The 55727-nt window shown below is 64.9% G+C and carries 57 protein-coding genes and 1 tRNA gene (1 of these 58 running past the window's edge); 39 read left to right on the forward strand and 19 right to left on the reverse strand.

What is annotated here, in order from left to right:
- The first annotated feature begins 193 nt into the window (after positions 1-193).
- From ACFPN5_RS00235 to ACFPN5_RS00245, 3 genes are all read left to right on the forward strand, one after another.
- A complete protein-coding gene (locus tag ACFPN5_RS00235; RefSeq protein WP_379778850.1) occupies positions 194-502 on the forward strand; it encodes a DUF485 domain-containing protein in 309 nt (102 codons plus the stop codon).
- Positions 499-2160, forward strand: coding sequence for a cation acetate symporter (locus ACFPN5_RS00240; protein WP_379778853.1), 1662 nt, complete (start codon positions 499-501; stop codon positions 2158-2160). Before ACFPN5_RS00235 ends, ACFPN5_RS00240 begins: the two co-directional genes overlap by 4 nt.
- A 193-nt stretch (positions 2161-2353) precedes the next feature.
- Positions 2354-2680 (forward strand): hypothetical protein, encoded by a 327-nt coding sequence (locus tag ACFPN5_RS00245; RefSeq protein ID WP_379778856.1) that lies wholly within the window; start codon positions 2354-2356, stop codon positions 2678-2680.
- A 74-nt stretch (positions 2681-2754) separates the two neighbouring features.
- Here ACFPN5_RS00245 and ACFPN5_RS00250 read toward each other — a convergent pair whose 3' ends face one another.
- From ACFPN5_RS00250 to acs, 3 genes are all read right to left on the reverse strand, one after another.
- Positions 2755-5055, reverse strand: a complete 2301-nt coding sequence (locus ACFPN5_RS00250; protein WP_379778859.1) for a TonB-dependent receptor — start codon at positions 5053-5055, stop codon at positions 2755-2757.
- Between the two features lie 83 nt (positions 5056-5138).
- The gene (locus ACFPN5_RS00255; RefSeq protein WP_379778862.1) at positions 5139-5507 is read right to left on the reverse strand and encodes a DUF2946 domain-containing protein; all 369 of its coding nucleotides are present in this window, start codon (positions 5505-5507) and stop codon (positions 5139-5141) included.
- Between the two features lie 60 nt (positions 5508-5567).
- Positions 5568-7565: an acetate--CoA ligase gene (gene acs / locus ACFPN5_RS00260; RefSeq protein ID WP_379778865.1), complete on the reverse strand. Its 1998-nt coding sequence runs from the start codon at positions 7563-7565 to the stop codon at positions 5568-5570.
- 190 nt (positions 7566-7755) lie between these two features.
- On the opposite strand from acs, the gene ACFPN5_RS00265 reads away from it, so the two are divergent.
- From ACFPN5_RS00265 to ACFPN5_RS00280, 4 genes are all read left to right on the forward strand, one after another.
- Positions 7756-8364, forward strand: a complete 609-nt coding sequence (locus ACFPN5_RS00265) for a YqhA family protein (RefSeq protein WP_379778868.1) — start codon at positions 7756-7758, stop codon at positions 8362-8364.
- Between the two features lie 19 nt (positions 8365-8383).
- Positions 8384-9916, forward strand: coding sequence for a fumarate hydratase (locus ACFPN5_RS00270; protein ID WP_379778870.1), 1533 nt, complete (start codon positions 8384-8386; stop codon positions 9914-9916).
- Positions 9917-9995: 79 nt separating this feature from the next.
- Entirely contained in the window at positions 9996-10868 is an 873-nt protein-coding gene (gene murI, locus ACFPN5_RS00275) for a glutamate racemase (protein ID WP_379778873.1), read from the forward strand.
- Between the two features lie 74 nt (positions 10869-10942).
- A tRNA-His gene (locus ACFPN5_RS00280) sits at positions 10943-11018 on the forward strand.
- A gap of 177 nt (positions 11019-11195) precedes the next feature.
- On the opposite strand, the gene ACFPN5_RS00285 is transcribed toward ACFPN5_RS00280, so the two are convergent.
- A complete protein-coding gene (locus ACFPN5_RS00285) occupies positions 11196-11633 on the reverse strand; it encodes a hypothetical protein (RefSeq protein WP_379778876.1) in 438 nt (145 codons plus the stop codon).
- A 362-nt stretch (positions 11634-11995) separates the two neighbouring features.
- On the opposite strand from ACFPN5_RS00285, the gene ACFPN5_RS00290 reads away from it, so the two are divergent.
- Entirely contained in the window at positions 11996-13498 is a 1503-nt protein-coding gene (locus ACFPN5_RS00290; RefSeq protein ID WP_379778879.1) for a hypothetical protein, read from the forward strand.
- 83 nt (positions 13499-13581) lie between these two features.
- Here ACFPN5_RS00290 and ACFPN5_RS00295 read toward each other — a convergent pair whose 3' ends face one another.
- The 4 genes from ACFPN5_RS00295 to dusA form a co-directional block, all read right to left on the reverse strand.
- A complete protein-coding gene (locus ACFPN5_RS00295) occupies positions 13582-14076 on the reverse strand; it encodes a hypothetical protein (protein WP_379778882.1) in 495 nt (164 codons plus the stop codon).
- Positions 14077-14344: 268 nt separating this feature from the next.
- Positions 14345-14689 carry an energy transducer TonB gene (locus ACFPN5_RS00300; protein ID WP_379778885.1) on the reverse strand — a complete coding sequence of 115 codons (345 nt, stop codon included), beginning with the start codon at positions 14687-14689 and terminating at the stop codon, positions 14345-14347.
- A gap of 82 nt (positions 14690-14771) precedes the next feature.
- Complete coding sequence (locus ACFPN5_RS00305; RefSeq protein ID WP_379778888.1) at positions 14772-16532, reverse strand: methyl-accepting chemotaxis protein; 1761 nt, start codon at positions 16530-16532, stop codon at positions 14772-14774.
- Positions 16533-16827: 295 nt separating this feature from the next.
- Positions 16828-17865: a tRNA dihydrouridine(20/20a) synthase DusA gene (gene dusA / locus ACFPN5_RS00310; protein WP_379778891.1), complete on the reverse strand. Its 1038-nt coding sequence runs from the start codon at positions 17863-17865 to the stop codon at positions 16828-16830.
- A gap of 268 nt (positions 17866-18133) precedes the next feature.
- Here dusA and ACFPN5_RS00315 point away from each other — a divergent pair, with 268 nt between their 5' ends.
- Both ACFPN5_RS00315 and ACFPN5_RS00320 read left to right on the forward strand, forming a co-directional pair.
- The gene (locus tag ACFPN5_RS00315) at positions 18134-19129 is read left to right on the forward strand and encodes a flagellin N-terminal helical domain-containing protein (protein ID WP_379778894.1); all 996 of its coding nucleotides are present in this window, start codon (positions 18134-18136) and stop codon (positions 19127-19129) included.
- 82 nt (positions 19130-19211) lie between these two features.
- Positions 19212-20054, forward strand: a complete 843-nt coding sequence (locus ACFPN5_RS00320) for a hypothetical protein (protein WP_379778897.1) — start codon at positions 19212-19214, stop codon at positions 20052-20054.
- Positions 20055-20114: 60 nt separating this feature from the next.
- Here ACFPN5_RS00320 and ACFPN5_RS00325 read toward each other — a convergent pair whose 3' ends face one another.
- Genes ACFPN5_RS00325 through ACFPN5_RS00355 form a run of 7 tightly spaced genes read right to left on the reverse strand, consistent with a single transcriptional unit; the run spans position 20115 to position 26342 of the window.
- Positions 20115-22208 (reverse strand): flagellar biosynthesis protein FlhA, encoded by a 2094-nt coding sequence (locus tag ACFPN5_RS00325; RefSeq protein WP_379778900.1) that lies wholly within the window; start codon positions 22206-22208, stop codon positions 20115-20117.
- Positions 22205-23344 (reverse strand): flagellar type III secretion system protein FlhB, encoded by a 1140-nt coding sequence (gene flhB / locus ACFPN5_RS00330; protein ID WP_379778903.1) that lies wholly within the window; start codon positions 23342-23344, stop codon positions 22205-22207. The genes ACFPN5_RS00325 and flhB overlap by 4 nt, the downstream gene beginning before the upstream one ends.
- A complete protein-coding gene (gene fliR, locus ACFPN5_RS00335) occupies positions 23337-24113 on the reverse strand; it encodes a flagellar biosynthetic protein FliR (RefSeq protein WP_379778906.1) in 777 nt (258 codons plus the stop codon). Before fliR ends, flhB begins: the two co-directional genes overlap by 8 nt.
- A 3-nt stretch (positions 24114-24116) precedes the next feature.
- Entirely contained in the window at positions 24117-24386 is a 270-nt protein-coding gene (fliQ, locus tag ACFPN5_RS00340) for a flagellar biosynthesis protein FliQ (RefSeq protein WP_379778909.1), read from the reverse strand.
- 14 nt (positions 24387-24400) lie between these two features.
- Positions 24401-25180: a flagellar type III secretion system pore protein FliP gene (fliP, locus tag ACFPN5_RS00345; protein ID WP_379778911.1), complete on the reverse strand. Its 780-nt coding sequence runs from the start codon at positions 25178-25180 to the stop codon at positions 24401-24403.
- Positions 25177-25521 carry a FliM/FliN family flagellar motor switch protein gene (locus ACFPN5_RS00350; RefSeq protein WP_379778914.1) on the reverse strand — a complete coding sequence of 115 codons (345 nt, stop codon included), beginning with the start codon at positions 25519-25521 and terminating at the stop codon, positions 25177-25179. Before ACFPN5_RS00350 ends, fliP begins: the two co-directional genes overlap by 4 nt.
- A complete protein-coding gene (locus ACFPN5_RS00355) occupies positions 25521-26342 on the reverse strand; it encodes a FliM/FliN family flagellar motor switch protein (RefSeq protein ID WP_379778917.1) in 822 nt (273 codons plus the stop codon). The genes ACFPN5_RS00350 and ACFPN5_RS00355 overlap by 1 nt, the downstream gene beginning before the upstream one ends.
- Positions 26343-26752: 410 nt before the next feature.
- Here ACFPN5_RS00355 and ACFPN5_RS00360 point away from each other — a divergent pair, with 410 nt between their 5' ends.
- The 17 genes from ACFPN5_RS00360 (at position 26753) to ACFPN5_RS00440 (ending at position 40193) form a co-directional block, all read left to right on the forward strand.
- Positions 26753-27088 (forward strand): flagellar hook-basal body complex protein FliE, encoded by a 336-nt coding sequence (locus ACFPN5_RS00360; RefSeq protein WP_379778920.1) that lies wholly within the window; start codon positions 26753-26755, stop codon positions 27086-27088.
- A gap of 77 nt (positions 27089-27165) precedes the next feature.
- Positions 27166-28857, forward strand: a complete 1692-nt coding sequence (gene fliF / locus ACFPN5_RS00365; RefSeq protein WP_379779780.1) for a flagellar basal-body MS-ring/collar protein FliF — start codon at positions 27166-27168, stop codon at positions 28855-28857.
- Positions 28838-29857, forward strand: a complete 1020-nt coding sequence (locus ACFPN5_RS00370; protein WP_379778922.1) for a flagellar motor switch protein FliG — start codon at positions 28838-28840, stop codon at positions 29855-29857. The genes fliF and ACFPN5_RS00370 overlap by 20 nt, the downstream gene beginning before the upstream one ends.
- Positions 29854-30540, forward strand: coding sequence for a flagellar assembly protein FliH (gene fliH / locus ACFPN5_RS00375; RefSeq protein WP_379778925.1), 687 nt, complete (start codon positions 29854-29856; stop codon positions 30538-30540). The genes ACFPN5_RS00370 and fliH overlap by 4 nt, the downstream gene beginning before the upstream one ends.
- Positions 30537-31853, forward strand: a complete 1317-nt coding sequence (gene fliI, locus ACFPN5_RS00380; RefSeq protein WP_379778928.1) for a flagellar protein export ATPase FliI — start codon at positions 30537-30539, stop codon at positions 31851-31853. Before fliH ends, fliI begins: the two co-directional genes overlap by 4 nt.
- A complete protein-coding gene (gene fliJ / locus ACFPN5_RS00385) occupies positions 31850-32299 on the forward strand; it encodes a flagellar export protein FliJ (protein WP_379778930.1) in 450 nt (149 codons plus the stop codon). The genes fliI and fliJ overlap by 4 nt, the downstream gene beginning before the upstream one ends.
- A gap of 27 nt (positions 32300-32326) precedes the next feature.
- Complete coding sequence (fliD, locus tag ACFPN5_RS00390) at positions 32327-33730, forward strand: flagellar filament capping protein FliD (RefSeq protein WP_379778933.1); 1404 nt, start codon at positions 32327-32329, stop codon at positions 33728-33730.
- Between the two features lie 10 nt (positions 33731-33740).
- Complete coding sequence (gene fliS, locus ACFPN5_RS00395; RefSeq protein ID WP_379778936.1) at positions 33741-34130, forward strand: flagellar export chaperone FliS; 390 nt, start codon at positions 33741-33743, stop codon at positions 34128-34130.
- Entirely contained in the window at positions 34123-34440 is a 318-nt protein-coding gene (locus ACFPN5_RS00400; RefSeq protein WP_379778939.1) for a hypothetical protein, read from the forward strand. The genes fliS and ACFPN5_RS00400 overlap by 8 nt, the downstream gene beginning before the upstream one ends.
- The gene (locus tag ACFPN5_RS00405; protein WP_379778942.1) at positions 34437-35567 is read left to right on the forward strand and encodes a flagellar hook-length control protein FliK; all 1131 of its coding nucleotides are present in this window, start codon (positions 34437-34439) and stop codon (positions 35565-35567) included. Before ACFPN5_RS00400 ends, ACFPN5_RS00405 begins: the two co-directional genes overlap by 4 nt.
- Positions 35568-35587: 20 nt before the next feature.
- A complete protein-coding gene (locus ACFPN5_RS00410) occupies positions 35588-36073 on the forward strand; it encodes a flagellar basal body-associated FliL family protein (protein WP_379778945.1) in 486 nt (161 codons plus the stop codon).
- A gap of 13 nt (positions 36074-36086) precedes the next feature.
- Positions 36087-36827, forward strand: coding sequence for a FliA/WhiG family RNA polymerase sigma factor (locus tag ACFPN5_RS00415; RefSeq protein WP_379778948.1), 741 nt, complete (start codon positions 36087-36089; stop codon positions 36825-36827).
- Positions 36828-36879: 52 nt separating this feature from the next.
- On the forward strand, positions 36880-37794 hold the full coding sequence (gene motA / locus ACFPN5_RS00420) for a flagellar motor stator protein MotA (protein ID WP_379778951.1): 915 nt from the start codon (positions 36880-36882) through the stop codon (positions 37792-37794).
- A gap of 3 nt (positions 37795-37797) precedes the next feature.
- Positions 37798-38751: a flagellar motor protein MotB gene (locus ACFPN5_RS00425; protein ID WP_379778953.1), complete on the forward strand. Its 954-nt coding sequence runs from the start codon at positions 37798-37800 to the stop codon at positions 38749-38751.
- Between the two features lie 35 nt (positions 38752-38786).
- Positions 38787-39056 carry a flagellar biosynthesis anti-sigma factor FlgM gene (flgM, locus tag ACFPN5_RS00430; RefSeq protein WP_379778955.1) on the forward strand — a complete coding sequence of 90 codons (270 nt, stop codon included), beginning with the start codon at positions 38787-38789 and terminating at the stop codon, positions 39054-39056.
- Positions 39056-39487: a flagellar export chaperone FlgN gene (gene flgN / locus ACFPN5_RS00435; protein ID WP_379778958.1), complete on the forward strand. Its 432-nt coding sequence runs from the start codon at positions 39056-39058 to the stop codon at positions 39485-39487. The genes flgM and flgN overlap by 1 nt, the downstream gene beginning before the upstream one ends.
- Positions 39474-40193: a glucosaminidase domain-containing protein gene (locus tag ACFPN5_RS00440; protein ID WP_379778961.1), complete on the forward strand. Its 720-nt coding sequence runs from the start codon at positions 39474-39476 to the stop codon at positions 40191-40193. The genes flgN and ACFPN5_RS00440 overlap by 14 nt, the downstream gene beginning before the upstream one ends.
- A 4-nt stretch (positions 40194-40197) precedes the next feature.
- Here ACFPN5_RS00440 and flgA read toward each other — a convergent pair whose 3' ends face one another.
- The gene (gene flgA, locus ACFPN5_RS00445; RefSeq protein WP_379778964.1) at positions 40198-40914 is read right to left on the reverse strand and encodes a flagellar basal body P-ring formation chaperone FlgA; all 717 of its coding nucleotides are present in this window, start codon (positions 40912-40914) and stop codon (positions 40198-40200) included.
- 75 nt (positions 40915-40989) lie between these two features.
- Between flgA and flgB the strand changes: the two genes are divergently transcribed.
- The 12 genes from flgB to ACFPN5_RS00505 all read left to right on the forward strand — a co-directional run bounded on the left by flgB (position 40990) and on the right by ACFPN5_RS00505 (position 50821).
- Complete coding sequence (gene flgB, locus ACFPN5_RS00450) at positions 40990-41349, forward strand: flagellar basal body rod protein FlgB (protein ID WP_379778967.1); 360 nt, start codon at positions 40990-40992, stop codon at positions 41347-41349.
- A 4-nt stretch (positions 41350-41353) separates the two neighbouring features.
- Entirely contained in the window at positions 41354-41758 is a 405-nt protein-coding gene (gene flgC, locus ACFPN5_RS00455) for a flagellar basal body rod protein FlgC (RefSeq protein ID WP_379778970.1), read from the forward strand.
- Between the two features lie 16 nt (positions 41759-41774).
- Positions 41775-42443, forward strand: a complete 669-nt coding sequence (locus tag ACFPN5_RS00460) for a flagellar hook capping FlgD N-terminal domain-containing protein (protein ID WP_379778973.1) — start codon at positions 41775-41777, stop codon at positions 42441-42443.
- Positions 42444-42466: 23 nt separating this feature from the next.
- Positions 42467-43660, forward strand: a complete 1194-nt coding sequence (locus tag ACFPN5_RS00465; protein ID WP_379778976.1) for a flagellar hook protein FlgE — start codon at positions 42467-42469, stop codon at positions 43658-43660.
- A 12-nt stretch (positions 43661-43672) separates the two neighbouring features.
- Positions 43673-44398 carry a flagellar basal body rod protein FlgF gene (locus tag ACFPN5_RS00470; protein WP_379778979.1) on the forward strand — a complete coding sequence of 242 codons (726 nt, stop codon included), beginning with the start codon at positions 43673-43675 and terminating at the stop codon, positions 44396-44398.
- Between the two features lie 42 nt (positions 44399-44440).
- The gene (gene flgG, locus ACFPN5_RS00475) at positions 44441-45226 is read left to right on the forward strand and encodes a flagellar basal-body rod protein FlgG (protein WP_379778982.1); all 786 of its coding nucleotides are present in this window, start codon (positions 44441-44443) and stop codon (positions 45224-45226) included.
- A gap of 26 nt (positions 45227-45252) precedes the next feature.
- On the forward strand, positions 45253-45879 hold the full coding sequence (flgH, locus tag ACFPN5_RS00480; RefSeq protein ID WP_379778984.1) for a flagellar basal body L-ring protein FlgH: 627 nt from the start codon (positions 45253-45255) through the stop codon (positions 45877-45879).
- Positions 45880-45890: 11 nt separating this feature from the next.
- Positions 45891-47015 carry a flagellar basal body P-ring protein FlgI gene (locus tag ACFPN5_RS00485; RefSeq protein WP_379778987.1) on the forward strand — a complete coding sequence of 375 codons (1125 nt, stop codon included), beginning with the start codon at positions 45891-45893 and terminating at the stop codon, positions 47013-47015.
- Positions 47015-47404, forward strand: a complete 390-nt coding sequence (locus tag ACFPN5_RS00490) for a rod-binding protein (RefSeq protein WP_379778990.1) — start codon at positions 47015-47017, stop codon at positions 47402-47404. The genes ACFPN5_RS00485 and ACFPN5_RS00490 overlap by 1 nt, the downstream gene beginning before the upstream one ends.
- A gap of 63 nt (positions 47405-47467) precedes the next feature.
- Positions 47468-48850 (forward strand): flagellar hook-associated protein FlgK, encoded by a 1383-nt coding sequence (gene flgK / locus ACFPN5_RS00495; RefSeq protein WP_379778993.1) that lies wholly within the window; start codon positions 47468-47470, stop codon positions 48848-48850.
- Positions 48851-48859: 9 nt separating this feature from the next.
- Complete coding sequence (gene flgL, locus ACFPN5_RS00500; protein WP_379778995.1) at positions 48860-49765, forward strand: flagellar hook-associated protein FlgL; 906 nt, start codon at positions 48860-48862, stop codon at positions 49763-49765.
- Positions 49766-49768: 3 nt separating this feature from the next.
- Entirely contained in the window at positions 49769-50821 is a 1053-nt protein-coding gene (locus tag ACFPN5_RS00505; protein WP_379778997.1) for a hypothetical protein, read from the forward strand.
- Between the two features lie 27 nt (positions 50822-50848).
- Here ACFPN5_RS00505 and ACFPN5_RS00510 read toward each other — a convergent pair whose 3' ends face one another.
- The 3 genes from ACFPN5_RS00510 to truB all read right to left on the reverse strand — a co-directional run.
- Positions 50849-52600 (reverse strand): ABC transporter ATP-binding protein, encoded by a 1752-nt coding sequence (locus ACFPN5_RS00510; protein WP_379778999.1) that lies wholly within the window; start codon positions 52598-52600, stop codon positions 50849-50851.
- 128 nt (positions 52601-52728) lie between these two features.
- Positions 52729-54561, reverse strand: coding sequence for a translational GTPase TypA (gene typA / locus ACFPN5_RS00515; RefSeq protein ID WP_379779001.1), 1833 nt, complete (start codon positions 54559-54561; stop codon positions 52729-52731).
- A 307-nt stretch (positions 54562-54868) separates the two neighbouring features.
- A protein-coding gene (gene truB / locus ACFPN5_RS00520) for a tRNA pseudouridine(55) synthase TruB (RefSeq protein ID WP_379779003.1) crosses the window boundary here: on the reverse strand, positions 54869-55727 show its 3' portion. It continues 59 nt past the right edge of the window; 859 of the gene's 918 nt are visible here — the last part of the coding sequence; the start codon falls outside the window, past its right edge; its stop codon occupies positions 54869-54871.

The raw sequence follows: 55727 nt of genomic DNA on the forward strand, positions 1-55727 counted from the left end.
CAACATCCAAAGGGTAACGAAAAAGGCCGTAACCCTGTCAACCTATCTTAGGACGAGACACTCAGGCGTTTCTACAATTGTCGTTGCGATTCAATCTGCGCACGTAAGACTTCGGTAAGCGAACGCCCGTAGGGTAGCGCCAGCCTCAGGAATGCAAAGCCGGGCATCACTTAAAATATCAGGAGACACAACAATGGATCAAGACATCGTGCAGCGGGTGAAGGCCGATCCCGATTACCACAAGCTCGTCAGGACGCGTTCGCGCTTCGGCTGGACCCTCACCTGGGCGATGATGATCGTCTATTACGGCTTCACGCTGCTGGTGGCCTTCAACAAGGAATTCCTGGGTACCCGCATTGGAGACGGTGTCATGACCTGGGGCATCCCGCTCGGTCTGTCGGTCATCGTCTTCACCATCGTGGTCACCGGCATCTATGTGCGCCGCGCCAACAGCGCCTATGACGAACTGACTGAGGCGGTCAAGAAGAAGGTGCAAGCATGAACACCACCTTGCGCAACTTCGTCGCGGCAGTCGCAATCGCTGCGTCCGGTGCTGCCATGGCGGCGCCTGATCTCGGCCAGGCGACCCAGCAGGCCACCAACTGGACCGCGATCAGCATGTTCGCGGCCTTCGTCATCTTTACGCTGTTCATTACCAAATGGGCTGCGGCCAAGACCCGCTCGGCGTCCGACTTCTACACTGCGGGCGGCGGCATCACAGGCTTTCAGAACGGCCTGGCGATCGCGGGCGACTTCATGTCGGCCGCTTCCTTCCTGGGCATTTCGGCGGCCGTGTTCCTCGACGGCTTCGACGGCCTGATCTACGCAATTGGCTTCCTGGTCGGCTGGCCAGTCATTACCTTCCTGATGGCCGAGCGCCTGCGCAACCTCGGCCGCTTCACCTTCGCCGACGTCGCCGCGTACCGCTTCCACCAGAAACCTATCCGCGTGTTCGCGGCCTCGGGCACTCTGGTAGTGGTGCTGTTCTATCTCATCGCCCAGATGGTCGGTGCGGGCCAGCTTATCAAGCTGCTGTTCGGCCTCGAATACTGGATCGCCGTCGTGATCGTGGGCGTCCTGATGATGGTCTACGTGCTGTTCGGCGGCATGACAGCCACTACCTGGGTGCAGATCATCAAGGCCGTGCTGTTGCTGTCGGGCGCTTCGTACATGGCCTTCGCGGTGCTGGCGCAGTACAACTTCAGCCCGGAGAAGCTGTTCTCCACCGCGACCGAAGTTCACAGCAAGGGCTTCAGCATCATGGGGCCGGGTAATTTTGTGAAAGACCCGATCTCAGCGATTTCCTTCGGCATGGCCTTGATGTTCGGCACCGCCGGCCTGCCACACATTCTGATGCGCTTCTTCACCGTCCCGAACGCCAAGGAAGCGCGCAAGTCGGTGCTGTGGGCCACTACCTGGATCGGCTACTTCTACATCCTCACCTTCATTATCGGCTTCGGCGCGATCGTGCTGGTAGGCACCAACCCGGAGTTCAAGGACGCAACGGGCAAACTGCTGGGCGGGAACAACATGGCGGCAGTGCATCTGGCCAAGGCCGTGGGCGGAGACATCTTCCTCGGCTTTATCTCGGCAGTGGCCTTCGCCACCATCCTGGCAGTGGTGGCAGGCCTCACCCTGTCTGGCGCATCGGCCGTTTCGCACGACCTGTACGCCACCGTGTTTGCCAAGGGCAAGGCTACCAGCGCCAGCGAGCTGAGAGTCTCGAAGCTCACCACCATCGCGCTCGGTTTCATTGCAGTGCTGCTGGGTATCGCGTTTGAAAAGCAGAACGTAGCCTTCATGGTATCGCTGGCGTTTGCGATTGCCGCCTCGGCCAACTTCCCGGTGCTGTTCATGTCGGTGCTGTGGAAGAACTGCACTACGCGCGGCGCGACGGTCGGTGGCTTCCTCGGCCTGGCGACGGCCGTGGTGCTCACTGTAGTGTCGAAGTCGGTGTGGGTCGACGTGCTGGGCAATGCAGAAGCGATCTTCCCCTACACCTCGCCCGCGATCTTCTCGATGGCAGTCGGCTTCATCGGTATCTGGCTGTTCTCGGTCACCGACAGCAGCCCACGCGCTGCCATCGACAAAGCGGGCTTCGAGGCGCAGGAAGTGCGCTCGGAAACCGGTATTGGTGCGGCGGGGGCCAGCGGCCACTGATCCGGATCGCATTCGTTTGAACCCGCTGCGGCGGTAAAGCCGTTCAGTTGAAACTGAACGGCATTTTTAGCTTGTGGCGGTCAACACCACTCATCTCTGTTAACCTTGCGTAGCCTGTCTTTACCCCTTGAACCCCCTCTCCAATGATGGCAAACTGACAGTCCAGCATGCCCTCTCACCCAGGAGAACAACGATGACAACCATGACCGGCGGTACCGGCCCTGCAGTAAAACAGTTCGGTTCGAAGCAGTTGCTGCGCGTCGTTCTCGCCACTGCGGCGATCCTGCTGATCCCCTTCGTGGCAATGCAGTTCACCGGCGAAGTGAACTGGACCGCGAGCGATTTCGTGATCATGGGTGTGCTGCTGTTCGGAACCGGTCTCCTGCTCCAGTTTGCTGCAAACAAGATCCGTAGCAGCAAAAGCCGCCTGATCGCCATTGGCGCGATCGGCCTGGCCTTCCTCTTTGTGTGGGCCGAGCTGGCCGTGGGCATCATCGGCAGCCCGTTCGCCGGTTCGTAAGCGCTCTATTCCGCGTTGAAGAGGCCGCCTGTCAGGCGGCCTTTTTTCATTTCCTCGTCCCAGTTCCCCCATCCTCACAAATCGTATTTCAACTCCGCCAGCCAGGTGCGTTGCGGGTAGGGGTGGAAGTTCCAGTACCGATAATTGTTGAGGTTATCGACACCCAGCGCCACGCTCCATTGCGCGTTCAGCCGGTACGTCGCCCGCAGGTCGGCCGTGAAGTAGCGGCTCGAACCCTGGTAGGCGAAGCCGTTCGGGTCGGAATTGTCGAGCGTGGAGAACTGCTTTCCGCTGTAGCGGGCCGCCAGCGTCAGCGCCATCCGGTCGTTGACGCGGTAACTGGCGACACCGGTGGCGCGCCACTCGGGAATGCGCGGCTGGCGCTTGCCGATGCTGGCCGGGAACTTGTCGTTGCGTTCGATGGTCGAGTCGGTCCAAATGAGGCTGGCGTTCAGGTCCAGTCCCGGCCAGCGGACGTCGGTCGCGCCGTAGGCGAGCTCGACGCCCCGGGTATCGATCCGGCCGACGTTCTGGACGTTGGTGACGTTGGGCGTGACGAGCACGTTCGTCTGCGAGTACAGGGCGTCGCGGGTGCGCTCGCCGAAGCTGGTGAAGCGCAGCGAGCCCGTATCGAGCTTGCGCTCGGCAGTCAGCTCCCCGGTCCAGGACCGTTCCGGCGCCAGGTTCGGATCGTTGTTGATCAGCACACCGGCCCCCGTCACGCCGCCCTGGTACAGCTCGGAGACGGTGGGCATGCGCACCGCGCGCCCGAGCGAGGCCTTCAGTACCCAGTCGGGCCTTGCCTGCCAGGCGAGCGCCGCCTTGGGGGATGCCCAGTTTTCGCTGCGCGCCTGGTGCGTCACCGTGGCCGTCGCATTCGAGGTGCGCCCGCCGCTGGCCTCCCAGCGCTCCAGGCGCAGCCCGAGCACGGCCTTCCAGCTGGGAGCGAAGCGCCAGGTATCCTGGACAAACAGGGCCTGGGTGCGGGTACGGCCGCCGAAGGCCTGGTTGCGCGCGCCGGGCGCGCCGTCGATCCAGTTGGCCGTGGCGTGTTCGATACTTGCCAGCTCGTAGGCTTCGCGCTGGTAGCCGAATTCGACGATGTGGGCGCCGCCCATGCCCAGCGGGCGCCACACGCCTTTCGCGGAAAAGGTGTTCCAGCCGGTGCCGCTGCCGTCGACGATGCGCCCTGCCCCATTCACGAGCGCGCCCGGCAGCGCCACGGTGGCGGCGCGCAGCCGGTCCTCGCTGTAGTCGTACAGGCTGCCGGCCAGTTCCCAATCAAACACGCCCCTGGCATTGCTCTTGATTGAGAGACCGTGCATCACATGGCGCAGGTCCTCGTTCGAGAGGTTGAAGTCCGTCTGGCCGAGGGTATAGGTACGGCCATTGATCGTGACCGGCCCGCTGTAGACCGGCTGGCCGGTGCCGCGCAGGTAACTGTCGGGCCGCCCTTCGGAGTCGTTTTGCCACAGGCCGAGCACATAGGTGGCGCGCACTGCCGGCGTGAAGTCATAGGCCAGCTTCGCCTTCAGGTGGTCCTGCACCGTGTCGTATTGGGTGGCGGTGCCGAGGATGAGCCAGTCGCGGTAGCCGCGGTCCTGTGCCGGCACCGCACCGGTGACGCTGTCCGGATTCGGGCTGGCCACGCCGGCGCCAGGTAAGCGCGTAATAAAAGTTTGCGGCTGGCCGGAGCTGTCGTTGCGGCTGAGGTCGATGAACCAGGACCACGCGCCCTGTCGGTCGCCGAGCGAGATGCTGCCCTGGCGGCCGGTAAAACTGTCGCGGGTGTTGTAGAGCCGGAACGGCTGGTGCGACAGCGACAGCTTCGCATGCGCTTCGAAGCGGCGCGGCATGCGGGTGACGTAATCAACGACCGCGCCGACCGAATTGCCGCCATAGGCGGCAGAGAAAGGACCGTAGAGCACGTCGACCCGTTCAATCTCCGTCGGCGTGACCATGCCCCAGCGCGGCGCGAAGGTGGCGCCGTTGCCGAGGTAGTTCGACAGCAGGATGCCGTCGGCATACACGGCCGAACGCGCACTGTTGCCGGTGCCGGACGCCCTGGTTGACAGCACGGCGTGGTTGTAGTCGCCGATGTAGCGTTTGCGCACCAGCAGGCTGGGCAGGTATTTGAGCGCGTCTTCGGCATCCGTGGCATTGATCGTGCGGGCGATATCAAAGGCGGTGATGCCTTCGATCGTGGTCGGGATCTGGGTCGGCAGCGAGCTCGGGCGGTTGCCGGTGATGATGACGGTGCCCATCTGCTTCACGGGTGCGCTGGTGGACGTGGTGTCGTCCTTGTCCTGGGCCGCGGCAGCGCCCGAAAATGCGGCGAGGATGGCGAGCGCAAGGGTGGTTTTTTCCGGTTTCATGCTGCTCCTGTTCGTACGTGGGCACGACGCAAGGCGCGCGCGGCGATATGCGCGCGGCATGCGGCTAAGGCATCAGTGGCGAATCAGGAAACGACCGGTGGCGCGCGCGACCTGGTCGCGGCCCAATGAAACAATGGTTCGGGCGCCCGGTAAAACAGGGATGGAAAAACGGCCCCGCCAACGGCAGCCAGTCGTGCCGAGGTCTGCGGCAACAAGTCCGGGGCGTGATGCCCGTCCGAGCAGAACGGGCAATGCTTGACAGGATCGACGCCCAGGTCGACTCCCGTGGCATTCACCTCGGTCGCCGTGTGACCGGCAGCGTGACAGACCGGAAAATCGACAGCTTCCGGCGGTGTGTGCACCGCATGCGACAGCGATGGCGCAAGCGTGCCGAACAGAATCGTCAGGCAGGCGATCCAGTTAATCAGCGCATGTCGGAGAAGCCGGGTCATGCGTAAAGTATAACGAAAGCCCGCGCTTGCGGGCTTTCGTAAACCTCATGCTACAGGCGTTTAAGCCGATTCCTTGAGCTGGTCGAGGATGGCCGGGTTTTCCAGCGTCGAGATGTCCTGCGTGATGGTCTCGCCCTTGGCCAGTACGCGCAGCAGGCGGCGCATGATCTTGCCCGAGCGCGTTTTCGGCAGGTTGTCGCCGAAGCGGATTTCCTTCGGCTTGGCGATCGGGCCGATTTCCTTGCCGACCCAGTTGCGCAGTTCCAGCGCCAGCTTCTTCGCCTCTTCGCCGGTCGGCCGCGCCTGTTTCAGCACGACAAAGGCGCAGATCGCCTCGCCCGTGGTGTCGTCCGGCTTGCCGACAACCGCCGCTTCGGCAACGATCGGGTTGGCCACCAGCGCCGACTCGATTTCCATCGTGCCCATGCGGTGGCCCGACACGTTGAGCACGTCGTCGATGCGGCCGGTGATGGTGAAGTAGCCGGTGTCCTTGTTGCGGATCGCGCCGTCGCCGGCGAGGTAATACTTGCCGCCCAGCTCTTCAGGGAAGTAGCTGGTGCGGAAGCGCTCGGGATTGTTCCAGATGGTGCGGATCATCGACGGCCACGGGCGCTTCACGACCAGGATGCCGCCCTGCCCGTTCGGCACGTCGGCGCCCGCCTCGTCGACGATCGCCGCCATGATGCCCGGCAAAGGCAGCGTGCACGAGCCCGGCACCATCGGCGTCGCACCCGGCAGCGGCGTGATCATGTGGCCGCCCGTTTCGGTCTGCCAGAAGGTGTCGACGATCGGGCAGCGTTCCTGGCCGACATTCTTGTAGTACCACATCCAGGCTTCCGGATTGATCGGTTCGCCCACCGAGCCCAGCAGGCGCAGCGAGGACAGGTCGTAGTTCTTCGGATGCACTTTCTCGTCCACATCCGATGCCTTGATCAGGGAACGGATGGCCGTGGGCGCGGTGTAGAAGATCGACACCTTGTGCTTGGCGATGGTGTCCCAGAAGCGGCCGGCGGTTGGGAAGGTCGGCACGCCCTCGAACACGACCTGGGTGGCGCCGACGGCCAGCGGGCCATAGGCGATGTAGCTGTGGCCGGTGACCCAGCCGATGTCGGCGGTGCACCAGAAGACGTCGTTCGGCTTGATGTCGAAGGTCCACTTCATCGTCAGCGCAGCCCACAGCAGGTAGCCGCCGGTCGAGTGCTGGACGCCCTTCGGCGTGCCGGTCGAGCCCGAGGTGTAGAGGATGAACAGCGGGTGTTCGGCCTCGACCCATTCCGGCTCGCATTCCGTACTCTGGCTGCCGACCAGGTCGTGCAGCCAGATGTCGCGCCCTTCGGTGAAGGCAATGTTGCCCTTGGTGCGCTGGTAGACGATGACGTCGCGGACGGTATCGCAGCCGCCCATGGCAAGCGCTTCGTCGACGATGGCTTTCAGCGGCAGCGACTTGCCGCCGCGCTGTTGCTCGTCAGCCGTAATGATGGCGACGGCGCCGGCGTCGATGATGCGTTCCTGAAGCGACTTGGCCGAAAAGCCGCCGAACACGACGGAATGGGTGGCGCCGATACGGGCGCAGGCCTGCATTGCGGCCACGCCTTCGACCGACATCGACATATAAATGATGACGCGGTCGCCCTTCTTGATGCCGCGGGATTTTAGGCCGTTGGCGAACTTGCAGACGCGCTGGTGCAGGTCGCGGTAGGTGACGTTGGTGGTGGCGCCGTCGTCGGCCTCGAAGACGATGGCCGTTTTCTCGGCGTTGCCGTTGAGCAGGTTGCGGTCGAGGCAGTTATACGAAGCGTTCAACTGCCCGTCGGCGAACCACTTGTAGAACGGCGCGTCCGACTCGTCGAGCGTATTGGTGAAAGGCGTTTGCCAGTCGAGGTGTTCGCGCGCGAGGCGCGCCCAGAAGCCCTCGTAGTCGCTCGCCGCTTCCTGGCACAGCTTGTCGTACGCTTCCATGCCGGAGATGGCGGCATTCGCCGCGAACCCGGACGGCGGCGGGAACACGCGGTGTTCCTGCAAGCCATGGTTTTCCTGGTTGGTCTCGTTCTCGGCCATGCTAGTCTCCATATAGTAGTAGTTTGCCAGACACCATAGGCGCGGCCGCTTACTGAACCCTTACAGCGCACCTCCCTATTCAGGTGCGATTTTACCAACGCCAGAGCATTCCGACGCGGCCATCTGCAACCGTGCCAGAGAGGTGTAAAATGATGGGCTGTATTTTGTCCGAATCCTGGAGTTCAGCTCGATGTCGCAATTGCCCCCGGTAACACCAGCTGCCAAGCTTACCCCCCTGAACAACCTGATTTTCGCCAGCCGCTGGCTGCAGCTGCCGCTCTACCTGGGCCTGATCCTGGCGCAGTGCGTCTACGTGTTCCACTTCTGGGTCGAACTGAAGGACCTGATCGGCGCCGCCCTCGGCAATGTCGCCTCGCTGAACCACATCCTGGACGTGGTGACCGTACCCGGCTCTGTCCGTCCAACCAAGCTGACCGAGACCACGATCATGCTGGTCGTGCTCGGGCTGATCGATGTGGTGATGATCTCGAACCTGCTGATCATGGTCATTGTTGGCGGCTACGAAACCTTCGTCTCACGCATGAACCTGCAGGGCCATCCGGACCAGCCGGAATGGCTGTCGCATGTGAATGCCTCAGTCCTGAAAACCAAGTTGGCTATGGCGATTGTCGGCATCTCGTCGATCCACCTGTTAAAAACCTTCATCAATGCGGGCGCGTACGAGCCCACGGTGCTGGTTGCGCAGACCGTTATCCATAGCGTATTTTTGCTTTCAGCCCTGGCAATTGCCTATACCGACCGCATCGTGACCACGACGCACCAGTCCAAGCCTCATTAACATCCATCCGAGAATTGTCATGACAGTCATTAAACAGGAAGACCTGATCGAATCGGTCGCCGCCGCGCTGCAGTACATCAGCTACTACCACCCGGCCGACTACATCGAACACCTGGCGCGCGCCTACGAGGCCGAGCAGAGCCCGGCAGCGAAGGACGCGATCGCCCAGATCCTGACCAACTCGCGCATGTGCGCAGAAGGCAAGCGCCCGATCTGCCAGGACACCGGCATCGTCAACGTGTTCCTGAAAATCGGCATGGGCGTGCGCTTCGAAGGTTTCAGCGGCAACGTCACCGACGCCGTCAACGAAGGCGTGCGCCGCGCGTACAACTTCGCCGACAACAAGCTGCGCGCCTCGATCGTGGCCGACCCGCATTTCGAGCGCAAGAACACGAAGGACAACACCCCGGCCGTGGTCCACATGGAACTGGTCGAGGGCAACACCGTCGACATCCGGATCGCGGCCAAGGGCGGCGGCTCGGAAAACAAGACCAAGTTCGTCATGCTCAACCCGTCGGACTCGCTGGTCGACTGGGTGCTGAAGACCGTGCCGCTGATGGGCGCGGGCTGGTGCCCGCCGGGCATGCTCGGCATCGGCATCGGCGGCACCGCCGAAAAGGCGATGCTGATGGCGAAAGAGTCGCTGATGGAAGACATCGACATGTACGAGCTCAAGCAGCGCGGCCCGCAGAACAAGCTGGAAGAGCTGCGCATCGAACTGTGCGAGAAGATCAATGCGCTCGGCATCGGCGCCCAAGGCCTGGGTGGCCTGACGACCGTGCTGGACGTGAAGATCAACATGTACCCGACCCACGCGGCTTCCAAGCCGGTGGCGATGATCCCGAACTGCGCCGCCACCCGCCACGCGCATTTTGTGCTCGACGGCTCGGGCCCGGCCTATATCGAACCGCCTGCGCTGTCGACCTGGCCGGACGTGCAGTGGACCCCGGACACCGAAAAATCGAAGCGCGTCGACCTGAATACGCTCACGAAAGAAGAAGTCGCTTCGTGGACGCCGGGCCAGACCCTGCTCCTGAACGGCAAGATGCTGACCGGCCGCGATGCCGCCCACAAGCGCATCCAGGACATGCTGGCCAAGGGCGAGCCGCTGCCGGTCGACTTCACGAACCGCGTCATCTATTACGTCGGCCCGGTCGACCCGGTGCGCGAAGAAGTCGTGGGCCCTGCCGGCCCGACGACCGCGACGCGCATGGACAAGTTCACCGACATGATGCTGGAAAAGACCGGCCTGATTTCGATGGTCGGCAAGGCCGAGCGCGGCCCGGCGGCGATCGAAGCGATCCAGAAGCACAAGTCGGCCTACCTGATGGCCGTCGGCGGCTCGGCTTACCTGGTGTCGAAGGCGATCAAGTCGGCGCGCGTCGTCGGTTTCGAGGACCTGGGCATGGAAGCGATCTACGAGTTCGACGTTCAGGACATGCCTGTCACCGTCGCCGTCGATTCGACCGGCACCTCGGTGCACAACACCGGTCCGAAGGAATGGTCGGCGAAGATCGAATTGCTGAAGGGCATTCCGGTCGCAGTCGTCTAAAGAACGTAGCGTGGACGGCTCGTAATTCAGGCCCCCGGCCTGAATTACTCCACGCGTTCAACGCACACCTGCGTCCCTTATGACCCCACTTCCCCCCTCCCCCGACGCCCCCATCGGCATCTTCGATTCCGGCGTCGGCGGCCTCTCGGTCCTGCGCCACATCCGCGCGCAGCTGCCGCATGAACACCTGATGTATTTCGCCGATTCCGGCTTCGCCCCCTACGGCGACAAGCCCGAACACGTCGTCACCGAACGCGTGCTCGCCATCGGCGCCTTTTTCCATGCGCGCGGCGCCAAAGCCATCGTCGTCGCCTGCAACACGGCCACCGTGGCTGCGATTGCCGTGCTGCGCGAGCGCTACCCGGGCATGCCGATCGTCGGCGTCGAGCCGGGCCTGAAACCCGCGGCCGCCGCCACGCGTAACGGGCTGGTAGGCGTGCTGGCCACCGAGCGCACCCTGGCGGGCAGCAAATTCCTGCTGCTGCGCGACCAGATCAGCGCCGCCACCGGCACCCGCTTCCTGCTGCAACCCTGCAATGGGCTGGCCGACCAGATCGAATTCGGCGAGCTCGAATCCGACACCACCGACGCCCTGCTGCGCCGCTTCGTCATCCCCCTGCTCGACCAGGGTGCCGACACGCTGGTGCTCGGCTGCACCCATTATCCGCTGGTGCAGGCCTCGATCGAACGCGTGATCGCCGCGCACACGCCGCGCCCCGTGACGCTGGTCGACACCGGCGAGGCCGTCGCGCGCCAGCTCGAACGCCTGCTGACAGTTGGCGCCCTCGCCCGCGCAGCCGACGAGCCAGGCACGGCACGCCTCGATGGCTACACGAGCGCCAGCGCGACCGCCTTGTCGGCCGCCTTTGCCGGCCTGCTCGGGCTCGATCCGCCGGTGCACGAGGTGCCGCCCGAGGGTGCTGGCGCGATCTTGACCCGACAGAACAATTAGATTTGCCAATTTGCTTGAGGGTTTGTATAATCTCGTTCTGTCGCAGCATGCTGTGGCAGAAAAGCAAGACAGTGGTGGCTGTAGCTCAGTTGGTAGAGTCCAGGATTGTGATTCCTGTTGTCGTGGGTTCGAGCCCCATCAGCCACCCCAAGAATTCGTAGTAAACAGAAAGGGTTACATGCTTCGTCGTGTAACCCTTTTTTGTTTTTCCCTCCTGGTGGCCAAGCGCCAGGTAACCCGCCACCAGTAAACCGACATGAAAAAATGCCAGTCATACGAATGACTGGCATTTTTCGTTTCCGGGGCGGTTTCGCCAGCCCTGCCCGATCAGTAACGGTTGCCGTTGTTCGGGCGCGCATCGACACGGTTCGGGACGCCGTCATTGTCGCGGTCGCGATCAGCGCGGTTCGGGACGCCGTCGCGATCACGGTCGCCACGGACCACGCGGTCGCCGCGCTGCCAGCCGCCGCGCTCCATGACCCAGCCGTTACGGTCGCGGCGCCATTCAGGACGGGCATACACGTAACCTGGACGGACTTTCTCGTAGTGACCGGCAACCCAGGTGTAGCGGCGACCAGTCCAGTCCCAGTAGCCCGGCACCCATTCGAAGCCGCGGCGCGCTGCGGGAATCCGTTCGGCGCGCAATGCTGGCGGGGCCTTTTGCACGACGATGATCTCGGTCCTGGTTTGCGCCTGTGCCTGCGCCGGGGTGAAGGCGGCGGTGCTGATCAGGGCGGCTGTGATGGTGATGAGGATTCGTTTCATGGTAGTGCTCCTTTTGGTTCGGTGAGCTCACTATAGCCAAGGGTTCTTCCGTCCAGTAGCACTGATGCAAGTTCTTACAGGCGATACATTATGCGACCCGCCGGCAAGATTTCGATAACACATACTTGGGTTCGCGCAGGCGGGCACCAGGATCGCCATTCGCTCGCAACGAACAGCCGGCACAAGCACATCTCCCAGTCATTAGCGATCTTTGAAGCAAGTGCTCGAAGGTGTGCGACCGCTGAGTAGGGTTTTAGTTCCACTGCTGGGTTAGAGCGAGATCATGGTCGAGTTAGAGACTGGGCCTACAGTGAGCCCTTGTGTTTCCTCAACTCCCTATCCAAAAGGCTCTTATGACATTCATGCCCAGCCAAAAAGCTCGCCTGCAACTGGCCGGCTTGCTCGCACCGGCCATCGCGGCGCTGTGCGCCGGCGCCGCTTCCACCAACGCGGCAAGCGCACCGGCGGCGGCTGCGGCGCCTGCGGTCGAATACAGCGTCATCAATCTCGGCCCGGACGCAGTGATCACGGTATTGAACGGGCGCGGCCAGGTCGCCTTCGCGAGCGGGCCGTCCGACGCACCATCCAACTGGTTCTTTGACGGCAGCCGCGTGCATGCCCTCGGGTCGTTGGGCGGGTCCTATACCTTGCTGAAAGGGGTGAACAACCAGGGCGTGGTCGTCGGCCAATCCCAGGATGGGTTGTCCAACTACCGCGCGTTTTCCTGGACCGTCGCGGGAGGCATGCGCGCCTTGCCCGGTCCGACACTGGCCGATGCGCATGCCATCAACAACCGCAACCAGATGGTGGGGGCGGTGCGGGCGGAGGGGCAGATGTTCTACACCCGCGCCAACCGCTGGAATGCCGACGGCACCCTCACCCGCCTCGGCCCGCCGCCAGCGAGGTTGTCGGCGGCCGTGGCCATCAACGACAGTGGCGTGTCGGTCGGCGATTCCGAAGTCCAGTTCCAGGACAGCCGCGCTATGGTGTGGGATGCGGCCGGCAAGGCCACGGACCTGGGCAAGTTCGGCGGCTCCCAGTCGACCGCCAGGCACATCAATGCGAGCGGCCAGGTCCTTGGCACCTATTACAAGGATGGGCGCGGCATCGGCTTTCTCTGGAGCCGGAAAGGAGGCATGGTGCGGGTCGGCCCGGATGGGGGCGACCAGCATGTCACCGCGCTCAACGACAATGGCGAAGTCATCGGGAACAACCTGATCGTGGACAGCGACCCTGCCTACCGCTACAGCCCCTTCATCTGGTCCATGGCGCGCGGCATGCAGCCATTGCCCGTGGCCGGGGCGCCGGACGGCAGGGTCCAGGCCCTGAACAACCGGCGCCAGATAGTGGGCTACATCGAGCGCACGCCTGAGGACGTGGGCAGCCGGCGCGCCGTGTTGTGGAACGATGCGGCCAATCCAGTCGACCTGAACACCCGGCTCTACCGGGCTCCGGCCGGACTGGTGCTGTACGCGGCAAAAGCGATCAACGACAACGGCAGCATCGTGGCCGATTCCAACGCCGGGCTGGTCCTGCTGCGCCCTGGCAGGCTAGGGACGGCCGCGCCGGTGCTCGGCGCCATCGCCGGCGCAGCCGCAGACGGCGCGCTCAAGCTGGGCGATACGGTCGACCTCACGGTCAATTTCGTCGACAGCGCCCCGGCCGAGTCGCACCTGGCTGTGGCGAGCGTCGACGACGGCTGCCCGCAGGCCGCGCCAAGCCTGCGCGAGCGCCGCGGGCTGGGCGACGTCAGCCTGCGCCATACCTTCTGCCGGGCGGGCACGTTCACGGTCAAGGTCAAGGTGACGGACCGTGCAGGCAACGCCGCGCAAGTGCAGCGAACGCTGCTTGTCACTGCTCCGTAGATTGCAACGCGCACAGCAAAAAGGCCACCTCATCAGGTGGCCTTTTCTTCATGCGGGAGCCGGCCTACGCCAGCCCCCCTTGATCAGTAACGGTTCGGATTGTTCGGCCGCGCGTCAGCACGGTTCGGGACGCCGTCATTGTCGCGGTCGCGGTCGGCACCGTTACGGATACCATCGTTGTCGCGGTCGCGGTCGTAGCGGTTCGGGACGCCGTCGCGGTCACGGTCGCCGCCGCGGACCACGCGGTCGGCACGGTCGCCGCGCTGCCAGCCGCCACGCTCCATGACCCAGCCGTTACGGTCGCGGCGCCATTCAGGACGGGCATACACGTAGCCTGGACGGACTTTTTCGTAGTGGCCGGCAACCCAGGTGTGGCGGCGGCCGTTCCAGTCCCAGTAGCCCGGCACCCATTCAAAGCCGCGGCGTGCCGCAGGGATCCGTTCGGAGCGCATGGCGGGTGGGGCCTTTTGCACGACGATGATCTCGGTCCGGCCGTACGATTGCGCCTGCGCATGCACCGGGGTGAAGGCGGCGGTACTGATCAGAACGGCTGCTGCGGTGAGAAGGATTCGTTTCATGGAAGTGCTCCTTTCGGTTCGGTGTGAGATCACTATAGCCAAACGTTCCAGCGGGCAGTAGAACTGATGCAAGTGCTTACAACCGATACATCTGGCAGGAAGCCATTAACAGACTGGAAACTTTATGCTACCTCGCCCTGCCTCCCGGCAGCGCACGGACGAGGCCGCTATTGAATGAGGCCAGCACGTGGCCCCTTCACACCTTGCGCCGCAAAACAAAACAGCCGGCGCAAGGCCGGCTGTTTGTGAAGCGGAAAACCCCGAGTGATCAGTCGAGCTTCCAGGCGTAGTCGACCTTGGTCCAGGTCTGGGCTGGCGAACCGTCTTTCGAACCCGGCTTGAACTTGCAGGCGGACAGGCCTTTCTGGGCTGCCTTGTCGAGGCCTTTGAAGCCGCTCGACTTGTCCAGCTTGGAATCGGCGACGCTGCCGTCGGCATTGACGAGGAACGACATCGTGGTCGTGCCCTGCTCTTCGTTCATCAGCGACGCTTTCGGGTATTCGACCTTGCACTTCGACGGATCGAAGGAAGCCGGGGTTTCAGCAGCGAAGGCCGAGCCGGCGATGGCGGTGAAAGCGATGGTAGCGATGGCGCTCAGGTAAGTTTTTTTCATGATTTGTCGTTCCAGTAAAGTTTTTATTAATCTGCCGCTGACTGCCTGCGGTCTTTCAGTGAGTCCGGCGAAATTGCCGCAATTAGAATTCTTCCCATTCATCGGTGCCTGCCGCAACCGGAGCCTTCGGCGACCGGGCCGCCGGCTTGGCCGCTGCCGTGCTTGCAGGCTTCTTCAGGGCCGGGCGGGATGGACGGGCCGCCGGAGTGCGTACCGCCGGCAAGGTGGCGACCTTTGTAGCGACCGGTGCTGCGGCCGGCTCGGCGGCCTGCTCTTCGCTATCGACCAGCTTGAAGATGCTGACCACGCGCGCCAGTTCGCCGGCCTGGTCCTGCAGGCTCTGGGCCGCGGCTGCCGCTTCTTCCACCAGGGCCGCGTTTTGCTGGGTCATGCTGTCCATCTCGATGATCGACATGTTCACCTGCTCGATGCCGGCGCTCTGCTCGGCGCTGGCGTTGGCGATCTCGCCCATGATGTCGGTCACGCGCTTGACGCTCGCCACCACTTCGTCCATCGTCACGCCGGCCTGGCCGACCAGCTTGCTGCCGCGCTCGACCTTCTCGACCGAGTCCCCGATCAGGGTCTTGATTTCCTTGGCGGCCGCTGCCGAACGCTGGGCCAGGTTGCGCACCTCGGATGCAACGACCGCGAAACCACGGCCCTGCTCGCCGGCACGTGCCGCTTCCACCGCGGCGTTCAGCGCCAGGATGTTGGTCTGGAAGGCGATGCCGTCGATGACGCCGATGATGTCGGCAATCTTGCTGGCCGAGCTGTTGATCTCGCCCATCGTGCCCACCACTTGCGACACCACGTCGCCGCCCTTGCGGGCCACGTCCGATGCGCTGGCCGCCAGGTGATTGGCCTCACGGGCATGCTCGGCGTTCTGCTTGACGGTGGTGGTCAGGGTTTCCATGGCCGATGCCGTCTTTTCCAGCGAGCTGGCCTGCAGTTCGGTACGCGAGGACAGGTCGATATTGCCGGCGGCGATTTCACGCGAGGCGGTGCCGATGGTTTCGGTGCCGCGGCGCACCTGGCTCACGATATCGACCAGGCTGTTGCGCATGCCGTCCATCTCGGCCAGCAGGCTGCCGCGTTCGGCGGTACGGGTGTCGATGGCGATCGACAGGTCGCCATGGGCGATGCTGCCGGCGATCTTGGTGGTGTAGTCCGGCTCGCCGCCGAGTTGCTTGATCAGGCCGCGGGTGATGACCCAGGCAGCCGCTGCGCCAATGGCGAGAGCCAGCACCAGCATGATCCCCATGAAGTTACGGGCGTTGACGAAGGCTTCGTGCGCATCGTGCTGGCTCTGGGCGCTCTGCTTGTCTTCCAGCGCAACCAGCTTTTCCAGCGCTTCGGTCCACTTCTTCTGGACCGGACGCACTTCGCGGATCATGACGCGGGTGGCGTCCATCGCGTTATTCGCCAGGTACAGCTCGGATGCCTTGGCAATGGCCGGCATGGCCGCCATTTCGTGTGCCTTGATCTCGGCCAGCAGTGCCTTTTCGGCATCGGTGCCGGCGGTGGCGAAGATGCGGGCGACTTTTTGCTGGGCTTCGTCGTATTTGGCGGTCTGGTCCTTGAAACGCTTGAGTTCCGGTTCCATTTCGGTGGCGTCGGCCATCAGCGTCAGCACGCGCAGGGAAGCAAGGCGGTCATGGACGTTGTTGCGCATTTCGATGACGGCGCGGCTCGCCACGTTATTGATGCTGACGACGTGGTCGAGCCGGTCCTGGATCTGCGACATGCGCAGGATGCCGACCACGGTCACGATGACCAGCAACACCAGCACCAGGGCAAAGCCCAGCGTCAAGCGCATCCCGACTTTCATCTTCGATAAATTCATTTCACTTTCCTGTTATTGATCAGAAATTGCTTCGGACTTCGCTGGGCGCCGGTCCTGCAGCAAATCTGCAATCCCGCAACGAAATTATGGATCGCGTCTTGCCTTAGGGCAAGCAATGGCGCGATTTGTCTACACAAATTCCTGTTTCTTTGTAGCAAATTTCCTACACGAAAGAATCATTGGGGGATATCTGGCAGGTGGGACGGGCATTGGAGGGATTGTGACAACACATCGGTACGCCGGGCGGCGCGTGTTGCCGAACCGCCGCTGCGCGTTGCAGCGGCGGCATGAAGGATCAGAGGCTGCGGATCTGGCTGGCCGCCTCGAGCAGCAGGCGCGGGTCGCCGCTGGCGAGCTTCTTCGGGTCGGACAGCATCTGGCGGAAGGCACGGGCGCCGGGCAGGCCCGTGGTGAGGCCGAGCATGTGGCGCGTGATGCCGTTCAGTTTCAGGCCGCGGCCGCCATGCTGCGCGAGCTGGTCGGCGATATACGGCACCATCGCGGCCAGCACCTCGGCGCGGGTCTTCGGCGCGGCCGTGTCGCCGTAGAAGCGCGCGTCCCAGTTCGCCATGGTCCAGGGGTTGTGGTAAGCCTCGCGGCCCAGCATCACCCCATCGATATGCTCGAGGTGCAGGGCGATCTCGTCGTCGCTCTTCACGCCGCCGTTGATGATGATTTCCAGTTCCGGAAACTCGCGCTTGAGCTGGTAGGCCACTTCATAGCGCAGCGGCGGGATTTCGCGGTTTTCCTTCGGCGACAGGCCTTTCAGGATGGCGTTGCGCGCGTGGACGATGAAGGTGCGGCAACCGGCGTCGGCCACGGTGCCGACGAAATCGCGGACAAAACCGTACTCTTCACTGTGGTCGATGCCGATCCGGTGCTTGACCGTGACGTCGATCGTCACCGCGTCGCGCATCGCCTTGACGCAGTCGGCCACCAGTTGCGGCTCGTTCATGAGGCAGGCGCCGAACGCGCCCTTCTGCACCCGCTCCGACGGGCAGCCACAGTTCAGGTTGATTTCGTCATAGCCCCACTCCTGGCCCAGCTTCGCGCTCTTCGCCAGGTCCGCCGGCTCGCTGCCGCCCAGCTGCAGGGCCACGGGGTGCTCGACCTCGTCGTAGCGCAGGTGGCGCTCGACATCGCCATAGACCAGCGCGCCTGTGGTCACCATCTCTGTATACAACCAGGTGTGGCGGGTGATCTGGCGGTGGAAGACGCGGCAGTGGCGGTCGGTCCAGTCCATCATGGGGGCTACCGACAGGCGGCGGCCGCTGGCTGCGACCTGCTTCTCGTGCGCCGGCGCGCTGCCGGTTTCGGTATCTGCTGCGTTCATGTTCATCCTGGAAAACGGCCGGGAGGCAGGGGGAGGCTGCCGGCGACGAAGGGGGCATATTTTACCGCAAGGCCGGGCACGCGGCTGAGGAGGCCGGCGCTGCTGCCGGCTGTGTTGTCGCCAAGTCATGCATTTCGGGCCTCTGAAAAATATTTAAAATAATTTCCGTACGGCACTTAATGGATTTGCGGAAACAGTCGTCTTGTACTTGTGAGAGCGCGAAAGAGCGCTACCTTCAACCGGATTCACCCAATACTAGGAGTTCACCATGCTGAGCCTTCACACCAACGCCGCTTCCCTGTCCGCCCAAAACTCGGTAGGCCGCACCCAGAACAGCCTGTCGACCTCGATGACCCGCCTGTCGACCGGTTTCCGCATCAACTCGGCTTCGGACGACGCGGCCGGCCTGCAGATCGCCACTCGCCTGAAAGCACAGACCAGCGGCATGGCCGTGGCAATGCGTAACACCCAGAATTCGGTCTCGATGCTGCAGACCGCCGAAGGCGCCCTGAACGAAGTCACCAACATCCTGACCCGCATGAAGGACCTGGCGACCCAGGCTGCCGACGGCTCGTCGTCCTCCGTCGATCAGGGCGCGATGCAGAAGGAATACACGTCGCTGACCAAAGAACTGAGCAACATCGTCGGCAACACGTCGTTCGGTGGTGCTAAGCTGCTGAACAACGATGCGACCAACGGCAAGTTCGCGGGCGCTACTGCACTCAAGTTCCAGATCGGCGCCGACGCCAGCGAAACGATGGACTTCGACATCGCCGATTCCCTGCAAGTTATGCACAATTCGATCAAGACTGCTGCAGCAGACTTCTCCGCTGGTGGCACTAACGTCGCTGGCACGAACGCAGGTGCTACCGGCGCAGAAATCTCGGACCCTATCACGACGGCCGGCGTCGCCGACGATCCGGCTACCACCGCTACCGACGAAACCGTCGCTCAGGTTGGCGGAAGCGCAGCAACGGGCGCTGCTAATGCCAATGCATCCATCGGCAACCTGCAAGCCGCGATCGAAGCCGTCAGCACCGTGCGTTCCGAAATGGGCGCCGCCGCCAACCGCCTCGACCACGTCTACAACAACCTGTCGAACATCAGCACCAACACCAAGAACGCCACCGGCCGTATCATGGACGTCGACTTCGCAACGGAAAGCGCGAACATGACCTCGAAGAACATGCTGATGCAAGCTGGCACCGCCATGCTGAAGCAGTCGAGCCAGATGTCGTCGATGGTCATGTCGCTCCTGCAGTAATCAAGGCTTGCTCCGGCTGACTCAGCCGGGCATTACCAGGGCCAGCCGCTTCCAGGCTGGCCTTTTTTGTTTGGACCGCGCCATGACCTCCATTCCATCGATCGTTCCCCTGCTGCCCCCGACCGTGCCGCCCTTGCGGGCAGCCGCCGTCGCGGCCGTGGCTCCCATTGCCTTTGCCGCCGCGGAAAGCGGGCTGCCCCTGCCACAGTCGACGCCGCTGCCCAACCCGGCGCCGACCGGCGCCGCTGCCGAGCAGGCCGACGGCGCGGCGATGCGCCCGGACCAGGTGTTCATGTCGCGCCAGCTGGTCTTTCCCCAGGACGGGCGCCTGCTTGCCGGCAACTGGCGCACGATGGTCGGCAATTACAGCGCGACGCTGGCCGAGCGCGAATTTCGCGCGCGCACCGGCGCCCTGTCCGCCGCCCTGCTGCTGCCGGCGCCGGACGGACGGATAACGGGGCGCCTGCCCGACGGGGTCCTGCCGGCCGACCCGTGGCGCTTCACGGTACACGCAGGCAACGCCCAGGCCCAGCACCTGCAGGTATTGCGCAAGGGAGCGGATGAACCGTCCGGCCGCCGGCGCCGCCCGCGCGCGGCCTTGCGCCTGGACCTGGAACTGGCCGACGGCACGCATGTCGCGGTGCAGGTCGAACCGGTCCCGGGCGGCGTAGCCATCGAGATGGCGGCACCCGATGCGGCGGCGCTGGCGCGCCTGCGCGCCCTGCAGCCCGCGTTCGACGCGGCAGTCGAACGGGCCGGCCTGGTGGTGCTGCGCTGGAGTTTCCTGCACGGGGTTTTTGCGGGCGGATCGGCGCAAGGATCGGCACATGCCTCGCTCGCGGCCGAGGATGTGGCCGACGTGCTGACCTTGCCGGTGTTTCGCGCGGCCGCAGAGTTGGCCCTGATACTGCCGGCGCAGGCGTGAAAACTTATTTCATTTGATGGCGTGCGATGAAAGGCTATTTCATCGCCCCGGCACTTCCACCTACCCCACCGTTCCCACGATCGCCACTTCCCGGTTCTCGGGAATCTCGTTATACGACAGTACATTCAGGCCCGGCGCGAACAGCTTCGCGTAACGGGCCAGCAGCGGGCGCACCTGCGGCAGCACCAGCAGCAGCGGCGGCGTGTGCTGGCCCTTCATCTGCTCGCGCGCCACCGGCATGTTGATCTGCAGTTGCGACAGCAGCTGCGGGTCGATCGGGTAGTTATCCAGCGCCACCTTGCCGCCGCCGCTCTGGCGGGCCTGGTTCAGGGAACCGAGCAGCATGTTCTCGAGTTCGGCCGACAGGTTAAAGGCCGGCATGTCCTTCTTCTTGCCGAACAGGCTCGAGACGATCTGCCGGCGCAGCGCGCAGCGCACTTCAGCCGCCAGCAGGATCGGATCCTTGGTGGTTTCGGAGGCATCCAGCAGCGTGGTGCCGATCGCCACGATGTCCTTCAGCGACACGCCCTCGGCCAGCAGCACGCGGAACACGCGCAGCAGCTGGGTGTGGTTCAGGGCCTTTTCCAGCGCGCCGGCGAGCTTCGGCGACAAGGCGGTCAGGCGGTCGATCAGGGCTGGAACGTCCTCGTGGCGGAACAGTTCGTGCAGGTGGTCGCGGACCACCTTCGAGCAGTGGGTGGCGATCACGCTCGGCACCTCGACTACCTGGTAGCCCAGGCCCAACGCATGGCCTTTCTGGTCCGGCGTGATCCAGGTCACGGCCATGCCGAAGGCGGGCTCCAGGCCCGGGATGCCATCGAGGTCGCCGTACACGCTCGGCGAGGGGATCGCCATCAGGTATTCCGGATGCACCTCCCCTTCGGCTACTACCACGCCGGACAGGCTCACCGAATACTGGGACGGGCGCAGGGCCAGGTCGTCGCGCACGCCGATCGCCGGGAGCAGCACGCCCATCGATTCGGACAGGCTCTGGCGGATGCCCTTGATGCGTTTGGTGAGCTGCTCGCCCTGGGCCTTGTCGACCATGGCGACCAGCTTGTAGCCGACCGCCACCGAGATCGGCTGCACCACGGGCAGCTGTTCCCAGTCGAGCTCGGGCGCGCGGTCGTCGCGCAGGGCCGCCTCGATCGCTGCCACGCCGGCGGTGTCGGCCGGCTGCACCCGGTTGTTCAGGCGCCAGGCGGCATAGATCAGGACCGCCGCGAAGGCGAAGAACACGAGTTTCGGCATGCCCGGCACCAGGGCCAGGATGATCATCACGCCGGCGGCGGCGAACAGCGTCGTCGGCTGGGCCAGCAACTGGCTGCCGACCTGCTTGTCGAGGTCGCCGGCTTCGCCGATACGCGTGACCAGGATGGCGGCGGCGGCGGACAGCAGCAGCGCCGGGATCTGCGCGACCAGGCCGTCGCCGATGGTGAGCAGCGCATACACGCGGAAGGCGTCGCCCAGCGGCAGGTCGTACATCAGCGCGCCGATGGCGATACCGCCGATCAGGTTGATCACCAGGATCAGGATCGAGGCAACGGCATCGCCGCGCACGAATTTCGAGGCGCCGTCCATCGCGCCATAGAAGTCGGCTTCGGCGGCGACGTCTTTCCGGCGCTGCTGCGCCTTGTCCTGGTTGATCAGGCCCGCGTTCAGGTCGGCGTCGATCGCCATCTGCTTGCCCGGCAGCGCGTCGAGCGTGAAGCGCGCCGACACTTCCGAAATACGTTCCGAACCTTTGGTAACGACCACGAAGTTGATGATCATCAGGATGATGAAGACCACCAGGCCGACCACGAAATTGCCGCCGATGACGACGTTACCGAAGGCCTCGACGACGGCGCCGGCCGCGTGCGTGCCTTCGTGGCCGTGCAGCAGGACCACGCGGGTGGAGGCGACGTTCAGCGCGAGCCTCATTAACGTGGTCCCGAGGATCACGGTCGGGAACACCGAGAAGTCGAGCGGGCGCCTTGCCGACACGGCGACGATGATCACGATCAGCGACAGCACGATGTTGAAGGTGAACAGGACGTCGAGCAGGACCGGCGGCAGCGGCAGCATGATCATCCCCAACAGCATCAGGAGGAAGACCGGGGCGGCGTATTTCTGGCGCTTCAGTTCGGCGACAAAGGCGTTCAGGGAATTCATGAAGGTGTTACCTCGCTAAGATGAGATGGCACGGCCACGTCAATGGGGAACCGTGGAGGCGCCTGGCGCCGGCCGTCACGGAAAGCATTCAGTTGCAGCACATAGTTCAGCACCTGGGACACGGCCTGGTACAGCTGGGCCGGAATCTGCTGCTGCACCTGGCTGGTGTTGTAGATCGCGCGCGCCAGCGGCGGCAGCGATACGGTTTCGATCTTGTGCTTGGCGGCGATGCCGCGGATGTAGAGCGCCATTTCGTCGACGCCCTTGGCCACCACGAAGGGCGCCTCGGCGCGGTTCGTGTCGTACTTCAGGGCCACAGCGTAGTGCTCGGGGTTGACGATCACCACGTCGGCCGTCGGCACCGTCTTGTTCACGCTGCGCTGGGCCAGCTGGCGCTGCAGCTGGCGCACGCGCTGCTTCACCTCGGGCCGGCCTTCGCTGCTCTTGTGCTCTTCCTTCTGGTCCTGCTTGCTCATGCGCTGGTTTTTCGCGAACTGGAAGGCCTGGATTGGCACGTCGAGCACGGCGAAGATCACGAACACGGCAACCAGGGCCATCAGGCCGTCGAACATCATCGTGGCGCCGCGCGCGATCGCCTCCATCAGGGGCAGGCGCTGCAGGTCGATATAGGCGCCCACGCTCGAGCGCGACACATGCACCAGCACGAAGCCCAGCACCGCGGCCTTGGCGATCGAGGTTGCCACGCCGATCGCATGCTTTTGCGTGAACAGGTTGCCCAGGTTTTTCATGGGGCTGAGGCGGTCGAACTTCGGCGCCATGTTTTTACCGGACATGATCCAGCCGCCGGGCACCAGGCCGCCGATGATGATCGCGACCGGGATGATCGCCAGCGGCAGCACCATCTTGATCAACAACATGGCGGCGGCCATGAACACCACCGACATCGCATTCTCGATCGCACCGGTTTCCCCCAGCGGCACGAACACCAGCCGGAACAGCGCACGGAAGGACTCGAGGTAATCGGGCAGCATCAGCGCGAACAGCTTCAGGCTGACCAGGATGCCGATCGCCGTGGCCAGGTCGCGCGAACGGACTACCTGCCCTTCCTCGCGCGCCTTTTTCAGTTTTTGGGCGGAGGCCTTTTCGGTTTTGTCGCCAGTGCTGCTGTCAGCCATGGGCCGCCCTCATCTGTTGCTGCAGCATGTCGAGTACCTGGTTGGTCAGGGCGATATAGTGTTCCGGGATGAAGCGCACCAGCTGCACCAGCATCAGCAGGCCGAAGATCGTCACCAGCGAAAAGCCCAGCGAGAACAAATTCAGCGAGGGCGCCACCCGGTTCAGGAAGCCGAAACCGATCTGCACCACCATGGTCGAGAACACGATCGGGAGGGCGAGGAGCATGGCCGCGGCGAACACCCAGCCGACGTTCAGCGCCACCGTCTGCAGCATCAGGTTGCCCAAGCCCTGCCCTACCGGCCAGGCCTTGAAACTCTGGGCGAGGACGCTGGCCAGCACCAGGTGGCCGTCGATCGCAAAGAACACAAAAATCGCCACCAGCGCCAGCAGGCTCGAGATCACGTCGGACTGCTGGCCGTTGACCGGGTCGTTCATCTGCGCCATCGAAAAGCCGATCTGGCTCGAGGCCAGGAAGCCGAGCATGGAGATGGCGGAGGTGGCGAACTGCAGCGCGAAGCCGAGCACGCCGCCGATCACGGCCTGCTCGAACATGGCGACGATGCCCGCCAGCGAAAACGGGTCCGGCATCGGCATGGCGCGGGTGACCGGCAGCATCAGGAAGGCGAGCACCAGCGCCAGCAGCGCGCGCACCGGGATCGGCACCATGCCGTCGCCGATCGCCGGGGCCATGGAGAACATCGCCATGATGCGGCAGAACGGCCACCACAGCGCGGCGATCAGGGGCAGCAGGAAGCCGACCAGTTCCATCGGCTAGGCGGCCAGCGTGGCCGCGCGCTGGAACACCGACACGCAATAGTCCATCAGGTAGCCGGTCATCCAGTGGCCGGCCAGGATCAGCGCGACCAGCGTCACCAGGAGGCGTGGCAGGAAGCTGAGGGTCTGTTCGTTGATCTGAGTGGCCGCCTGGAACAGTGCGACCACGAGGCCCATGACCAGGCCCGGGACGACCAGCACCATCACCAGCAGCATCACCACGCGCAGCGCTTCGGCGACCAGGTCGACCGCAACATCAGGGGTCATGTGATTTGAGCTCTCTAATAACCGTGGATACTGCCCACGAGCGTGTTGACGGTCAGCGTCCAGCCGTCGACCAGCACGAACAGCAGCAGCTTGAACGGCAGCGATATGACGAGCGGGGACAGCATCATCATGCCCATCGCCATCAGCACCGACGACACCACCAGGTCGATGATCAGGAAGGGAATGAACAGCATCGCGCCGATCTGGAAGGCGGTCTTCAGTTCCGACAGCACGAAGGCGGCCAGCTTCACGGTGAAGGCGCGCTCTTCCGGCTTCATGCCTGGGGCTTCGCCCGCCAGGTGGGCGACCTGGGCCAGCGCGCTCTTGCTGGTCTGGGCCAGCATGAAGCGCGACAGCGGCACTTCGGCGGTGCGCAAGGCCTGCTCCAGGCCGATCTTGTCTTGGTCGTAGGGCAGGAAGGCTTCATTCCAGACCTGCACCCCGATCGGGCGCATCACCAGCATCGTCAGGATCAGGGCGATGCCGGTGACCACGCGGCTCGGCAAGCCCTGCTGCAGGCCGAGGGCCTGGCGCAAGAGCGACAGCACGATCACGAAGCGGGTGAAACAGGTCGTCATCATGACCAGCACGGGCAGCAGCCCGAGCAGCGTCATCAGGACCAGAATCTGGGATTTCACGCTCATCCCGGAATTGGCGCCGGGGATGACGCCGGCCAGGACATCGGCCGCGCTTGCGGGAGCAGCACACAATAGCAGCGTCAGCGCGGCTGCCGCTGCGGCAATACGGCAAGGGGTCAGCTTGAACGGCGCGGCGCCGCCCGTCGGTAACATCATGGTGCGATCAGGTCCAGGTTCAGGCCGTCGAGATCGATCACTTTCAGGCCGTACTGCTCGCCTGCCACCACGACTTCGGCGCGGCCGATCGGTGCGCCGTTGACCTTGATGACGAGCGGCTCGCCGGCCAGCGAATCGAGCGGCAGCACGCTGGCCGGGCCCAGGTCCATCAGGTCCTGCAGCGAGATGCGGGCCGAGCCCACTTCCAGCGTCAGCGTCACCGGGATGCGGCGCATCATCTGCGGCAGGCGCGGATTGCGTGCGGGCGCGGGGGCCGCGACCTCCACGTTGTCATCGAGGAGGACGTCGACAGCCAGTTGCTCGTTGAGATTCATGTCCATTATTCAGCGTCTTCAAAAGAGGTTAAACACAGCTTGCCCTTGTGCTCGGCAACGGCTGCCGTGAACAGGCAGGCTTCGTCGAGCAGGACGTCGGCGCGGCCGACCGTGACCGGAATCACGTCGCCCACCTTCAGCCCGAACAGCGCTTCGAGCGTCATTTCATGGCTCACCAGGCGGCCTTCCAGCTTGACCTTGAGGCTCGTACCCAGCTGCTCGCCCTGACGCTGCGCGCGCTGCGGGCGCTCCGGCTGCAGCGCCTGCAGGATCAGGCCCATCATGTGCGCGTCGGGCGCGATGAAGCAGCGCGCCTCCCTTTCGCCCTGCGGTTCGCGCAAGGTAACGGTGAGCGCCCAGGCATTCCTGCCTGGCGCCGCGCTGCCCGCGGGCGTCAACGGCGCCGAGGACAGCTCGATGCCGGCAGCGCCGGCGGCGACGCGCACGCGCATCGCCAGTACTTCAGACAGTTGCTGGGTCAGGGTCAACGCCAGCCGCTCTTCGGTGGCGGTGATGCGTTCGCCCTCCGGGTCGCGCAGCAGCCTTGCCTGCCCCTTGCTGTAGCGCGCTTCCAGCAGGCCCACCAACAGGGCACGCTCGAAGGCCACGCTGGCGACCCCGTGGCCGCTGTCCATGCCCAGCCAGCGCAGCGCGCCGCCTTCCGGCGCACGGACGAACTCGACCCGGCTGAGGGCGAAGCCGCCCCAGTAGCGGCGCCACAGCGGCGCGGCCAGCATTGCCGCCAGGTCGTCGCCAAACGCGGCAGCAAAAGCCGGCAACAGGTGCACGGGCCGCCCCAGCAGGGAAGGATCGAGTACCTGGTGCATGCGCTCTTGAACAGTTGAATTGTTAATTGGCATAAGTAGCAAGGTGCGGGCGAGATGCAGTCGGAATACGTCGAATTGGTGATATTCGGAAGTCGTGTTTTTCATTCATTCCCTAAGGCAACAATTATACCCGCTTAGATGTTTCGGATCACTTGATATTCCTCTTTGAATTCTGCATTGCCGTACGGTAAGATCGTATCTTGAATTGCGCAGCTCCCTAGGGAAAACAGCCCCGTCTACGAGGGGAAACGTGAAATAACTGCAGTTTGGAAACACGCTTTTATGCAGAGTTTTGATGCGCAAGATTTAACATTTGTTGTAATGAAGACGACATGTTAATCGTCAAATGTCGCAAAAACGCGACTCGATCTGTCACTCACACGCAACATCGAACGCACAGGATTTAACAAATGCAAACTGAAATGGCTGGCCTGATCAAGGCCGATCTTGCCGCACTGACAAATGAAGCCCAGCGCCTGGCGATTGCGCCGGCGGTGGAACCGGCAGTGCCGGGCGGCCAGGGCGACTTCTCTTTTGCCCAGACCCTGAAGAATGCGGTGCGCAGCGTGGACGACCAGGACCAGGCCGCCGCGGTGAAGATGGCCGATGTCGAGACGGGCAAGAGCGACGACCTGGTCGGCGCGATGCTGGCCAGCCAGCAGGCCAGCCTGTCGTTCTCGATGCTCATGCAGGTGCGTAACAAGGTCATGGGCGCGGTCGACGAACTGATCAAGCTGCCCGTCTGATGCAACAGTAAATACAGCGAAAAGCCATCAACGTGATTTCCAAACTCAAGAATGCCTTCAAGGGCGGAGCCGGCGCCATGCCAAGCCTGCCGCCGGGCCTGCGCAACAACCTGACCCCGCTGCTGGTGCTGGCGGTCGTCATCACGGCCGCCGTCATGATGTTCATGTGGCAGGACCAGGCCAACTACAAGCCCGTCTTCGGCGCGCGCGAAAAGGTCGCCGCCAGCGACATGATGGGCGTGCTGGAGGCCGAACAGATCCCCTACCGCGTCCACCCGGACAGCGGGCAGGTGATGGTCCCGAGCGCAGAACTGGGCAAGGTGCGCATGCTGCTGGCCGCCAAGGGCGTGACCGCCCAGCTGCCGGCCGGCCTGGAACTGATGGACAAGAACGACCCGCTGGGCGTGTCGCAGTTCGTGCAGGACGTGCGCTTCCGCCGCGGCCTGGAAGGCGAGCTGGCGCAGAGCATCCTGTCGCTCGACGCGATCGCCTCGGCGCGCGTGCACCTCGCCATCGCCAAGACCAATTCCTTTGTCGCCGGCAGCTCGGACCAGAGCTCGGCCTCGGTCGTGATCGCCACCAAGCCGGGCCGCACGCTAGGCAACGAGCAGATCGCCGCGATCGTCAACATGGTTTCCGGCAGCGTCGCCAGCCTGTCCCCGGCACGCGTGTCGCTGGTCGACCAGGCCGGCAACTACCTGTCCTCGCGTGTCGACCTGACTGAAGGCTTCGACGGCGGCACCCAGGGTGACGCCGCCGCCCAGCGCGTGGCGAACGAAGTGCGCGCCAACGTCACCGAGCTGCTCGGCCCTGTCCTGGGCGCGAACAACTTCAAGGTCAGCGTCACCGCCGACATCGACAACGACAAGATCGAGGAAACCCAGGAAAAGTACGGCGAAGCCCCGAAGGTCACGAGCGAGGCGATGCGCGAAGAGCTGGAAAAGAACCGCCTTGCGATGGGCGTGCCGGGCACGCTGTCGAACCGCGCTCCGGTGCCCGCCGACCCGGCCGCACCTGCCGACGCCGCGCCTGATGCCGCCGCCGCTGCCGCTGCGGCCGCCGCCGAGAAAGACAACAGCAACTCGCGCAAGAACGCCACCACCCGCCAATACGCCTACGACCGTGCGATCACCCAGATCAAGCGTTCGCGCGGCCGCCTGCGCAAGCTGTCGGTGGCGGTGGTCCTGAACAACGCCAGCGCAGCCAATGCCAAAGTTGGCTTCACCCCGGCGGAACTGGCCAACATCGACAAGATCCTGCGCGGCGGCCTGGGCATCGACCAGGTGCGCGGCGACGTGCTGGCCGTGTCCGCCCTGAGCTTCCCGGCAGCCGCCGTGGCCCAGCCGTGGTGGGAAGAGCGCGACACCATCGTCGACGCCACCGGCTATCTCCTCTGGATCGTCGGCGCCCTGCTCGCCTACCTGCTGCTGGCCAGGCCGCTGCTGCGCACCGTCACCCAGCGACTGGCTCCGGCCTTGCCGGCGCCAGGAGCGGCGGGATCGTCGACTGCGGCCGTGGCTGCGTTGCCGAACGGCGCCGTTGCCGACGGCGCCACCCCGGTCCTCGCAGGCGCTGCCGCCATGCTGCCTGCCGGGGCCGGCGCGGCTGCGGTGGTGCCGCTGCTGGAAAACTATGATCTGCCGCCGGCCGGTTCCGCCGTGGATGTGATGGTCGATCACCTCAAGGTGCTGGCCGGCAAGGAGCCGGAGCGCGTTGCCGAAGTCGTCAAACAATGGGTGCAGAAGAAACATGGCCGAACTGAACAATAACGCCGAGGGTGCAGTCCTGACCCCGGTCGAACAAGCTGCGATCGTCCTGCTGTCGATCGGCGAAGAGCCGGCTGCGGCCGTGCTGCGCTGCCTCGAGCGCGATGAGTTGATCGAACTGACCCAGGTGATGTCGCGCATGAGCGGGATCAAGGTCGATTCGGTGAAATACGCCGTCCAGAACTTCTTCGACGACTACCGCGAGCAGAGCGGCCTGCATGGCGCCTCGCGCACCTACCTGAAGCGCTCGCTCGATTTGGCCCTCGGCAGCGACATCGCCAACAGCGTCCTGAACACGATTTATGGCGACGCGATCCGCCCGATGATGGCGCGCCTGCAGTACGCGTCGCCAAAGTGGCTCGCAGAATTCATCTCGCACGAGCACGTGCAGATGCAGGCCGTGTTCCTCGCCTTCCTGCCGCCCGCGCTGGCCGGCCAGATCATCGAAGGGCTGCCGGAATCGAGCCGCGACGTGGTGCTGCTGAACCTGGCGCGCCTGGACGAGATCGACCGCGACCTGCTGCGCGAACTGGAAGAGCTGGTAGCGCGCTGCCTGGCCGCGCTCGACACGCAAAGCGCGAGCGTCGAAGGCGTGCGCCAGGTCGCCGAGATCCTGAACCGCCTGCCGGGCAATCGTGCCGGCATGGTCGAACTGCTGCGCGCGCACGATCCCGAAGTGGTATCGCAGATCGAGATGTCGATGTACGACTTCTTCATCCTGTCGCGCCAGACCGAACAGGTCATCACGCGCCTGCTCGACGACATCCCGCTCGAGCAGTGGGCGATCGCACTCAAGGGTGCCGAGCCGGCCCTGCGCGACGCCATCCTCTCCGCGATGCCGAAGCGCCAGGCGCAAAGCTTCGAAGATTTGATGCGCCGTTCGGGCCCGGTGCCGATGTCGCGCATCGAGCAGACGCGCAAGGACATCATGGCTGCCGTGAAGGCGCTTGCCGACGCCGGCGAGATCGACGTGCAGCTGTTCGCCGAGGCCACCGCCGAATGAAGCAGTTCCGGCCTTATCACTTCCCTCCCCTGCACCAGGTGCGGTTGGCCAACGGCACCGCGCCGGCTGCCGGCTCCGGTGCGCCGACCCAGGAAGACTGGGACAGCGCGTTGGCCGCCGGCTACCGCCAGGGCCAGCAGGACGGTTACGACGCCGGCTTCGAGGCCGCGCGCGCCGAGGGTTACGCGGCCGGCCAGGCGGAAGGTTTGCAGCGCGGGCTGGAGGAAGGCCGCGCGCAGGCGCTCGCCCACCTGGACCAGATCGGCAAACCGGTCGACGCCGCGCTGAAGGCCCTGAAAAAGCTGAAAAGCGATTTCAAGACCGCCCAGCGCAAGGAAGTCGTCGACCTGGTCGGCAAGATCGCGCGCCAGGTGATCCGCGCCGAACTGGCCCTGCAGCCAACCCAGTTGCTGGCCCTGGTTGACGAAGCGCTGGCCGCGATGCCGCCGGCCCGCGACGCAATCGAGGTCCTGATGAATCCGGAAGAACTCAGGCGCGTTTCCGAACTCGATCCGAAGCGTGCCAGGAAGTGGAACCTGCTGGCCGATCCGTCTTTGGCCCCAGGCGAGATTCGCGTGAAAGCCGGCGACCATGAAGTCGACGCCGGCTGCCAGGGCCGGCTTGCCGCCTGCATGGACCAGGTCCGCGACGCCCTCGCCGCAACCGAGGAAGAAAATCAATGACGGCGCTGCTCGATACCCTGCGTTCGCTCGACATCGATGCGGTGCCGGTGGCCACGCCCACCGGGCGCCTGGTCGGCGCGCAGGGCCTGCTGCTGGAGAGCGTCGGCTGCAAGCTGCACACCGGCCAGCGCTGCCGCGTCGAACTCAATGACGGCAGCTGGCTCGATGCGCAGGTCGTGGGCTTTCGCGACAAGGTCTCCTACCTGATGCCGTTCAAGAAGGCCAACGGCCTGGCGACGGGCGCACGCGTGCTGCCGGAAAAAACGGCCGCCAGCCTGATGGTCGGCCCGACCTGGCTGGGCCGCATGGTCAATGGCCTGGGCGAAGAGATCGACGGCCTGGGCCGCCTTGGTGGCGACCAGCCCCTGAACTTCACCCCGCCGAAAGTCAACCCGCTGCGCAAGACCCCGGTCGACGAGCCGCTCGACGTCGGCGTGCGCGCAATTAATTCGATGCTCACCCTCGGCAAGGGCCAGCGCGTCGGCCTGATGGCCGGTTCTGGCGTCGGCAAGTCGGTGCTGCTCGGCCTGATCACGCGCGAGACGGTGGCCGACGTGATCGTCGTCGGCCTGATCGGCGAGCGTAACCGCGAGGTGCGCGAATTCGTCGAGAAGTCGCTCGGGCCGGAAGGCCTGAAGCGCGCCGTCCTGATCGTGGCGCCGGCCGACGAGTCGCCGATGATGCGCGTCATGGCCACCGAACTGTGCCATTCGGTGGCGGCGCATTTCCGCGACCGCGGCCAGAACGTGCTGCTGCTGGTCGACTCGCTCACCCGCTACGCGATGGCGCTGCGCGAAGTGGCGCTGTCGCTGGGCGAGCCGCCGGCCACGCGCGGCTATCCGCCGTCGGTGTTCTCGAACCTGCCGCAACTGGTGGAATCGGCCGGCAACGGCGAAAACCCGAACGGCAGCATGAGCGCCATCTATACGGTGCTGGCCGAAGGCGACGACCAGCAGGACCCGGTGGTCGATACCGCGCGCGCGATCCTCGATGGCCACATCGTGCTCACGCGCGAACTGGCCGAGCGCGGCCACTATCCGGCGATCGATGTTGCCCAGTCGATCAGCCGCTGCATGGCGCAGGTGGTCACGCCCGAGCATACAAATGCGGCGAGGAAGCTGAAAGCGACCCTGGCGCGCCACGCCCGGGTGCGCGACCTGATCCCGCTCGGCGCCTACACCCCCGGCGCCGATCCGGAGACCGACCGCGCGGTGCGCCTGCAGCCCCATATCGAAGCCTTCCTGTGCCAGGGCACGCGTGAAGGCGCGCCGCTCGACACCTGCGTGACGCAGCTGCAAGGGATGATGCAATGAACCGGCGCGACGCCATCCAGAGCCTGGATACGCTGGTCCAGCTGCGCAGCACCGAAGTCGACAAGCTGCAGACCGAACTGGCCCGCCAGGAAGCGACCCGCGCGCGCTACCAGGCCAACCTCGAGCGCCTTGCCTCGCTCGCGGAAGGCAGTGGCGCGTCCGGGAAAAGTGCCGCAGGCCGCCTGGCTCCCGCCCTGGCGCTGAACTGCGGACAGTACAAGCAGGCCGTGTTCACGCTGGCGGACCACCACCGTACCGACCTCCAGCTGCATGAGGCGAACATGGCCGTGTCGCAGCGCCACCTGGCGCAGGCGTGGACGCGCCGCGAACTGCTCGGCAAGGTCCTCGAACAGCAGCAGGACGCCCTGGCGCGCGAGCAGGACCGCGCGGCCCGCAAACGCGAAGACGAGATCGCCACGCAATCGTGGCTGGCAGGACGGGCGTAAGCCCGGCTTGAACAACAAGGAGAACCCATGGCAAGCATCGGCACCAACTACGACCCGGCGACGACCGCCCAGGCACTGGCGGAAAGTTCCACCGCCGCCCGCCAGGCAATGCTCACACGCCAGAGCGAGCAGGCCAGCGCCACCGAAAAGGCCCTCGGCACGCTCGGCTCGGTGCTGAACAGCTTCCAGAGCAGCCTCGCGGCCCTTACCGGCCTGAACAAGACGATGGCAGCCACCAGCGCCGTCTTCAGCGACACCGCTGTGGCCAGCGCAACTGCCTCCCCTACCGCAGCAGCGGGCACGTATTCGTTCTTCGTGGAGCAGTTGGCCAGCGCGCACCAGGTGTCATACAGCGGCGTACGCGACATCACCGGAACCTCTGGTGGAACCCTGACGTTCGCCAGCACCGTCGGCGAGCCACCAACCGATAACACGGCGCACCCGACTGTCGAGCGATTTACCATCACCCTCACCGAGCGTGCCTATACGGTGCGCGAGCTCGCGGCCGCGATCAATGGCGATGCAAAGAACACCAGTGTATTGGCCTCGGTCGTCAGCGGCACGAACGCCGATGGCACCAGCTTTTCGGAGCTGGTGCTGACCTCCAAGCTGACGGGCAAGGCCAACAACATCCAGCTCACCACGGGTGGCGACGCCAACGCGGCCTTCGGCGCAAGCACCCGGAAGGACCTGGTACCGGCGCAAGACGCCATCGTCCGCATTGGTTCGAGCGCCGGTACCGCGACCTACAGCGCCACCAATACCTTCAACGTGGTCGACGGCGTCGCCATGACGGTCTCGAAAGCGCAAGCGGCCGGCAGCGCGCCGGTGACGCTGACCGTGGGTACCGACACGTCGAAAACGACGGCCAATGTCCAGTCCTTCGTGGACGCCTACAACAAGTTGAAGTCGGCAATCGACGGTCTGGTCAGTCCGGGCGATCCGTCGAGCGGGGCGACAGCCGGCGCCTTTGCCGGCGACAGCGGTGTACGCGCGCTGCGCGACCGGCTCATCGGCATGGTTCGCGCGACCGGCACCACCAGCCTGGCGAGCTATGGCATCACCGCCAACCGCCAGGGCACGCTCAGTCTCGACAGCACCCGGCTGACAAAGGCGCTTGCGGCCAACCCGACAGGCCTGGACACGCTGATCGGCAGCGCATCGAGCACGGCATCGAGCGGTATCGCCGGCAAGCTTGATGTGTACATCAAGGTGTGGACCGACAGCACGAATGGCCAGATCGGCAATCGCAAGGATGCGGTCAGCAAGCTGCGCGTCAGCTTGACCGAGCGTCAGACCACCCTCGACCGTCAGTACGACAGCGCCTATGCGCGCTACCTGGCACAGTTCACGCAGCTGCAATCCATTCAGAGCAGCATGACCTATAACACCTCGCTGTTCGACGCTATGTTCAGCGACAGCAAAGACTAAACTCATAGCCATGTCCTATCAAGAAGCCTACGGCAATTATCACGCAGTCAACCTCGACTCGCAGACCTCGCGTGCCACCCCTGTCGAACTGGTATTGCTGCTGACCGACGGCCTGCTCGACGAGCTGGCGCGCGCGCGCGGTCACATTGTCGGCAAGCGCTACGAGCAGAAAGCCAGCAGCATCGACAAGTGCTGCGAAATCATCAATGGCCTGTCGAGCTCGCTGGATTTCGAACAGGGTGGCGAAGTCGTCGCCAACCTGGCCAACCTGTATGAATTCTGCTCGCTACGCCTGCAGGGTGCGGGCATCAAGATGGATCCGGCGATGGTCGACGAAGTGGTTGGCGTCCTGAGCACGATCCGCCAGGGCTGGCAAGGCGTCCGGGCGCGCAATGCCTAGGAGCGCGAAGATCGGCCAGCTGGCCGCTGCGCTGGCCCAGGCTGGTGCGGCGCGCGACTGGGAGCGCCTCGGCGTCCTCGCCCATAATCTCGCGCCGCAGCTGGCCGCCTTGAAAATGCGCGGCCCGTGGAGCCGCGCCGAACTCGCCGCACTGGCGCAGCTGCGCGCACACCACGACAATGCGGCCGCGGCCTGCGCCGAAGCGCTCGGCACTTTGAGCGGGCGCCTTGCCGACTTGCGCAACAACAAAGACGGCTGGATCGCCTATGCGCTCGCCAGCGACACCGAACCTGCCGGACACCAAGAATGAACCTGACCTTCACGAACATGAACGGGCCGGCCGCCCAAGCCAGGGCTGCAGCGCCTGCCGCCGCCGATACCGCCGCTCCGCTCGCCGAGGACGCAAGCGGCGCTCCGGACGCTGGCCAGGCCGCTGCCGGCAGCACGCAGCCAGCGCCTGCACAGCCGGCCCTGGCGTTCGCTCAATGGCTCGGGCTGGAACCGGTTGCCTCGGCCGACCCGGCCGCTGCCGGTGGTGCCACGATGGCCGCGCCGGACGGCACGACCGCTGTCGAGGAGCAGCAGGCGAATGCCGACACGCCGCTGCTGGGCGCGATGGCGATGAACATGCCGCTGATGCCAGGCACGCAGGCGACGTTGGCTGCTCTTGCCGCCGCGCTGCCCGGCGCCCCAAACACCAAAGAAGCGGCGCCTGCCGCCGACACCGAGCTTGCTTCGCTGCCCGGCGCACCCGTCGCCCAGCGTGGCGGCGCGGCCCTGGCGGTCGCGGACGGCGCATTGAAACCGGTGTCCGGCACGGTGACGAACGCCGGCGCGGCGCCTGCCGCCCTGCCGGCCGAGACGCTCGCGTCCAGTGGCGACGCGCCGCAGGACCAGGCGCAGCCCACCGTCGAGCGCGGCGCCGCGAACACGGTCGGCATTGCCGCCCCTGCCCCGGGCAACGCCGGGCGGACGGCGGACACCGTGACCCTGTCCGGCCCGCCGACTGCCTGGCGCCAGACCCTGCAGGAAGCGCTCGGCGACCGTCTCCAGCTCCAGGTCGGCAAGAACGCCGAGCAGGCCGTGATCCGCCTCGAGCCGCCGATGCTGGGCCGGGTCGAGATTGCGATTCGCCACAGCGCCGGCTCGCTCGAAGTGCACATCTCGGCCACGCACGGCGAAGTGCTGCGCCAGCTGCAGGCGGTGGGCGAGAACCTGCGCAACGACCTGGCCCAGCGCCAGTTCACCGATGTCGCGGTCAACATCGCCGCAGCCCCGCGTGCGGCCGCTACGAACAATACGAACATGTTCGCCGGCGACGGTAGCGGCCGCGGACGCCAGCAGGAAGGCCAGGAGGAACAACACCCGGGCAATGCCCTGGCCGAAGCCAATACCGGCGCCTCTCCGTTCTCGCTGAACGGCCGGGCATCGACGTAAGAATAAAGAATAAAGAACAGATGAACAGCAAGCTCAAGATGATGATCGGCGTGGTCGCCGTGGTGCTGGTGGGCGCGGCATCGGCCGGTGGCGCCATGTGGTGGATGCAGTCGGAAGCGAAAGCGCCGACTGCCGCCGAAGCCGCAGCGACCAAGCAGGCGGCAAAAAAGAAGGAACAAGCGGACAAGCCGGCCAAGTACGTCACCCTCGACAAGGTGATCGTCATGCTGCGCCGCGGCCCGAACGAAACGAGCGCCCATTACCTGTCGGCCGACCTGGTGCTGGCCACTACCGTGGACCAGGAGAAGCAGGCCAAGGAACACCTGCCGCTGCTGCGCGCGGTGGCCGTGCGCGCACTCTCGAGCCACACGCTGGCGGACGCGTCGAACATGACGGTCGAGCAGTTCGCCGCCCAGCTGAATAAAACCTTTGATGCCAATTATGCGAGCGAAGAACGCGACAAGCCGTTCGACGAAGTCATGATCGGCAAACTGATCATCGAATAACACCGGGAACCACGTGGCCTATTCCGCCGATTACCTTGATACCGCTGGCGCGGGCGAATACCAGGAGGCCGCTGTCGCCTCGGGGATGAGCGCGCGTGAAGAGCAGCAGCACCTGGTGGCCTATGCGCCGCTGGTCAAGCGCATCGTGCGCCAGCTGAACTCGCAGGTGTCGGGGGCGATGTCGCGCGAGGACATGGAGCAGATCGGTTTGATGGGCCTGCTCGAGGCGCTGCGCCGCTACGGCGCGCCCGACACCGGCTTCGGCAGCTTCGCGTCGCTGCGCATCCGCGGCGCCATCCTCGACGAGCTGCGCCGCCAGGACTGGCGCCCGCGCGCCGTGCGCCAGGATGCGCACCGCGTGCGCGACGCCCTGCGCGCCCTCACTCGTTCGCTCGGGCGCGAGCCGACGCCGCAAGAAGCAGCCGATTCGCTGGGCATCACCCAGGAAGCCTACTTCGAGCACCTGCTCGACGACAGCGCCGAAGAGATGCTGAGCTTCGACGAAGTGCTGCAGGAAGCGCTTGATCCCGCCAACAGCACGCCGGGGCCGGAAGAAGCCTTCATGGTGCGCCGCAGCCTGGAGCAGGCGCTGGGCGGCCTGTCGGAGAAAGAACAGCGCGTGATCCAGATGATTTACGAGTTCGAGCTCAGCTACAAAGAAATCGCCGCCGTGCTCGACCTGTCGGACGCCCGCGTCTGCCAGCTCAACAAGAGCGCACTGGCCAAGATGAAAGCCGCCCTCGGGCCACGCTAATCAGTACAGAAACAAGAGAAACAACCATGATCACCATCCTGAAAGGCCCGTCATGCAGCAATTAATCGGTATCCTCATTGTGCTCGGCTGCGTGTTCGGCGGTTTTGCCCTGATGGGCGGCACGGTCACCGCGATCTGGCATCCCATCGAGATCCTGATCATCGTCGGCGCCGCTTTTGGTGCGCTCGTGATCGGCAACGAGAAGCACGTGCTGACCGAAATGGCGCACCAGCTGAAAAAAATCGCCTCGCGCAAAAAGCACGATTCGGAATTCCAGCGCCAGCTGCTGCTGCTGATGTACGAACTGCTGCAACTGGCTTCCGGTGGCCTGAAAGCGCTTGATGCCCACGTCGAAGCGCCGCGCGAAAGCGCAATCTTCCAGCGCTACCCGCGCATCCTGGACGAGCCCAAGCTCCTTGCCTTCATCGTTGATAACTTCCGCTTGATGGCCATGGGTAAGATCAATGCCCACGAACTAGAAGGCGTGCTGGAGCAGGAACTCGAAGCCATCCACGAGGAACTCACCCAGCCGTCGAAGTCGCTGCACAAGATCGCCGAAGGCATGCCGGGCTTCGGCATCCTGGCCGCGGTGCTGGGCATCGTGATGGCCATGTATTCGGTCTCGGAAGGCGCCGACTCGGGCGCGATTGCGGAAAAAGTCGGCGCGGCGATGGTCGGTACCTTCATTGGCATCTTCTTCTGCTACGGCCTGCTGGACCCGCTCTCGAATATGATGAAGCAGCTAGTGAACGGCGAAGCATCGACCATGGAAACCGTAAAAGTCGTCCTCTGCACCCACGTAGCCGGCAAACCAGCCCTGCTGGCGATCGACGCCGGGCGCCGCCTGATCCAGCTCAACACCAAGCCAAGCTTCGCCCAGCTGGAGCAGTGGATCAATGCCATGGGCGGTGGCGAAGACGAATCGCAGGTCAAGCGTCGCCGCTCGAGCGACCGGATGACGGGGTAAGCAGTGTCCAAGCTGAACGACAAGCACCACGATCAGACGATCGTCAAGCGTGGCGGCGGCAAGCACGACCACGACGAGCACGGCGGCGCTTGGAAAGTCGCGTTCGCCGACTTCTGCCTGGCCCTGCTGTCCCTGTTCCTGGTCCTGTGGCTGATGGCCGCGCGCGAAAAGGAAGCGGCCCAGAACATGCTCAAGGACCTGTCCGCCGGCCAGCTCGAAGGCCCGGGCAAGCGTCCGGACATCGACAGCAGCCCGAGCGGCAGCCTGATCGAGCGCTTCCCGACCATGCATGACGGCACCGGCCCTGGCAAGGACGGCCAGGCGGCGAAGGTCTCCTACGACTCGCCGGCCGATCTCGCGGCGCTCTCGAAAAAGCTGGAAAAGATGAGCGAAGACGCGGGCCTGGCGTCGAACCTGGAAGCAACCGTGACCCCGTTCGGCCTGCGCGTCATGCTGCACGACACCGACAAACAAGGCATGTTCATGCGCGGCAGCGCCCTGCCCACCGGGCGCTTCGCCCGCCTGCTGCAGAAAATGGGCCCGCTGTTCGCGCAGATGGAAAACCAGATGCTGATCGTCGGCCACACCGACTCGGTAAAGTACAACTTCACCGAGCGTACCGGCATGTCGAACTGGTCGTTGTCGACGAACCGCGCGATGGCGGCACGCGCCCAGCTGCTCACGGGCGGCATGCGCGCCGACAGCGTGCTGCAGGTGGTGGGCATGGCCGACCGCGCGCCGATCGACGAAGCGCGCACCGATGCAGATGTAAACCGCCGTATTGAACTGATGATCCTGACGCGCGCGCAATCGCGCACGGTTGCCGCGATGTTCGGCGCGCCCGGCGCGACTCAGCCGCTGGCCGACGGCGTGTCCGTCAGCGCCGCCGGCGCCCGGGAAAGTGGCGAAGACAGCAGCGGCGAGATGAAAACGCTGCGCGGCCAACTGGCGAAGTAACCATGACGATCCAATCGAAAACCCGAGGTACCCGCATGAAAATCACTGGAACCGGCGCCCCAGCCATGACGCCCGCCGTCGGTGGCGCCGCGGCCGCCCCCGCACCTGTCAGCAGCCCTATGAGCGCCGCCCCTGCGGCCCTGGAGTCAAGCGTGCTGCAGCCGGCTGCCCAGGCATTGCGCGCCATGCCCGACATCGACGCGGCGCGCGTGGCCGAACTGCGCGACGCCCTGGCCAAGGGCGAGCTGCCCTTCGATGCATCGCGCCTGGCAGGCCTGATCCAGCGTTTCCACGGGGGTCGCTGATGACTTCCCGCATGACGCGCCAGCAGGCCGCCGCCGCCTTGGTGGAAGGTGTCGACCAGGACCTGATCGCCGCAACCGCCATCCTCGCCCTGCTCGAGCGCCAGTTCGACGCCGCCCTGCGCCATCAGGGCGCGGAGCTGGCGCTGCTGGCCGAAGAACTCACGCCCGTGCTGGACGCCATGGACGCCCGCCGCCGCCAGCGCGTGGCGCTGGTGCGCGCGCTGCACGGCCTCGACGGAACGATGGCCGGCTTCATCGCCACCCAGCCGGAACCCGGCCGCACGCCGCTGGCGGCCGCCTGGAGCGAGCTGGAACGCGTGGTGGTCGCCTGCAAGGCGGCGACCACGCGCAACGGCAACCTGCTGGCCGATCAATTCACGACCATGCAGCGCGTGCTGCAGGGCGGAGACGGTACCTATGCGCCACGCTGAGTTTTCGACGACGGCCGTGCCGGCCACGCTGCCGACCGCCCCGACCCGCCCCACCACCGCGATCGGCGGCGGCAGCGGTTTCGGCCGCGCCTTTGCCGACGTACAGGGCGAAGTGGCGACATTTATCCAGGAAGGCGGCGGCGACACGTCACCGGCGCTGAGCCCTGAGGGCAGCATTTGGCATACGCGCAGCGCCGCCAGCGTATTGGCCGCGCCCGAGGACGAAGGCGGTTCCACCAGCAGCGAGCAACAGGCCTTCCTGGACAGCATCGCCCCGTGGGCGAAGGAAGCGGCAGATAAACTGGGCGTGGCGCCGGAACTGGTGCAGGCGCACGCCGCGCTCGAATCGGGCTGGGGCCAGCGTCCGATCCGCGACGCCATTGGTGCGAGCAGCCACAACCTGTTCGGCATCAAGGCCGGCGCCAGCTGGAATGGCGCGGTCAGCGAGACGGCCACCACCGAATATGTCGGCGGCGCGGCCGTGAAAACCAGCGCGCGCTTTCGCGCCTATCCGGACGGCGCCAGCGCCTTCCGCGACTACGCCCAGATGCTGCTCGAGAATCCGCGCTATCGCGGGGCGATCGGCGCCGGCAGTGACGCCAATGCCTTTGCGCAGGGCCTGGCGAAAGGCGGTTACGCCACCGATCCGGCCTACGCCGCCAAACTGTCGCGCCTGGCCGGCAAGCTGCAGGGTATCAACGGCTGATGTATCAACGGCTGACGCGGGGCATGTCCACGGGTTCGACCGTGCCCGGCGCGGTAACCCGCATGCGCACCGTCTGCCCGCTGGCGCTGTTGCGCACCCGCACTGTCGCACCGCGCGCTCCGGTATCGAGCGCTTCCCCGGCCGTGCTGATCTCAATGCCCTCGATGCGCGCAATCATCACGACGGCGTCGCCGCGCTTGACTAGCACGGGTGCACTTAGTGAATTGTTACGCAGAACGTCGCCAGCACGCAACAATCTGCGGCTGGTTTGCCCTACCGCATCATCTGGATCGATCACGGGGTCCGCAATGCTGGTAATCTCGCGTTGCTCTACGGTAACATGGGCGTCGGTAAGGACTTCGTTGGCGGCGATCGGTGTTGCCGCCACCACCACCGACGCCGAGATGCGCGCCCGGACGATGTATTCCTGGCGGCTGTTGCCAGGCCCCGGGCAGCGCACCGCGAAGCGCATCCGGGTGGCCTGCCGGGTGTCGAGTGTGTCGACCTCGACCGGCCCGGTGCAGGCGGGCGCTACGCGCGGCGGCACCACAGCCAGCTCGAAGCGGGCATCACGCAGGTTTGACGCAGCAGCCTGTTTTTCCAGCTGGGCGCGGGCAGTCTCCTCGACCTGACTGGCGATGGAGATCGGCGAAGCAGCCAAGGCCGGCAGAGGCGCCAGCAGGAGCGGCAGGACAAGAATACGAGCGGCACGACGAATCATTGCGACAAACCCTGGCAATCAAAGATTTACCCATTCTAACGAAACACCCTGCAGTTCACGACGGAGGACAAGCGAATGACGATTAATTTTAAGGACGCACTGGGAGTGCATGCCGACGCGCTGCATGTGCGCGCCGAGCGCACCCGCGTGCTGGCCGCGAACATCGCCAACGAAAGCACGCCGGGCTACACGGCGCGCGACCTCGACTTCGGCGCCGTGCTGCAGGACCGGATCGACGCCGAAGCGGGCGAAGCGACCCTGAGCGAAGGCGAAGCGCTGTACCGCGTGCCCTTCCACCCTAGCGCCGATGGCAACACGGTGGAAATCGGCGTCGAGCAGGCCGCGTTTTCGCAGAATGCCTCGGACTTCCAGACCAGCCTCACCTTCATCAACATGAAGCTGCGCGGCCTGGCCAAAGCCATCAACGGACAGTGATCACATGAGCTTCAAGGATATCTCCAGTATTGCCGGTTCCGCGATGGCGGCCCAGTCGGTGCGCCTGAACACCATCGCCTCGAACCTGGCCAACGCCGACACCGCTGCGCCATCGGAAGCCGAAGCCTACCGTGCGCGCAAACCCGTGTTTGCCGCGATCATGGAAAACGACGCGGGCGGCCGTGTGCAGGTGCTCGACGTGGTCCAGAGCGCCGATCCGGTGCGCAAGGTCTACGAGCCGGGCAACCCGTTGTCCGACGCCGACGGCATGGTCGTCTACTCGAACGTGAATTCGGTCGCTGAAATGGCCGACATGATGTCCGCCTCGCGCGCCTTCGAAACCAACGTCGAGGTGCTGGGCCGGGTCAAATCGATGCAGCAGTCGCTGCTGAAACTGGGCGAAGGCTGAGGTTAAGACTAATACTATGCTGACCAATAACTCTCTCGCAGCCTCGAACAACACCGCGGGCACCGGCGCCGTCTCGGCGAACGCCGATGTCAGCGCCAACAAGGACATGTTCACCAAGCTGCTGGTCGCGCAGATCCGCAACCAGGACCCGCTCGCGCCATCCGACCCGAGCCAGTTCGTGAACCAGCTCTCGCAGCTGTCCCAGACCGAAGCGCTGCAAAGCCTCTCCAAGACCACCAGCGCCAGCGCCAGTGTGCTGCAAAGCCTGCAGGTGCTGGCGATGGGCGGCCAGGTCGGCTCGACGGTCACCGTCGCCACCGACCGCGTGCGCGTCGACGGTGCCGCCATCGACGGCAGCATCTCCCTGCCGTCCGCCGGCGCCAGCACCCTGGTGCTGACCGGCGCCGGCGGCCAGGAACACACGATGACCCTGCCCTTCCATACGGCAGGTAGCCAGCCGTTCAAGCTCGACCCGGCCGCGCTCGGCATGGCCCCGGGCAGCTATTCGATCTCGGCCATGGCCGCCGACGGCACCCGCGTGCCCGTCGAGATCGCCGGTCGCGTCGACAGCGTGCGCCTGTCGGGCACCGGTTCCGTCGTATTGCAGGTGGCTGGCGTCGGCGATGTCGACCCCTCCGCCATTACTGGTTTCAACGGCAAGGCCAATCAGGTCGCCGCCAACTAATTCAAGAATCCAAGGACCACGCCATGAGCTTTAACATCGCCCTCTCCGGTATCCAGGCCATCAACGAGCAGTTGGAAGCCGTATCGAACAATATCGCCAACTCGAGCACCTACGGCTTCAAGAGCAGCCGCGCCAACTTCTCCGCCATGTATGCGGGCGACCAGGCGACCGGCGTGCAGGTCGGCTCGCTGACCCAGAACATCGGCCTGAACGGCTCGGTCGAATCGACCGGCCGCTCGCTCGACGCCGCCATCGACGGCCGCGGCTTTTTCGTCAGCCGCGAGAGCACCGGCGCGCTGTCGTACAGCCGCGTCGGCATCTTCGCCGCCGATAACGGCGGCAACCTGATCGACGCCGCCGGCCGCAAGGTGCAAGGCTACGGCCCGGCCGCCAACGGCAACCTGGGCGTCATGGGCGACATCAAGATCCCGACCGGCCAGATCGCCGCATCGGCATCGACCAACGTCAACTACACCGGCAACCTGTCGGCCGACTGGAAAGCGCCGGAGACCGCTGACGGCTTCAAGAGCACCGATCCGAAATCCTACAACATGGTCAAGCAGTCGATCCTGTTCGATTCGCTCGGCACCCAGCACACCGTGTCGCAATACTTCGTCAGGCAGGCCGGTAGCAACAATGTCGTCGTGCATTACGGCTTCGACGGCGCGCCGCCAGCCGGCGCAACGAGCACGCTGACCTTCGACGGCAAAGGCCAACTGACAAGCGAGCCGCAAACCGGCGACCTGACCCTCGACAACACGAACGGCGCCGACGACATCGTCTTCAAGATCGACTACACCGGCACCACCATGTTCGCCGGCGACGCGACCACCACCAACAACAACACCAACGGTTATGCCTCGGGCGCCTATGTCGGCGTCGAGCTGGCTGCCGATGGTTCAGTCGTGGCACGCTACAGCAACGAGCAAAAGCAGACCGTCGGCACCATCGCCCTGGCGACCTTCGGCAACGAAGGCGCGCTCGCCGCCACCAGTGAGACCAGCTGGCAGGCGACCGCCGGCTCCGGCCTGGCGCTGTACGGCACCCCGGGTGTGGGACTGTCGGGCAAGCTCAATACGGGCGCGCTGGAAGGCTCGAACGTCGACATCACCTCCGAACTCGTCGGCCTGATGACTTCGCAGCGCAACTACCAGGCGAACTCGAAGGTCATCACGACCGAGAACCAGATGATGCAGTCGCTGATGCAGGCACTGTAATCAAGACCCGTCATGGATAAACTGATCTTCACCGCCGTCTCCGGCGCCGAGCACACGCTGCGTGCCCAGCAGGTCCACGCGAACAACCTGGCGAACATGGACACGCCCGGCTTTCGCGCCAACCTCGAACTGGTGACCACCCAGTCGCTCGGCGGCTACGGCTACGACGACGTGCACATGGCACGCACGCAGGCCGACGCCATCTCGACCAAGCCGGGCACCGTGCGCGAAACGGGCCGCGCGCTCGACGTGTCGATCAACGGCAGCGGCTACTTCGCGGTCGAATTCAACGGCCAGGAAGCCTACACCCGCGCCGGCGCCATCGACATCGACGCCACGGGCGCGCTGTCGGTCGCCGGCCGCCCGATCCTGGGCGAAGGCGGCCCGATCGTGCTGCCGCCGCACTCGGCGGTGGAGATCGGCACCGACGGCACCGTGTCCGTCATGGCCGAAGGCGCGACCACGATGCAAGTCGTCGACAAGCTGCGCCTGGTGAACGCCGAAGGCCCGGAGCTGACCAAGAACGAAGCCGGCCTGATCGTCGCCCGCAATGGCGACCAGCTGCAGGCGGACGCCAACATCACGGTGCGCTCGCGCGCGCTGGAAGGCAGCAACGTGTCGGCCATCGAAGAGATGGTCGCGACCATGGCCCTGAACCGCAGCTTCGAATTGCAAATGAAGCTGTTCCAGGCCGGCGACAAGATGAATGAGGCGGGCAACCGCCTGCTCGGCGCGTAACTCAAATTGATTGAGCGCGGCTGACAACCCAAGGAGAATTTCATGAATCCAGCAATGTGGATCAGCAAGACCGGTGTGCAGGCGCAGGACGCCAAGCTGCAGGCCATCGCCAACAACCTCGCCAACGTCAACACCGTCGGCTTCAAGCGCGACCGCGTCGTGTTCGAAGACCTGCACTACCAGGTCGATTCCCAGCCGGGCGCGCAGAGCGCCGACAACACCGTCTCGAACGGCGTGCAGCTCGGTAACGGCACGCGCCTGGTCGGCACCCAGAAAGTGTTCACCAACGGTTCGCTGCAAACGACCAGCCAGCAGCTCGACGTCGCCATTTCCGGCGGCGGCTTCCTGCAGGTGCGCCGCCCGAACGGCGAAGCCGGCTTCACCCGCGCCGGCCAGCTGCAGATCGACGCCAACGGCACCCTTGTCAATGCCCAGGGCCTGCCGCTCGTGCCGCAGATCACCGTGCCGAACAATGCCACCGCGATCACCATCGCCGAAAACGGCACCGTCTCGGCCACCGTCCCGGGCCAATCGGCGCCGACCGAACTGGGCGCGCTGACGCTGACCAGCTTCGTCAATCCGGCCGGCTTGCTGGCCCTCGGCGAAAACCTGTTCCAGGAAACCGCTGCCAGCGGCACGCCGACCGAAGGCCGTCCGGGCGACGGCGCCCTGGGCAAGCTCAAGCAGGGCGCGCTCGAGGGTTCGAACGTGCAGGTGGTCGAAGAGATGGTCGACATGATCGCCGCCCAGCGTACTTATGAGATGAATACCAAGGTGTTGTCGGCCGCCGACAACATGCTGCAATACCTGGCACAGGCCGCGCGATAATGACGCGCTCTATCCTTGCAGCAACTATGATGATCGTGTTGCTGGTCGGTTGCGCCTCGCGCGCACCGATCGTGCAGGAAGACGATGCCCCGGTCCCGGTTGCGCGCACGACCGCGCGCGGCGTCTCGGGCGGCGTCTTCAGCAACGACGCGTTGTCGCTTACGTCCGACGCCCGCGCCTACCGCGTGGGCGACGTGGTCACCGTGATCCTGCAGGAGACCACGCAGGCGAGCAAGCGCGCCGGCACCAGCTTCAGCAAGGAGTCGTCGGTAGGTGTTTCACCGCTGGGCGTGCTCGGCAAGACCTTCCCGAAGACCGCCATCGATGTGTCGGCCGAGCGCGGTTTCTCGGGCGACTCGACCAGCACCCAGCAAAACGCGCTCTCGGGCGCGCTGACCGTGATCGTGCAGGAAGTGCTGCCGAACGGCCTGCTGCGGGTGGCGGGCGAGAAAAACATGACCCTGAACCAGGGCGAAGAATTCGTGCGCCTGAAGGGCTATGTGCGCGCCGCCGATGTGGACGCGGACAACCGGGTGTCGTCGCTGCGCGTGGCCAATGCGCGCATCGCCTACTCGGCCAAGGGCGTGCTGGCCGACGCCAATCAGGCCGGCTGGCTGATGCGGTTCTTCACCGGACCGCTGATGCCGTTTTAATTAGGATGAACATGATTCAGTCTCGCAGCCCTGCCCTCTTCAGCCGTATCATTTTCGCCGCCGCGCTGAGCCTGGCCGCAGTGGCACCCGCGCAGGCCGCGCAGGCGCTGCGCAACCTGGTCAGCATCGAAGGCGTGCGCGAAAATCCGCTGGTCGGCTATGGCCTGGTCGTCGGCCTGAACGGTTCTGGCGACTCAACCCAGGTGAAGTTCGCCAGCCAGTCGGTCCTGAACATGCTCAAGCAATTCGGCGTCAAGCTGCCGGAAGGCCAGGACGCCAAGAACAAGAACGTGGCCGCCGTCATGGTGTCAGCCGTGTTCCCGCCGGGCTACCGCCGTGGCCAGGCGATCGACATCACCGTCTCGTCGCTGGGCGACGCCAAGAGCCTGCGCGGCGGCACCCTGCTGCTCACGCAGCTGCGCGCGGCCGACAACGAAGTGTATGCGCTGGCCCAGGGCAACCTGGTCGTCGGCGGCCTGTCCGCCTCGGGCAAGAGCGGCTCCTCGGTGACCGTGAATACCCCGACCACCGGCCGTGTCCCGAACGGCGCCATGATCGAGCGCGAAATCGCGACCGATTTCGCCACCCGCCCGCAAGTGCTGCTACGCCTGCGCCACCCCCATTTCGAGACCGCGACCAATGTGGTCGAGGCGATCAACCGCCGCTTCGGCCAGGTCGCCACCACCGCCGACGGCACCAGCGTCGAAGTCATCGCACCAATGGACCCGACCGCGCGCGTGGCCTTTGTGGCCAAGCTGTCGAATATTCCGGTGGAAGCCGGGGTCGAGGTGCCGAAGGTCGTGTTCAATTCGCGCACGGGCACCGTCGTGATTGCCGACGGCCTGCGCGTCAAATCGGCCGCCGTCACCCACGGCGCGCTGAAAGTCGTGATTTCCGAGAGCTCGCGGGTAAGCCAGCCGGGCCCGCTGTCGCGCGGCCAGACCGCGGTCACGCCGCAATCGCAAGTGTCGGTGGACCAGGGCTCGGGCCAGATGTTCAGGTGGCCGGCCGGCGCCAAACTGCAAACGATCATCGACGTCGTCAACAGCCTGGGCGCGTCGCCGGACGACATCATGGCGATCCTGCAGGCGCTCGACCAGGCCGGCGCGATCGAAGGCGAACTGGTGGTGATCTGATGGAAACGAAGAACAACCTCCTCCCCCTGCCCGGCCGCCCCGGGGCCGCGACTGATGCTATCGCTCCCGCTGCCGGGGGCGCGCCCGATCCTGCCTACGTGGCGCAAGCCACCAAAGCCGCGGTCGAGTTCGAAAGCTTCTTCATCTCGCAGATGCTCAAGGACATGCGCGCCACCACCCGCGAAATGGCCGACGAGGACAGCGTCTTCAAGGACCGCGTCAACCAGGACATGCAGGACATGGCCGATGGCATCCTGTCGAAACAGATGGCCGGCCAGCGTGCCTTCGGCGTCGCCGATGCCATTTTGCGGCAGCTGCTGCCAGCCGCGGTGACTACGCCGGCAACTGCGCCGGCAACTCCGCAAGCAATTACTCCCGGCAAAACTTAATAATCCAAAGTAACTGGTCGCCTATCCTAGGTAGGCCCCCTGTTTCTCGAGAAAGACCCTGCCATGACCATCCTGTCCAACGCGCTGTCGGGCGCGCTTGCTTCCCAGCTCGCGCTGTCGGCCACCAGCCAGAACATCGCCAACCTGCAGACCAAGGGTTACACGCGCCAGGCCGCGCTGCTCTCCGCCGTCGGTGCGGATTCCAGCGGCAAAGCCATCGGCAATGGCGTGCAGGTCAGCTCGCTGATCCGTTTTTCCGACGGTTACAAGAGCCAGCAGATGTGGCGCGCGGCGGCCGAGACGGGCCAGTATTCACAAACCCAACCCTACCTGACCCAGCTCGAGCGCGTGATGGGCGACGAGACGGCCAGCCTGTCGACCGCGGTCGACGGCTTCTTCGCCGCGCTCAACGCTGTCGCCGGCGACAGCGCCACCTCGACCCCGCTGCGCCAGCAGGTGCTGACCGCCTCGGGCCTGCTGGCCCAGCGCTTCAACAGCCTGAACAACGTGTTCAATGCCCAGCGCATGTCGATCACCCAGCAGCGCGGCGCCATCGTCGCGTCGGCCAATGCCAACATCGAGAAGATCGCCGCCCTGAACGCCCGCATCACCCAGGGCAATGCCGTCGGCGCCCCGGTGTCGAGCCTGATCGATGCGCGCGACCTTGCCATCGATGAGCTGGCCGGCCAGATGGCGCTGGAAGTGTCGGAGCAGCCCGGCGGCGTGCGCGACATTTCGCTGAAAACGGGCCAGGCGCTGGTGATCGGCAATGTCGCCGGCAGCTTGAAGGCCGAGAGCGCCGGCGCCGAGCAGGTTTTCTCCCTCGAATTCGCATCAACCAAATTCATGCTGGACGCCGAAAAGCTCGGCGGCCAGCTCGGTGGTCTGTCGGTCTACGAGCGCGGCACCCTCACGTCGATGCAGGAAGACGTGGAAGCCATCGCCGGGAAGCTGGCAGCCCAGGTCAACAAGACGCTGGGCGAAGGCTATGTGATGGGCAGCACCTCAACCATACCTGACGGCAAGGCGCTGTTCGTCTTCACGAAGGGTTCGAACCATATCCTGACCGTCGCCGATGGCCTGGTGCCGGCCGATCTGGCGTTTTCCAGCGACGGCGCCGATGGCGACACGGGCAACTTGCAGAATCTGCTCAAGATCGGCAGCGAGCTGGTCACCTTCAAGGACAAGAGCGGCGCGACGCTGAGCGACGCCGACACCCAGCTGGTCGGCAAGCTCGGCGTGCTCAGCCAGCAGAACCAGGCTGCCCTCGCCACAGCGCGCACCATGCGCACCCATGCGGAAGAAGACTGGCAGTCCACGAGCGGCGTCAACCAGGATGAGGAAGCCATCAACCTCGTCGAATACCAGAACATGTACCAGGCCAACATGAAAGTCATGTCGGTCGCCAACTCCCTGTTCGACGCCACGCTGGCGATGATGGGTTAAGGAGCAATCATGCGTATCGCCACCGCCCAGTACCAGTCGAACATGAACCAGTCGCTCCAGCTGAATCAGGAGCGCCTCAGCAAGCTCACCCAGCAGATGGCCGAGGGCAAGCGCATCCTCGTGCCTTCGGACGACCCGGTCGACAGCGTGCGCCTCTCGCGCCTGCAGCGCGAGGAAGCGGCCATTACCCAGTACCGCGAGAATATCGATTCCATCAAAATTCGCCTGACCAGGACCGAAGGCTATCTCGGCAACATGGTCAACGACATCGCCGCTGGCCGCGACCTGCTGGTCTTTGCACTGGACGGCTCGAACACGCCCGACGACCTGAAGGCCCTGATCAGTCCGCTCACCTCGCTGCGCGACAGCCTGCTCTTCACCGCCAACACGGTCGACCAGGAAGGCAACTACGTTTTCTCCGGCACCAAGACATCGACGCCCGCAATGACCTTGAATCCGGACAACGGGCTCTACGAATTCACCGGCAACGAGAACACGCAAGACGTCGTCGTCGCCAGCGGCGGCCTGACCCAGGTTGCCAACCACAACATGGCGGGCATGGAAAAATTGCTCAACGCGATCAACGCCACCATCGAGGAACTCACCACGGGCGACCGCAACGTCAACCAGACGGGTACCCGCGCGATACTGAGGGCGAACCTTGATGGTTTCGACGACGCGCTGAACGATATCTCGGGGAAAATCGCCGTCCTCGGCGGCACCCAGAACATCCTCGACACCCTCGATGCCAACCACAGCAACGTCAGCCTGTCGAACCGAATGGCGATCACCGACATCGGCCAGCTCGACATGGGCGTTGCCGCCACCGAACTGAACGGTTATTCGACGGCGCTGCAGGCCACCTACAAGGCCTACGGCCGGATCGGTTCCCTGTCCCTGTTCTCCGCCCTGTAATCGATGGAAACCACGCTCCGCACAGCGATCACCACGACGACCGTCGGCACGGCCAGCACCGGCGCCGGCATCGTTCCCGCCAGGACCGCGCCCGCGTCCCCGTCCGGACCCGCGCGCACCGAGGCCGTGCCAGGCGACCGCGACAAGCTCGCGGAAGCCCGCCCGGCGCCGCGCGCGTCCACGCCCGCTCCCGCACGGCGCAGCAGGCCCGAGTGGGACACCCGCCTGCAAGCGAACGTCGCCAGCGCCCAGCAGGCGCAGGATTACCTCAACCAGGTCGCGCGCGAGCTGGAATCGGTCAAGGCCGCGCTGAGCGCGAAGCTGGCCGGCATGAAGAGCGGCGCGCGCGAGCTCGAGGCACGGGCACGCCAGCTCGGCGCCTCGATTGCCGCGCGCACGGCACGCGCCGGCGGTTCGGTCGACGCGCAACTGGAATTTTCCGATGGCGCACCGGCGCAGCAGCGCTTCCGGGTCCAGGGACTCGACGCCGGCATGCTGCAGGCGGCCGCGCCCCTGTCGCTGGCCTTCTCGATCGGCGGCGCCGGCGGCCCGCAACTGGCCGCAAGCATCGAACCGGACATGACCCCGGAACAGATTGCTGGACGCCTCGACCGCACCCTCGCCCCGCTCAAGGTGCGCGCCGGCCTGGACGGCCAGGGCCGGATCGAGTTCACCACCGCTGAAACGAACTGGCCGGCGGTACGCGACAGCATCGCCATCTCCGGCCGCGGCCGCGTCGCGACTGAAGCCGTGGCGCCGGACATGAAACTGCAGGACCTGGAGGCCGGCAACCCCGACGCGCTGCGCCAGAGCCTGCGCGAAGTGGTGCAGGCCCTAGAGCGCGTGCGCCGCTCCCAGGCCGCCGCCAGCGCCGCCCTGAGCGCCGCCGCCCAGCGCGCCGCCCAGCCGGAAATGAGCGCCGACGTCCTGGCGCTGACGGCGCAGGACTTCGCCTCCACCGCTGCCAGCCATGACTACGATTCCCTGCTGGCGATCACCTCGGCCCTGGTGGGCGTGAGCCGCGAGCGGGTACTGGCGCTGCTGGGGATGCGGTAAGGGCGAATCCTGTCGTGGGGACCGGCCTCAAGAAGCAAACGCCGGCCTCTCCCCAATCTGCTGCCGCCACATCGCGTAATACAGCCCGCGCGCCTCGACCAGCTCCGCGTGCGTCCCGCTCTCCACCACACTCCCCTTCTCCAGCACGAAAATCGTGTCCGCATGCATCACCGTCGACAGCCGGTGCGCAATCAGGATCGTCATCTGCGCCGCCCTGCTTGATATCTCGCGCACCGTATTGGTGATCTGCTCCTCGGTGATCGAGTCGAGCGCCGAGGTCGCTTCGTCGAAAATCAGCAGCGCCGGCTGGCGCACCAGCGCCCTGGCGATCGACAGCCGCTGCTTTTCCCCGCCCGACAGCTTCATGCCGCGCTCGCCAATCACCGTATCGAGCCCCTCCGGCGAGCGCTCGAGCAGGTAGGCGCACGCGGCCTGGCGCATGGCGGTGACGATCTCCTCATCGCTCGCATCAGGCTTCACGAAACGAATGTTGTCGCGGATCGTACCGGCAAACAGATAGGTCTCCTGGGTCACGAAGCCAATCTGCCGCCGCACGCGATTGAAGCGCAGGTCGGTCGTTGGCACGCCGTTGTACGACACCTCGCCGGCGTTCGGCGTGTACAGCCCCACCAGCAGCTTGACCAGCGTTGACTTGCCCGAACCCGACGGCCCGACAAAGGCAATCGTCTGCCCCAGGGTCGCAGCGAACGACACACCGGCCAGGGCGTCCTCGCCCGCGCCCTTGTGGCGAAAGCGCACGTCAGTAAAGCGCAGCTCGTGCAGGGCCCCGATCTCGACCGGATCGGGCGGACGCCGCTCCACCGGCTTGTCCATCAGCGTCCGGAAATTGAGCAGCGACGCCTCCGCCTCGCGGTGCGCCAGGATGATGTTGCCCAGCTCCTGCAGCGGCGCGAAGATCGACACCGAAATGAACTGCATCGCGATCAGCTCGCCCGTGGTGAGCACGTCGCGGAAGATCAGCCACAAGAGCGCAAACAGGATCGCCAGCTTCAGCAGGCTCAGCGTTGAGCCCTGCAAAAAGGACAGCAGGCGGATCCGCTTGACCTTCTCCATCTCCAGCGCAAAGATCGCGTCCGTCTGGCTGCGCAGGCGCCGGATTTCCGGAAACGTCAGCCCCAGGCTCTTGATGAGCTCAATATTGCGCAGCGACTCGGTGATGAAGCCGGAGTTGCGGTTCGTCTCGCGCACGATCGAGCGCTGCTGGGTCTTGATCTCGCGGCTCAGCAAGCCGGTCAGCCCACCGAGGACGAGCACGCCGACCAGGAACACCGGCACCAGCAGCCAATGCTTGGTGACCGCATACCAGGCCAGAAACGTAACGCCCACCAGCGCCGCAAAGGCCGTGTTGATGAAGGTATTGATCAGGCGCTCGCTGTCGGCGCGCACCTTTTGCAGCAGCGACAGCATCTCGCCGCTGCGCAAGTCCTCGAACTCCTGGAATTTCAGGCGCAGCAAGTGGCGCAGGCCATCGTTGAAAATCGCCACCCCCAGCTTTTGCACCACCAGCCGGGTCACGTATTCCTGCAAGGCCTTGGCCAGCCGCGACAGCACCGCCACCAGCACCGCCAGGCCCAGCAGGCGCGTCACGTAGGGCATGAGTTCAGCGTCCGGCAGGCGCTTCGGCCCGGTGACGCTGTCGATGATGGTACCGAAGATGATCGGATCGACCAGCGCCAGGATCTGGGAGGTGGCGGCGAACAGCAGGGCCAGCAGGCCGAGGCGCCAGTGAGGCTTAAGGTAGATCCAGAGGATGCGCATGAGCCATGTTACCAACCACGGCGCCCTGCCTGCGCACCGATGAGCCAGCCTTGGCCGACGGCATCGACAGGCGTAAAAAAACCCGCTGCGAACAGCGGGTTTTTTGTCAGGAGCGCGTCCCGTGAGGATTAGCCCTCGCGGTTGGCCTTCTTGCGCTCGTGCTCTTTCAGGTAACGCTTACGCAGGCGGATCGACTTCGGCGTGATCTCGACCAGTTCGTCGTCCTCGATGAACTCGACGGCGTACTCGAGCGACATCTGGATCGGCGGCACCAGGCGCACGGCTTCGTCGGTACCCGACGAACGCACGTTGGTCAGCTGCTTGCCCTTGATCGGGTTGACGACCAGGTCGTTGTCGCGCGAGTGGATGCCGATGATCATGCCTTCGTACACCGGATCGTTGTGCGACACGAACATGCGGCCGCGGTCCTGCAGTTTCCAGATGGCGTAGGCAACGGCAGCGCCGTCATCCTGCGAGATCAGCACGCCGTTACGGCGGCCGGCCATTTCACCGCGGGTGTTGTCGACTGGCGCGTATTCGTGGAACACGTGGCTCATCAGGCCGGTGCCGCGGGTCAGGGTCATGAATTCGCCCTGGAAGCCGATCAGGCCACGCGCAGGGATCAGGTACTCGAGACGCACGCGGCCCTTGCCATCCGATTCCATGTTCTGCAGGTCGCCACGGCGGCGGCCCAGTTCTTCCATCACGCCACCCTGGTTGACTTCTTCGACGTCGACCGACAGGCTTTCGAACGGCTCGTGGCGCACGCCATCGACCATCTTGAAGACCACGCGTGGACGCGACACGGCCAGCTCGAAGCCTTCGCGACGCATGTTTTCCAGCAGAATCGTCAGGTGCAGCTCGCCGCGGCCCGAGACTTCGAAGGTCGTGTCGTCGTCGGTCGGCGCCACGCGCAGTGCAACGTTGGCCTTCAGTTCGCGATCGAGGCGCTCGCGCAGCTGGCGGCTGGTGACAAACTTGCCTTCACGGCCGGCCAGCGGCGAGTTGTTGACCATGAAGTTCATGGTCAGGGTCGGCTCGTCGACGGTCAGCATCGGCAACGCTTCCGGGGTGTCCGGTGCGCACAGGGTCGAGCCGATACCGATTTCGTCGATACCGTTGATCAGGCAGATGTCGCCGGCGACGGCTTCGTCGACCAGCACGCGCTCGAGGCCCTTGAAGTTCAGCACCTGGTTGATGCGGCCCTTGATCGGGGTGCCATCAGGGCCGTTCATGACGATGACGTCCTGGCCGGTCTTGATGGTGCCGCGGTTGACGCGGCCAATGCCGATCTTGCCGACGTACGACGAGTAATCGAGCGAGGTGATCTGCATCTGCAGCGGGCCTTCCGGATTGTCGTCACGGACAGGCACGTGCTGCAGGATGGCGTCGAACAGTGGCTTCATGTCGCCGCTGCGCACGTCTTCGGTCAGGCCGGCGTAGCCGTTCAGGCCCGAGGCGTAGACGATCGGGAAGTCGAGCTGGTCATCGGTCGCGCCGAGCTTGTCGAACAGTTCGAAGGTCTGGTTGATGGCCCACTCGGCGCGCGCGCCCGGACGGTCCACCTTGTTGACGACGACGATCGGCTTCAGGCCCAGGGCCAGTGCCTTGCGGGTCACGAAGCGGGTCTGCGGCATCGGGCCTTCCTGGGCATCGACCAGCAGCAGCACCGAGTCGACCATCGACAGCACGCGCTCGACCTCACCGCCGAAGTCGGCGTGGCCTGGGGTGTCGACGATGTTGATGTGGGTGCCTTCGTACTCGACCGCGCAGTTCTTCGACAGAATCGTGATGCCGCGTTCTTTTTCGAGGTCGTTCGAGTCCATCACGCGGGTTTCCACGGCCTGGTTTTCACGGAACGTGCCGGACTGGCGCAGCAGCATGTCCACGAGGGTGGTTTTGCCGTGGTCAACGTGGGCGATGATTGCAATATTACGAATTGCGCGTTTGGTATTTGACATGTGATTTCAGCGTGGTTTTGCGTGATGTACGGATGTGTACGGTGCTGCCAATTTCGGAAACCGACTAGTATAGCAGGATAATGTGACCTTTCCGTGAAAAGGTCCGCATTTTCAACGGCTTGCTGGGTTTTTAACGGTTTTCCGGGGTTTTTGACCGATTATTCAAGACATGTGCAGCAGGACGTAGGGTGGGCGGCTTCGCCGCGCACGCGTTCAACCAGCTGATGAATAGCCGCGCGGCTGAGCAAACGCGGGTTGAACGCGTGAGCGGGATAACAGTCTCCCAGACTGTTATCCCCCGCCCACCCTACGACGCCGCGATCAAGCGCTCCGGCGCCAGGATCGCATACTCCTGCAGGTTCGCCGTCCCGAGCAGTTTGCCCTCGTGATAGACGCGCACCCTGCCCAGCTCCTGCGGCACCAGCACCGACTCCTTGCCCAGCGCCAGGCGCTGGCCATTCAGGAAGCGCTTCGCCAGTTCCGGCGTCAATTCGACCGACGGAAAGGTCGCCAGCAAGGCATCGACCGGGGCCAGCAGCGACAGCGGTTCCGCATGCGCCTGCAAGTCTTCCAGCGAGATCATGGTGGCCGCCGTCAGTGCCCCCACCTGGATGCGCCGCAGCGCGTTCAGGTGCGCGCCGCAGCCGAGCGCCGCGCCGATGTCCTCGCCGAGCACGCGCACATACGTGCCCTTGCTGCAGGTCACACGGATTTTCAGCATCGGCGCCGTGTACTCGACCAGCTCCAGCCCGTGGATCGTCACCGGCCGCGCCTCGCGCTCGAGCGTAATGCCTTCGCGCGCGTATTCGTAGAGCGCCTTGCCGTCGCGTTTTAACGCCGAGTACATCGGCGGCACCTGCAGGATCGGGCCGCGAAAGCGCGCCAGCGCCGCCTCGATCTGCTCTACCGTCACGTCGACCTCGCGCGTCTCGAGCGCTTCGCCTTCGGTGTCGCCGGTGGTCGTCATGATGCCGAGGTGGACGGTGGCGTCGTAAGTCTTGTCCGCTTCCAGCAGGTCTTGCGAGAACTTGGTCGCTTCGCCAAAGCACAGCGGCAACAGGCCCGTCGCGAACGGATCGAGGGTGCCGGTGTGGCCGGCCTTTTTCGCGTTCATGACGCGCTTGGCCTTGATGAGGGCGTCGTTCGAGGACAGGCCGACCGGCTTG

The sequence above is a fragment of the Massilia niabensis genome (genome assembly GCF_042655085.1).
Lineage (GTDB): Bacteria > Pseudomonadota > Gammaproteobacteria > Burkholderiales > Burkholderiaceae_D > Telluria > Telluria niabensis.

Bases quoted from the DNA above. Each gene is read 5' to 3' on its own strand.
- ACFPN5_RS00400 (WP_379778939.1), top strand. From the start codon at position 34,123: ATGCCTAGGAGCGCGAAGATCGGCCAGCTGGCCGCTGCGCTGGCCCAG.
- ACFPN5_RS00440 (WP_379778961.1), top strand. From the start codon at position 39,474: ATGCGCCACGCTGAGTTTTCGACGACGGCCGTGCCGGCCACGCTGCCG.
- ACFPN5_RS00265 (WP_379778868.1), top strand. From the start codon at position 7,756: ATGTCGCAATTGCCCCCGGTAACACCAGCTGCCAAGCTTACCCCCCTG.
- ACFPN5_RS00355 (WP_379778917.1), bottom strand. From the start codon at position 26,342: ATGCACCAGGTACTCGATCCTTCCCTGCTGGGGCGGCCCGTGCACCTG.
- typA (WP_379779001.1), bottom strand. From the start codon at position 54,561: ATGTCAAATACCAAACGCGCAATTCGTAATATTGCAATCATCGCCCAC.
- ACFPN5_RS00505 (WP_379778997.1), top strand. From the start codon at position 49,769: ATGGAAACCACGCTCCGCACAGCGATCACCACGACGACCGTCGGCACG.
- ACFPN5_RS00290 (WP_379778879.1), top strand. From the start codon at position 11,996: ATGCCCAGCCAAAAAGCTCGCCTGCAACTGGCCGGCTTGCTCGCACCG.
- flhB (WP_379778903.1), bottom strand. From the start codon at position 23,344: ATGGCTGACAGCAGCACTGGCGACAAAACCGAAAAGGCCTCCGCCCAA.
- ACFPN5_RS00350 (WP_379778914.1), bottom strand. From the start codon at position 25,521: ATGGACATGAATCTCAACGAGCAACTGGCTGTCGACGTCCTCCTCGAT.
- ACFPN5_RS00405 (WP_379778942.1), top strand. From the start codon at position 34,437: ATGAACCTGACCTTCACGAACATGAACGGGCCGGCCGCCCAAGCCAGG.
- fliD (WP_379778933.1), top strand. From the start codon at position 32,327: ATGGCAAGCATCGGCACCAACTACGACCCGGCGACGACCGCCCAGGCA.
- acs (WP_379778865.1), bottom strand. From the start codon at position 7,565: ATGGCCGAGAACGAGACCAACCAGGAAAACCATGGCTTGCAGGAACAC.
- ACFPN5_RS00285 (WP_379778876.1), bottom strand. From the start codon at position 11,633: ATGAAACGAATCCTCATCACCATCACAGCCGCCCTGATCAGCACCGCC.
- flgG (WP_379778982.1), top strand. From the start codon at position 44,441: ATGAATCCAGCAATGTGGATCAGCAAGACCGGTGTGCAGGCGCAGGAC.
- ACFPN5_RS00255 (WP_379778862.1), bottom strand. From the start codon at position 5,507: ATGACCCGGCTTCTCCGACATGCGCTGATTAACTGGATCGCCTGCCTG.
- ACFPN5_RS00235 (WP_379778850.1), top strand. From the start codon at position 194: ATGGATCAAGACATCGTGCAGCGGGTGAAGGCCGATCCCGATTACCAC.
- fliS (WP_379778936.1), top strand. From the start codon at position 33,741: ATGTCCTATCAAGAAGCCTACGGCAATTATCACGCAGTCAACCTCGAC.
- ACFPN5_RS00305 (WP_379778888.1), bottom strand. From the start codon at position 16,532: ATGAATTTATCGAAGATGAAAGTCGGGATGCGCTTGACGCTGGGCTTT.
- flgK (WP_379778993.1), top strand. From the start codon at position 47,468: ATGACCATCCTGTCCAACGCGCTGTCGGGCGCGCTTGCTTCCCAGCTC.
- flgL (WP_379778995.1), top strand. From the start codon at position 48,860: ATGCGTATCGCCACCGCCCAGTACCAGTCGAACATGAACCAGTCGCTC.
- ACFPN5_RS00300 (WP_379778885.1), bottom strand. From the start codon at position 14,689: ATGAAAAAAACTTACCTGAGCGCCATCGCTACCATCGCTTTCACCGCC.
- ACFPN5_RS00315 (WP_379778894.1), top strand. From the start codon at position 18,134: ATGCTGAGCCTTCACACCAACGCCGCTTCCCTGTCCGCCCAAAACTCG.
- flgA (WP_379778964.1), bottom strand. From the start codon at position 40,914: ATGATTCGTCGTGCCGCTCGTATTCTTGTCCTGCCGCTCCTGCTGGCG.
- murI (WP_379778873.1), top strand. From the start codon at position 9,996: ATGACCCCACTTCCCCCCTCCCCCGACGCCCCCATCGGCATCTTCGAT.
- fliR (WP_379778906.1), bottom strand. From the start codon at position 24,113: ATGGAACTGGTCGGCTTCCTGCTGCCCCTGATCGCCGCGCTGTGGTGG.
- ACFPN5_RS00320 (WP_379778897.1), top strand. From the start codon at position 19,212: ATGACCTCCATTCCATCGATCGTTCCCCTGCTGCCCCCGACCGTGCCG.
- fliJ (WP_379778930.1), top strand. From the start codon at position 31,850: ATGAACCGGCGCGACGCCATCCAGAGCCTGGATACGCTGGTCCAGCTG.
- ACFPN5_RS00470 (WP_379778979.1), top strand. From the start codon at position 43,673: ATGGATAAACTGATCTTCACCGCCGTCTCCGGCGCCGAGCACACGCTG.
- ACFPN5_RS00325 (WP_379778900.1), bottom strand. From the start codon at position 22,208: ATGAATTCCCTGAACGCCTTTGTCGCCGAACTGAAGCGCCAGAAATAC.
- ACFPN5_RS00295 (WP_379778882.1), bottom strand. From the start codon at position 14,076: ATGAAACGAATCCTTCTCACCGCAGCAGCCGTTCTGATCAGTACCGCC.
- ACFPN5_RS00485 (WP_379778987.1), top strand. From the start codon at position 45,891: ATGATTCAGTCTCGCAGCCCTGCCCTCTTCAGCCGTATCATTTTCGCC.
- ACFPN5_RS00360 (WP_379778920.1), top strand. From the start codon at position 26,753: ATGCAAACTGAAATGGCTGGCCTGATCAAGGCCGATCTTGCCGCACTG.
- flgC (WP_379778970.1), top strand. From the start codon at position 41,354: ATGAGCTTCAAGGATATCTCCAGTATTGCCGGTTCCGCGATGGCGGCC.
- ACFPN5_RS00465 (WP_379778976.1), top strand. From the start codon at position 42,467: ATGAGCTTTAACATCGCCCTCTCCGGTATCCAGGCCATCAACGAGCAG.
- fliF (WP_379779780.1), top strand. From the start codon at position 27,166: ATGCCAAGCCTGCCGCCGGGCCTGCGCAACAACCTGACCCCGCTGCTG.
- fliH (WP_379778925.1), top strand. From the start codon at position 29,854: ATGAAGCAGTTCCGGCCTTATCACTTCCCTCCCCTGCACCAGGTGCGG.
- flgM (WP_379778955.1), top strand. From the start codon at position 38,787: ATGAAAATCACTGGAACCGGCGCCCCAGCCATGACGCCCGCCGTCGGT.
- ACFPN5_RS00490 (WP_379778990.1), top strand. From the start codon at position 47,015: ATGGAAACGAAGAACAACCTCCTCCCCCTGCCCGGCCGCCCCGGGGCC.
- flgH (WP_379778984.1), top strand. From the start codon at position 45,253: ATGATGATCGTGTTGCTGGTCGGTTGCGCCTCGCGCGCACCGATCGTG.
- fliP (WP_379778911.1), bottom strand. From the start codon at position 25,180: ATGATGTTACCGACGGGCGGCGCCGCGCCGTTCAAGCTGACCCCTTGC.
- ACFPN5_RS00250 (WP_379778859.1), bottom strand. From the start codon at position 5,055: ATGAAACCGGAAAAAACCACCCTTGCGCTCGCCATCCTCGCCGCATTT.
- flgN (WP_379778958.1), top strand. From the start codon at position 39,056: ATGACTTCCCGCATGACGCGCCAGCAGGCCGCCGCCGCCTTGGTGGAA.
- dusA (WP_379778891.1), bottom strand. From the start codon at position 17,865: ATGAACGCAGCAGATACCGAAACCGGCAGCGCGCCGGCGCACGAGAAG.
- fliQ (WP_379778909.1), bottom strand. From the start codon at position 24,386: ATGACCCCTGATGTTGCGGTCGACCTGGTCGCCGAAGCGCTGCGCGTG.
- ACFPN5_RS00510 (WP_379778999.1), bottom strand. From the start codon at position 52,600: ATGCGCATCCTCTGGATCTACCTTAAGCCTCACTGGCGCCTCGGCCTG.
- flgB (WP_379778967.1), top strand. From the start codon at position 40,990: ATGACGATTAATTTTAAGGACGCACTGGGAGTGCATGCCGACGCGCTG.
- ACFPN5_RS00240 (WP_379778853.1), top strand. From the start codon at position 499: ATGAACACCACCTTGCGCAACTTCGTCGCGGCAGTCGCAATCGCTGCG.
- ACFPN5_RS00370 (WP_379778922.1), top strand. From the start codon at position 28,838: ATGGCCGAACTGAACAATAACGCCGAGGGTGCAGTCCTGACCCCGGTC.
- ACFPN5_RS00245 (WP_379778856.1), top strand. From the start codon at position 2,354: ATGACAACCATGACCGGCGGTACCGGCCCTGCAGTAAAACAGTTCGGT.
- ACFPN5_RS00410 (WP_379778945.1), top strand. From the start codon at position 35,588: ATGAACAGCAAGCTCAAGATGATGATCGGCGTGGTCGCCGTGGTGCTG.
- ACFPN5_RS00460 (WP_379778973.1), top strand. From the start codon at position 41,775: ATGCTGACCAATAACTCTCTCGCAGCCTCGAACAACACCGCGGGCACC.
- fliI (WP_379778928.1), top strand. From the start codon at position 30,537: ATGACGGCGCTGCTCGATACCCTGCGTTCGCTCGACATCGATGCGGTG.
- motA (WP_379778951.1), top strand. From the start codon at position 36,880: ATGCAGCAATTAATCGGTATCCTCATTGTGCTCGGCTGCGTGTTCGGC.
- ACFPN5_RS00270 (WP_379778870.1), top strand. From the start codon at position 8,384: ATGACAGTCATTAAACAGGAAGACCTGATCGAATCGGTCGCCGCCGCG.